Source organism: Parapedobacter sp. SGR-10, from assembly GCF_011030405.1.
GTDB lineage: Bacteria > Bacteroidota > Bacteroidia > Sphingobacteriales > Sphingobacteriaceae > Sphingobacterium.
Map to the genome: position 1 here is coordinate 1 of NZ_JAAJTJ010000030.1, position 49,799 is coordinate 49,799.

Annotated in this window: 28 protein-coding genes; 27 read left to right on the forward strand and 1 reads right to left on the reverse strand. The window is 43.1% G+C overall.

All coding sequences use genetic code 11. The features are described 5' to 3' along the window. Positions 1–34 precede the first annotated feature (34 nt). The 18 genes from G5B00_RS15880 to G5B00_RS15965 all read left to right on the forward strand — a co-directional run bounded on the left by G5B00_RS15880 (position 35) and on the right by G5B00_RS15965 (position 31,316). The gene (locus G5B00_RS15880) at positions 35–1,243 is read left to right on the forward strand and encodes a hypothetical protein (RefSeq protein ID WP_163877712.1); all 1,209 of its coding nucleotides are present in this window, start codon (positions 35–37) and stop codon (positions 1,241–1,243) included. Positions 1,244–1,565: 322 nt separating this feature from the next. Next, complete coding sequence (locus G5B00_RS15885) at positions 1,566–2,978, forward strand: polysaccharide lyase 6 family protein (RefSeq protein ID WP_163877715.1); 1,413 nt, start codon at positions 1,566–1,568, stop codon at positions 2,976–2,978. Between the two features lie 627 nt (positions 2,979–3,605). Continuing rightward, positions 3,606–5,042: a choice-of-anchor J domain-containing protein gene (locus tag G5B00_RS15890; RefSeq protein WP_163877719.1), complete on the forward strand. Its 1,437-nt coding sequence runs from the start codon at positions 3,606–3,608 to the stop codon at positions 5,040–5,042. Beyond that, entirely contained in the window at positions 5,015–8,125 is a 3,111-nt protein-coding gene (locus tag G5B00_RS15895; RefSeq protein ID WP_205966447.1) for a SusC/RagA family TonB-linked outer membrane protein, read from the forward strand. Before G5B00_RS15890 ends, G5B00_RS15895 begins: the two co-directional genes overlap by 28 nt. A 31-nt stretch (positions 8,126–8,156) precedes the next feature. Then, on the forward strand, positions 8,157–11,399 hold the full coding sequence (locus G5B00_RS15900) for a SusC/RagA family TonB-linked outer membrane protein (RefSeq protein ID WP_163877725.1): 3,243 nt from the start codon (positions 8,157–8,159) through the stop codon (positions 11,397–11,399). A gap of 16 nt (positions 11,400–11,415) precedes the next feature. Continuing rightward, positions 11,416–13,287: a RagB/SusD family nutrient uptake outer membrane protein gene (locus tag G5B00_RS15905; protein ID WP_163877729.1), complete on the forward strand. Its 1,872-nt coding sequence runs from the start codon at positions 11,416–11,418 to the stop codon at positions 13,285–13,287. Between the two features lie 19 nt (positions 13,288–13,306). Then, entirely contained in the window at positions 13,307–14,245 is a 939-nt protein-coding gene (locus G5B00_RS15910; protein ID WP_163877731.1) for a DUF5017 domain-containing protein, read from the forward strand. A gap of 15 nt (positions 14,246–14,260) precedes the next feature. Next, complete coding sequence (locus tag G5B00_RS15915) at positions 14,261–17,875, forward strand: hypothetical protein (RefSeq protein WP_163877734.1); 3,615 nt, start codon at positions 14,261–14,263, stop codon at positions 17,873–17,875. 48 nt (positions 17,876–17,923) lie between these two features. After that, on the forward strand, positions 17,924–19,171 hold the full coding sequence (locus tag G5B00_RS15920; protein ID WP_163877736.1) for a right-handed parallel beta-helix repeat-containing protein: 1,248 nt from the start codon (positions 17,924–17,926) through the stop codon (positions 19,169–19,171). A gap of 52 nt (positions 19,172–19,223) precedes the next feature. Continuing rightward, positions 19,224–20,198, forward strand: coding sequence for a hypothetical protein (locus G5B00_RS15925; RefSeq protein WP_163877739.1), 975 nt, complete (start codon positions 19,224–19,226; stop codon positions 20,196–20,198). A gap of 120 nt (positions 20,199–20,318) precedes the next feature. Continuing rightward, positions 20,319–22,298 (forward strand): hypothetical protein, encoded by a 1,980-nt coding sequence (locus G5B00_RS15930; protein ID WP_163877742.1) that lies wholly within the window; start codon positions 20,319–20,321, stop codon positions 22,296–22,298. Between the two features lie 244 nt (positions 22,299–22,542). Beyond that, a complete protein-coding gene (locus tag G5B00_RS15935) occupies positions 22,543–23,265 on the forward strand; it encodes a DUF6250 domain-containing protein (protein ID WP_163877745.1) in 723 nt (240 codons plus the stop codon). An 83-nt stretch (positions 23,266–23,348) separates the two neighbouring features. Then, the gene (locus tag G5B00_RS15940) at positions 23,349–24,665 is read left to right on the forward strand and encodes an acetylxylan esterase (protein ID WP_240894537.1); all 1,317 of its coding nucleotides are present in this window, start codon (positions 23,349–23,351) and stop codon (positions 24,663–24,665) included. A gap of 41 nt (positions 24,666–24,706) precedes the next feature. Then, complete coding sequence (locus tag G5B00_RS15945) at positions 24,707–26,056, forward strand: acetylxylan esterase (RefSeq protein ID WP_163877748.1); 1,350 nt, start codon at positions 24,707–24,709, stop codon at positions 26,054–26,056. 138 nt (positions 26,057–26,194) lie between these two features. Then, positions 26,195–27,487: an enolase C-terminal domain-like protein gene (locus G5B00_RS15950; protein ID WP_240894539.1), complete on the forward strand. Its 1,293-nt coding sequence runs from the start codon at positions 26,195–26,197 to the stop codon at positions 27,485–27,487. Between the two features lie 7 nt (positions 27,488–27,494). Further along, complete coding sequence (locus tag G5B00_RS15955) at positions 27,495–28,610, forward strand: plastocyanin/azurin family copper-binding protein (RefSeq protein ID WP_163877751.1); 1,116 nt, start codon at positions 27,495–27,497, stop codon at positions 28,608–28,610. Positions 28,611–28,621: 11 nt separating this feature from the next. Continuing rightward, positions 28,622–30,100, forward strand: coding sequence for a PQQ-dependent sugar dehydrogenase (locus tag G5B00_RS15960; protein ID WP_163877754.1), 1,479 nt, complete (start codon positions 28,622–28,624; stop codon positions 30,098–30,100). A 193-nt stretch (positions 30,101–30,293) separates the two neighbouring features. After that, positions 30,294–31,316, forward strand: a complete 1,023-nt coding sequence (locus tag G5B00_RS15965) for a carbon-nitrogen hydrolase family protein (RefSeq protein ID WP_163877756.1) — start codon at positions 30,294–30,296, stop codon at positions 31,314–31,316. Positions 31,317–31,330: 14 nt separating this feature from the next. On the opposite strand, the gene G5B00_RS15970 is transcribed toward G5B00_RS15965, so the two are convergent. After that, positions 31,331–32,728 carry a polysaccharide lyase 6 family protein gene (locus tag G5B00_RS15970; protein ID WP_163877759.1) on the reverse strand — a complete coding sequence of 466 codons (1,398 nt, stop codon included), beginning with the start codon at positions 32,726–32,728 and terminating at the stop codon, positions 31,331–31,333. Positions 32,729–32,952: 224 nt separating this feature from the next. Here G5B00_RS15970 and G5B00_RS15975 point away from each other — a divergent pair, with 224 nt between their 5' ends. The 9 genes from G5B00_RS15975 (at position 32,953) to G5B00_RS16015 (ending at position 49,757) form a co-directional block, all read left to right on the forward strand. Beyond that, positions 32,953–34,383, forward strand: a complete 1,431-nt coding sequence (locus tag G5B00_RS15975; protein WP_163877762.1) for a right-handed parallel beta-helix repeat-containing protein — start codon at positions 32,953–32,955, stop codon at positions 34,381–34,383. 50 nt (positions 34,384–34,433) lie between these two features. After that, a complete protein-coding gene (locus G5B00_RS15980) occupies positions 34,434–35,837 on the forward strand; it encodes a polysaccharide lyase 6 family protein (protein ID WP_163877765.1) in 1,404 nt (467 codons plus the stop codon). 12 nt (positions 35,838–35,849) lie between these two features. Further along, entirely contained in the window at positions 35,850–37,298 is a 1,449-nt protein-coding gene (locus tag G5B00_RS15985) for a polysaccharide lyase 6 family protein (RefSeq protein WP_163877768.1), read from the forward strand. A gap of 118 nt (positions 37,299–37,416) precedes the next feature. Further along, positions 37,417–40,857, forward strand: a complete 3,441-nt coding sequence (locus G5B00_RS15990; RefSeq protein ID WP_163877771.1) for a pyruvate carboxylase — start codon at positions 37,417–37,419, stop codon at positions 40,855–40,857. A gap of 437 nt (positions 40,858–41,294) precedes the next feature. After that, the gene (locus tag G5B00_RS15995; RefSeq protein ID WP_240894541.1) at positions 41,295–44,489 is read left to right on the forward strand and encodes a SusC/RagA family TonB-linked outer membrane protein; all 3,195 of its coding nucleotides are present in this window, start codon (positions 41,295–41,297) and stop codon (positions 44,487–44,489) included. A 19-nt stretch (positions 44,490–44,508) separates the two neighbouring features. Continuing rightward, a complete protein-coding gene (locus G5B00_RS16000) occupies positions 44,509–46,317 on the forward strand; it encodes a RagB/SusD family nutrient uptake outer membrane protein (protein ID WP_163877774.1) in 1,809 nt (602 codons plus the stop codon). 26 nt (positions 46,318–46,343) lie between these two features. After that, the gene (locus G5B00_RS16005; RefSeq protein WP_163877777.1) at positions 46,344–47,297 is read left to right on the forward strand and encodes a DUF5017 domain-containing protein; all 954 of its coding nucleotides are present in this window, start codon (positions 46,344–46,346) and stop codon (positions 47,295–47,297) included. A 14-nt stretch (positions 47,298–47,311) separates the two neighbouring features. Further along, the gene (locus G5B00_RS16010) at positions 47,312–48,691 is read left to right on the forward strand and encodes a polysaccharide lyase 6 family protein (RefSeq protein WP_163877779.1); all 1,380 of its coding nucleotides are present in this window, start codon (positions 47,312–47,314) and stop codon (positions 48,689–48,691) included. Positions 48,692–48,734: 43 nt separating this feature from the next. Further along, positions 48,735–49,757 carry a carbon-nitrogen hydrolase family protein gene (locus tag G5B00_RS16015; protein WP_205966448.1) on the forward strand — a complete coding sequence of 341 codons (1,023 nt, stop codon included), beginning with the start codon at positions 48,735–48,737 and terminating at the stop codon, positions 49,755–49,757. Positions 49,758–49,799: the final 42 nt, after the last annotated feature.

Sequence of the window (49,799 nt, forward strand, 5' to 3'; positions counted from 1 at the left end):
TAAAACTCATCAATTTGGACTAAATTTTTTAATCATGAAAAAGAACATTTTATTGTGGGGAGCTGTCTCCACCTTTCTTTTTTCCTGCAACAAACAGGAAATCATTCAAGAGGCACGTGCCTCGAACGACATAGAAATGACTCCACAGGGAGAATATTCTACCTTAGCAACTACTATTGTAAATGTAACCCCGTCTACAAATCTGAACGCTACATTTTGGTCTAATATTCAGACGCAACTGCAATCAAATCCAGTCGATGTCGTTTTCGCCGACGGGACTTATACTTTGACGTCGACCATTAATTTAAATAATATTGGACATTCAACCAACAGGTTGCAATTGAAATGTAATACGATAGGTTCCGCTGTTATTACCGGTTCAATTGCTACATTGATGTCGATAACCAATAATAGTAAGAATATCCTGGTACATCGGTTGAAATTTACAGGGCCTGTTACAGGTTATGGATTAGTCATACAGAGAAGTCAGAATATAACTGTAGCATATTGCAGATTCGAAGATATGCCAAATGTGTATTATGGAGCATTAGGAGCGCATTATGCTACAGCGGACAAAATAATCATCAGGCAAAACCATTTCGAAAATATCGGCGTTGGATCTACTGCGCATATGATTTACGGCTCGTATGGTGTGACAAGACTCAAAGTCATCAACAACACGTTCAAGGACTGTGCAGGATCTTTTGTACGGTTTAGGGGGGCTAACTCTACCCATGGTGTGGTGTATGGCAATACATTTACGTCTACAGGAACATACCTAACCGGTGTAAACCCAATTTTTGTCGAAGTACCGGTTTTCAATGATGTCAATCCGGGGGATGAAACATTTGGTACCAGTTTCATGATAACAAAAAATAAATTTAATTACAGTACTTCTGGAAACCAAAATACCAGATATGCTTTGGTTTTTCATCATAGTGGGTATAATCCTCCCGGAAGAACACATTTGATTAGTGCTACTGACGCATCTACATTGGGGAGCGGTACAGTAGCGCAAAAAAGGGCCATAATGTCATCAAAATTAGGTTTGGATGGAACAAAAATTCTTTTCGGAGGCAATACGAATACAAATGTAGCGACAAATGTGTCTTACAGGTGTCAGGGTGGGTATGGAGCCGTAGCTCCATGGACAGGTATTGTGAGTATTGGAACAGCAGTCACGGCATCAGGTTTGGCAACTACCTATGAGGAAGCTTTGGCATTTTATGATGATTTATACTAAAGATATCTCTATAAGAAAAGTTTGACAGCGATATCTAACACTAGAGACACTTGAAAAAACCGTCTTCAGATATTGGTGTCAAAGAAAATTTCAGTACACGACAAAAAAATGGAACCACATAGATACATAGGAAACATACAGTTTTTAAGGTGTGAAACAGATATTATAGTTGAAAACAAGTTTTCTCACATAGCTATGCGTGGCTATTATAATGCCTTTGGCATCTATGTAAATTCCGAGCAGAAGAAAAAATTATGTTCCTATGTGGTTTAGAAAAAATGTCGTTACTAAAAAAGAAAATATAAGAACGAAAAAGCATCCCATGATATACAAACACATAATCCTTTTTTTGATATTAATAAACTGTGGTACAACTGTTGTTGCACAGTCTTCCCGGACAAAACTCGTTAAGGAAGCCAGAGAACTGCATGAAGCCTTTGCAGCTGCTCTGCCCGGCGATGTGATCGTCATGCAGAACGGTGTCTGGAAAGATATTGACATACTGGTCAAGGGTAATGGAACAGCAGAAAAACCGATCACGTTAAAAGCCCAAACAGCAGGGGAAGTGATTGTCTCCGGGAAATCATCGTTAAGGCTATCGGGGCGGTACTTGGTAGTGGATGGTTTGTTCTTTAAGGATGGGTATTCGCCTACAGGAACATTGATCCGGTTCGGCAATGGAAAAGAAGTTGCCGACCATAGCCGGGTGACCAACATCGCTGTTGTCAGGTTCAACAGGCCGAAGGAAGACGGATCGGAATTCTGGGTTAATTTGAGAGGGATGTATAACCGTGTGGATCATTGTTTTTTTTGTGAAAAGGTGAGCGCAGGAAAATTGATAACAGTCTCCAGAGCTACGGATTCTGCCGATTATCACCAGATCGATCATAATTATTTTAAAGACATCCCGGTGCTTGGAAAGAACGGCGCTGAAGCGATAGGAATAGGCTGGAGCCAGACGTCCCTATCGGATTCTTACACGACAGTAGAATATAACCTGTTTGAAAACTGTAACGGAGAAGGCGAACTCATCGGCCTTAAATCAGGACGTAATATCATCCGTCACAACACGATTTTTAGATCTCAAGGAAGTATCAGTCTGCGCCATGGAAACCACAATCTCGTAGAGAACAATTTTATATTTGGAGACAAAGTGAGGCTGACGGGAGGCATACGTGTGATGGGAGAGCAGCATATTATCCGCAACAATTATGTTGAGGGACTGAGAGGGGCAAGGCAGGCAATAGCCCTTATTGAAGGCTGGGAAAATTCGCCTTTGCATGGATATCTGCAATTGAAAGATGTCATGATAGAAGGCAATGTGCTGGTGGACAATGATCAGGGTATCACTGTAGGGGAATATTACAAGCGCTGGGAACAACAGATCATGCCGGTATCAAATTCGACCATCAAAAATAATATCATCGTAGGTGCAGATGAAAAGTCACGGCTGATCCATGTATTGGATGAACCGATTAATATGATCTATGCAGGAAATGTGGTATATAACGGGCAATCTATTGAAAAATCAGGAATAAAGCGGGAAAACCCTAAGCTGGTATGGAAGAATGGTTTTTATCAGCTTGGTAGAAAGAGTGCCGACCAAGGAAATATCATCGGACAACCTCTAGAGCGTACCGAAGTAGGACCTTCCTGGATCAAAGAAAGATGGCAGGAATTAGGGATTGAGGATAGACCATACGGTAGTCGTTTAAATTTTAGCAAAACTGAGTAAATTGTTTCTCCCGAATATCTAAGGTGGGAGAAACATCTGTAAATCCTATTCGAAAAGATGGTTATTCATTTGTGTTAGTTTTATTGATCTTGTCTGTTCCTCATGGCATCAATGAGCTCGCTATGCTCGGTTCAATGGTATGGATGATGGCTTTGCAATTCCTGTCGTCAGTATGACAAAAGAAAACTTTGAATGATATTAAGAGTTGACTTATACCTATTTATCAAATACTGGTGGCACTGTGCTTACCCATGCGTTAGTCGAGGAGTTGATTTAGCGGGAAAAACTGAAAAAATTTTGATTTCTATCTTGAATGTTATATCTTAGTCAAGTATTAAATGTTATAGGATAGTCGTTTGATAAGTTTTATAAACCAAATTTATGAGCAATCCTTCATTAATATTTTGTGCTCGTTTTCTTATATAAGAAATATTTTATAGCACGTTTCGGTAACGTTAACAAAAAAAAATTGCGAATAAATAAAGATGAATAATGACGCTAAAAGATCGGTACAATATGGATGTTTAATTCATAAACAACCGTCTTTTCGGTAACGTTTACAATTGATGAATTATTCGATTATAATTTAGGAGGTTTTAAAACTATTTTATGAATATAAATTTAGGTATGAAGAGAATATTATTTATTCTGTCTATAAGTATAGTATGCTTGTATACAGTATCGTGCCGCAAGGATTGGAATGAAGAAGATGCGCTTTCACAAGAATCTGAAACGATTTCTTTTGTAGATTATAAAGCACTCCCCAAGACATCTTTTCCGGCTTTGAACGGTTATTTCACACCTCTAAACGAAGCGTCGGGATTTTTGGAAGAATGGTTGAATAATAAACGTCCTGGAGCCAAGATAGGTGAAGTGGTGTCGATTACGTACGATTATATGGATTATGATCATCCGGATTCCCTCAACAATCTGTCTAGAGAGATGACAGTTGTACAGACAGAGGATTATAAAGAGGTATGGGGAGACTTGTTTGTCGAGTCGTTTACGCCATCCAAACCGGCAGCTACAGAAATCCCTTTGATATTAAAGAGACACTATCCCGACGCACAGGAAGGTGCGTACAGAATTGTAAGGTATCATCAATCGGAGGTAGAGCCGACAGTGGAGCTCATCGATCACGTGGTATACAGCGAAGATTTCAGTACATTTAATGGATCGAGTGGTGGCGCAAAAGTCGCCCTCCCCGGCGCATTCAATGATAACCTGACAACAAGCACCCGATCCTGGCATATATACGTTCGCAACGAAGACTGGGGAGCGGCTATGTATTCAAATTACAACAGTAATGCGGGAGGGGATGCCTGGATTGTGCTGCCTCAGCAAGATTTGACATCGGTACAAGATGCTGTTTTTTCTTTTGATTTTGGAGTAGGTTATTCGAGAAATCCGGGCGAAAAAGACTATGTGAGGGTCATGATTACGGAAGAGTTTGATGGACAGAACCCACTGAACAGTACCTGGACAGACATTACCACAGAGCTGGGTGTTTTTGATGTGCCCAAAGAGACAGGTTATCCCGCTACTATTAGAAACTTACAGGCCAATTTGCCTCAGTATGCCGGCAAAAAAATCTACGTCGCTTTTCGGTCACAATTGCCTCTATTAGCAGGGACTTATGCCATGAGCGAATACTATGTCGTCGACAATTTGAAATTATCCGGCAAGATAGAAGGGATGAGTATTGCTTCGTCGGAGGAAGTATATCAAGTGTTCAAGTATCATCAAAATGAATGGCAGGTATTAAATAGTGTGTATGTGTTGCAACCGTCAGACTATCAAGGTATAGGCAAGGAGTTTATGACACCGGAAGAAGCACACGAGCTTATCTCTCCTTTGCTGACAACTCGGATTTCAGATCCGGAAGAGGGGGAGAAGAAAACGGTTTTGTATAAACAGGATAATACACAATTTCATGCCGAAAACTATGTGTATACAAGTGGTCAATGGAAATATGATGCGGCACCTCCTATGGAAAAAAGAACCGCCAAATTCAGATACACCTATCCCGATGAAAAATGGAAAGAAATAGATTTAGATTTATAAATGAAATCCCGATCACGATGAATTTAATTTACAATTTAAGATTTAACCTTCAGATTCTATTGACCGTATGCTTTATGGGTATTGCATCCGGGAAAGCAAATACCCTGCATTCAGTTAGTCAGCAGTCAGGTGTTGTGGGGAGAGTGTCCGATATCAAAAAGAACCCTATTCCAGGAGTTTTGGTAGAAGACATCAACGGAAGCCAAAAAGCTATCACGGATAGGAACGGACAATACAATATTGACCTGACCTCCTCTACGACGACGTTGAGGTTTAGTCATGTGAGCTTTGAGACCAAAGAAATAGAAGTCTCGTCCAAAAAGGTCATCAATATCACGTTGGCATCGACGAAAACGGTATTGAACGAAGTGGTGGACTTGCATTATTATAAAGTGCAAAAACGCAATACGACAGGATCATTGGGTTATGTAGATATGCAAGACCTTGGCGAAGCACCAGTGGGTAGGTTTGAAGAAGCTTTGGCTGGTAGGGTAGCCGGACTACGTGTCAGTAGTTCTCATGGACAACCGGGAGACCCGTTGAATCTGGTGATTCGGGGTGAAGGTTCTATTCATCAGGTGTCTCCACTATATATAGTAGACGGAATTCCGATCGAAAATCTCAATAATCTGGCTATAAATACCAACGATATACAAAATATAACCGTGCTTAAAGATGCGTCTATGTTAGCGCTATACGGGTCACGAGGGGCAAATGGTGTTGTTGTGATTGAGACCAAGAGAGGTTACGTAGGAAAATCCACTATACAACTGAATAGTTTTGTTGGTTTTCAAAATCCTTTGAAGAAAATCGAGATGATGTCTCCCTACGATTTTGTTCGTTATCAGATTGAATTGGATGATTTGCAAGCGAAAAAACTCTATACGCCTGCTGAACTGGATCCCAGCGATCCCGATTATAATCCATCGGGACGTAAACTGAATGATTATCGCAATATGAGTGGTATTTCCTGGCAAGATGAAGTTTTTCGGACATCCCCGATCCAACTGCACACGCTTTCGTTGACCGGAGGCGATGCCAATACACAATTTAGCATTTCTACTTCCTTATATGATCAAAATGGAATTTTGCTCAATTCGGGTGCGAATAGATATCAGGGCAAGGCCAATCTGGATCAAAAGTTAAGTCAGGTATTGCGAACTGGATTGGGGATCAACTATGGTGACAACGCACGCCATGGACAGACACTCAACTTTGAAGATGCTGTGAATTTATCTTCTTATTCCCTGGCAAGGATGTGGGGAGCACGCCCCGTTTCGGGAAACTATGGTGCAGATATCCTCTTGGGAAGCCTCTATGATCCCGAATACAATTCGGCCCCCAATATAAAATACAATCCCGTCTTGACATTGGAAAATGAAGAGAAAAAGCTTAAAAATTCCAACTTATTGGCTTATGCCTATTTGGAATACGATATATTGAAAAATCTAAAAGCCAGGGTTCAAGGCTCCGTAGCCTTGGATAAGGCAAAAGGAACGGCTTTCTATAATAAGAAAACACCCGCCGGAAATGGTGTAGGCGGAACAAATGGTAGTTTTTACTACGATAAGAGCAGGAATATCTCCTCGGATATCACTTTGACCTATCATGAAGTCTTCAACAAGGTACATGCGCTGAATGTACTAGGGGGATTTTCATATAACAAAATAAGAAATGAGGCTTTTGGATATGAGGTTGAATCGTTGCCCAATGATGGTATCGGTATTTATGGTCTTGACGAAGGGCTACCCACCTCTACTTTGTCCAAAGCCAGTGAATATAAGTTTAAGGGGTATTTTTTGAGAGGAGAGTATAATTACAGATCAAAATACTTTTTGACAGGTATGGTTAGAGCGGACGAAAGCAATGGTAGTCAAAAAATAGGCTATTCGCCAGCAGTGGCTTTGGCCTGGAACATGAAGCAGGAAAACTTTTTGAAAAGCGCGCAGGTCGTGTCCCATGCAAAGCTAAGAGCGAGTTTGGGAATATTAGGGTCGCCTTTTCGAAATTCAATACAAGTGGTAAATTTTGCATATCCAAGTGATTTTTTATGGGAAGGAACCAAGCAATTGGACATAGGCTATGATCTGGGACTCTGGAAGGATAGGGTAGGCCTGAGTATAGATGTATATGAGAAAGAGACTTCTACTGACAGGAGATATGCAGGTGTGGCGAGGATTGAAAACAAAGGGCTTGAAATTGCTTTGAACACGGTGAATGTCGATAAGAAGGGTTTCAAGTGGAGGAGTGGTTTTAATATCAGTTTCAATAGGAATAAGGTGCTTGAATTGCATCGGGATTTGGATGGCTATCCTATTTTCTCGACATCACCCCTTTTTAACCAATCCTTGTATGTCGTTCAGCCGGGACAGGGCTTAGGTACATTTTACGGTTATCAATTTGATGGAATCTATCAGGTAGAAGATTTTGACAGCAATGGAGGAACCTATACACTCAAATCCGATCGGAGTGATAATGGAAATTTCAGAGGAATGATCCAACCCGGAGATATTAGGTACAAGGATATAAATGGCGATAAGCATATTGACGAAAATGATAAGGTTGTTTTAGGAAATAGTCTTCCGAAGTATTTTGGGGGATTTAGCAATGATTTTACCTACAAGGCTTTTGATTTGAATGTCTTTGTTCAATGGTCTTACGGCAACAGGATATTCAATGCCAATCGCTTGGCATTCGAAGGAGACATTTATCAGAAGATGGGAATGAACCAATATGCCAGCTACAACGAAAGATGGACCCCAGAAAACAGATCGAATACGTTGTATCGGGTAGGAGGACAAGGCCCTGTAGGTATGCTGTCCAATAGAACGCTGGAGGATGGTTCTTATCTACGGCTCAAAACAGTTTCGTTGGGTTATACCTTGCCCAAAAATATGGTTAAGGCGATCCATGTCAAAAACATGAGATTATTCGCCAGCGCACAAAACTTACTGACATTCACGAAGTACACAGGACTGGATCCAGAAGTTTCAGTATATCATTCGATTCTGACTCAAGGATTTGATTATTCCGCTTATCCTCAAGCCAGAACCATTGCTTTTGGATTAAATGCGACTTTCTAAATAAGAGTTTTTAACGATACAAAATTTGAAAATGAAAAAGATTTCAATAACTCCATATACCCGTGCCGGAAAATATAAATTTCTAAAAACTGGATTTCTTGTATTCTCTTTTCTTATGTTCTGCAAAGTATCCGTTTCGTCTATGCCTATGGGTCCAAAAGAGGAGCAACAGCAGATGATAGAGATCCGGGGAAAGATCGTGGATGAACAGGGAAATCCATTGGAAGGTGTCAATATACAGGTGAAAGGTGGTACGACAAGGACGGCTACAGATGCACAGGGAAACTATAGACTCCGGGGTATACCGGCGAATTCCGTAGTGGTATATACGCTTGTCGGTTCTACACCACAGGAATATAAGGTGACTGAGTCAGGTGTCAGGAATATAACCCTTAGTCTGGAAGAAAAAAAATTGGATGACGTGGTTGTTATTGGATACGGGACCGTTAAGAAAGAAGATTTGACAGGTTCTGTGGGGCAGGTCAATATGGATGATCTGATGGAAGCCCCTGTCGGCTCATTTGATGAGGCATTGGCAGGACGGGTAGCAGGAGTACAGGTGTCTTCTTCGGATGGCCAGCCCGGAGTGGGAATGGATATCGTCATCCGTGGAGCGAACTCACTGACACAAAGTAATTCGCCATTGTATGTGATCGATGGATTTCCGATCGAAGACCCGGACAATGCGGCGATTAATCCCGAGGAGATCGAATCAATTAATATTTTAAAAGATGCTTCGGCAACAGCGATCTATGGGGCAAGAGGTGCCAATGGTGTCATCATGATCCAAACCAAAAAAGGAAAGGTCAGAAAGCCGATTATGTCTTTCAGTTCGTCTCTGGGCTTTCAGAAAATCCCCAAGACCATTAAAATGATGACTCCCTGGGAATTTGTGAATCTGGAAATGGAGATCAACAAGGCCAGGGCTACTGAAATCTATACACCGGCGGATTTGGATCCCGAGAATGAATTTTATGATCCCGAAGGTAGAACTTTAGAGGATTATCGCCATATAAAGGGGATCGATTGGCAGGATTTGCTTTTTAGAGAATCTTTGAATCAAAATCACAGCCTCGCTATTCGAGGAGGAACCAAAACGACTCGTTATTCCCTTTCAGGTTCTATATTTGACCAACAGGGGATTATCGTAAATACAGGTGCAAAGCGGTATCAGGGAAGATTAAATATAGATCACGAGTTTAGCAAACGGTTCAGGACAGCGGTAAATATCAACTATAGCGAAAACCTAAGGAATGGAGGGCTCGTAAACGCCGGGGGTGGGGCCAACTTTACGGCATACGCTTTGTACAGGACCTGGGCTTATCGGCCTGTCACAGGCAATCCCAATATAAATATTGTAGAGGATGGTTTTGACGATGAGTTTGACAATCCATCCGATCTCCGTCTGAATCCGATTGTCACGGCCCAGAATGATTATACCCATCGGAATTCCTATAATTTTATGACAAATGTGTCTCTGGAATATGACATAAATAAAAAATTGCAGTGGAAATCAACCTTTTCCATCAACAATTCCAAATCAGAAAACCAAACATTCTACAATTCCAATACACCACATGGTAGTCCCCGAAACAGGACGTTGGCAAGGAATGTACACGGTTTGTTCTCCCAAGGAGAAGGAACTACTTGGTCCAATGAAAACTTTGTGACGTATAAGAATACATTCAACAAAGCACATAAGGTAGAATTGATGGGAGGTTTCTCTATGCAAGAGATTCACACCGAAACCTTTGGCTTCGGCACCATGTACATACCGGATGAGACTTTGCTCATGCAAGGATTGGAATTAGGGGTTCCGTTTTCCTCTTCGGGTAGTGGTGGAGAAGGAGGTCTAATGTCTGCATTTGGACGCGTCAACTATGATTACAAATCGAAGTATTTGTTTACGGGAACGTTTCGGGCTGATGGTTCGTCCAAATTTGTAAAGGAAAATCAGTTTGCGTATTTCCCTTCGTTTGCTTTTGCGTGGAATATGAAGAGAGAAAATTTCCTGCAATCTGTCTCTGCAATATCGGAATCAAAAGTCAGGGTGAGCTACGGCGCAACCGGAAATAACCGGGTCGGTTATTATGAGCCTTTTACAGTAGCGACAAACACCCTGAGCAATACCTACGGATTTGGCAATGATTTGCCGATTGGTGGGATTGTCATCTCTAAAATAGGTAATCAGGCATTAAAATGGGAGACGACTTATCAATTTAACCTGGGATACGACCTGAGCTTGTTCAACAAAAAAGTGGATTTTACATTTGATTATTATAAAAAGAATACAAGAGATCTATTGTTGAATGCAGAAATGCCGTCTGCTACAGGCTTTACACGGGTTTTTAAGAATATCGGCTCATTGAGCAATGAGGGATTTGAGTTTACCCTGAAAACGACCAATATACGGAACAAGCAGTTTTCTTGGATATCCAGTTTTAACATTGGTTTTAACAGCAATAAGGTTGTCGGGCTGACCCGAAACCAGCATACGATGTTCTCCCCAATGACTGTTGGGCAGAATACAGCTGACCTGTATGCATCCAGAATCGGATATCCTGCAGGGATGTTTTTTGGGTATATCTTTGACGGAATATATCAGGTCGAGGATTTCGATGTCTCGTCTACAGGAGCATATACCCTCAAATCGAATTTGCCGTCCAATGGATCTGACCGGGACAAAATCCAGCCGGGACATATCCGCTACAGAGATCTGAATGGAGATGGAGTGATCGATGATAGGGATATGTCCATTATCGGAAGGGGACAACCCATACATGCCGGAGGGCTTGCCAATAATTTCTCCTACAAAGGGTTCTATCTGCATGTGTTTTTACAGTGGTCTTATGGCAACGATATATTCAATGCCAACAGGGTTATATTTGACGGTAACTACATCAAGCTATTCAACTTGAATCAATACGCCTCGTTCAACGACCGGTGGACCCCCGAAAATAGATCCAACACCCTGTACAAAGTGGGTGGAGAGGGACCTGCCGGATATTTTTCAGACAGAACTTTGGAGGATGGATCGTTTTTACGCCTGAAAACGGTTTCATTAAGTTATACACTCCCGTCCAGTCTCGTGAAGCGAGCCTATATGTCCAGATTAAGTCTTCGGATGGCCGTACAAAACCTATGGACATTTACAAAATATTCGGGTCTTGATCCCGAAGTGTCAACAAGGCATTCTGTTTTGACACCGGGCTTCGATTATTCACCTTATCCACAGGCCAGAACAGTGACCTTTGGTATCAATGCAGCATTTTAAAATAACACGAGATAATATGAAGAAGATAACATACCTATTTCTAGCATTTATAGTATTAAGTGTTAGTTCGTGTAAAAAGATTTTAGACAAGGAACCTTTAGACTTCTATGCAGATCTGACATATTATTATGACACACCGGAACAATTGGATGCGAGTCTACGGGGAGTCTACGATATGCTACAGTCGTCTGCACTCTATGGTGGGCTTATGAATTATAGATTAGGCCTTGAGGCCGACGAGGGGTACTATGCAAGAGAAAGTCCCGTGTCTGGTCCACACGCTAACGATTTTACTTCGGGTCACTCCGATGTCAATTCTTTCTGGCGAGATCTATATACCGGAATAGGGCGGGCCAATGCGTTTATCGCTAATGTAGATACAAATGAAGAGATCGATGAAGAATATAGGAATAGATTGAGGGGAGAAGCGTTGTTTTTGAGGGGATATTATTATTTCATGCTGGTCAAAACGTATGGCGGAGTTCCTTTGATCTTAGAGCCTTTGAAGGATGTGGACAATATCGATATTCCCAAATCTACCGACAAGGAGGTGTACGAACAGATTCTACTTGATATGATTGCTGCGGAAGGCCTGGTGGACGGTATTCAGGACATCGGACATGGAGGCCGGGTGAACAAATCGGCTGTGAGAGGTATATTGGCAAGGGTTTGTTTACATATGGCCGGGTATCCGATAAGGGATGTATCCAAATATCAGGAAGCCAAGAACTGGGCGTCAAAAGTCATCAATGATCCTATCGCAGGACATGCGCTGAATCCGTCATTTAGCCAGATATTTATCAATTATGCACAGGATAAATATGATCCCAAAGAGAGTATCTGGGAAGTCGAGTTTATGGGGAACGGTCAGGATGCGTATACAGAAACCGGACAAGTGGGATATCTGGCAGGGCCCTCTTCAACATCTACTGTCATAGGGGAGTGTTTTGGAGGTGTAAAAGCCACATCAAAATTGTATAGCATTTATAAACCTGGAGATTTGCGCCGGGACTGGACAATCGCAAGTTTTGTGTATTCGGGTGCAAATCATGATTTTTCCACATCCTATACGACATCGACGACGCAGACGTACCTCAACAATAGGCATGCCGGCAAGTTCAGAAGAGAGTATGAGACATTGCTACCTAAGCATCGAACACGGACACCTCAAAATTTTCCTCTTTTGAGGTATTCGGACGTATTACTGATGTTTGCAGAAGCAGATTATGAGACCGTCCATCTAGGCAATGAAGGTTCCAATGGCGTGCCGAGTGATTCGGCTCGAAATCTACTTATGGAAGTTAAGTTGCGTTCTTTTAATATGGGAGGAATTAAGGTATCCGGAGGTTTTGGTATCAATGCCGGAGGATCAGGATATTTGTCTCCACCCAAAATAACGTTGCCCAATGCAACAGGTACCGAAGCAGAGATCACAGCTACTGTAACTAATGGAGCCATCACAGCATTGCAGTTAGTGAGAGATCCCGTAACCGGATTTAAAATGGGATCCGGATACGACTTGCCCAATTATTCATACGTGACTATTACTCCGACCAATGGTGGGACGGGAGGGAGGGTCAACGCTCGGTTTTATTTTCCCGAAGATGCAGCATTGACAGCAGCAGAATTGAGTGACTTCCGAAAAACTATTCAGGACGAACGTATGCGGGAATTTGCTTTTGAAACCATACGTAAAGGTGATTTAATACGGTGGGGGATATTTGAGTTTGAAATGAGACAGGTAGCCAATACATTGAGTACAGCAAATTTAGCGGGTCGCTATTATTACAATTACTATGCAAATGTAAGAGCAAAACATAGACTGTGGCCGATCCCAGCGAGAGAATTAAACTTAAACAATGCATTGGTTCAAAATCCAGGATGGTAAGTAGAAAATTGAAATGAAAATGAAGACTTTATCAAAAATATTAATAGCAATTGTATCCATTGGATTGGTCTCCTGCGAGAGGGATATCGAAGTGTCCGGAGGGCTGGAAGAGTTTGATGTCACGGTAGACAAGACGGTTTTTCAGAAAAATGAGGAAGTGATGTTTCATTTTAAAGGGAATCCTGACATGATTTCTTTTTACTCTGGAGAGATATACAATGATTACAATTTCCGGGAATCAAGAGTGATTGATCTGCAAAAAACAATTGTAAATTTTAGGAATGCCTATCCCACTTTGGCAGGCTCTCAGGTATCTGATTTTAAAGTATTGGTATCCACAGATTTTAATAATAGCTATTCGTATGATAATTTAATAAGCGCGACGTGGCACGATATTACATCCGAATTTACATATGGCACTTCAGGCACTTATGTCGCATCGGGTGATTATGAGATTTCAGAACTATATGAGCAGGGTAAGCCTTTGTATTTTGCATTTCGCTACAGTAGCCTGCCACAAGGAGAACACGGTCCGGTTCGGAGGCGCGCGATACAAAGTGTACAATTTTTGGGTGAATCCATATATGGAACCCACGTATTGGCCGATATCGTTACTTCAGATTTTAGGATTGTGGAGAAAAGTGAGGATGCCAAGACAGCTTCCACGATAAGTGCCACGACGATCAATCTGGATGGCTATGCACGTTCTTTACCGACAGATCCTGATCCCGCGACGGATACCTGGGTAGTGACCAAGGCTTTGGATTTGGATAGAATAGATAGTGGTCCCGATAGGGCTGTTGCGATCAAAGGGAATAAGGATCCCCTCTTAAAAAATCATATCCATGTATTTACAGAGCCGGGAGAGTATATCGTGACTTTCCTAGGAATCAATGCGAATATAGGTGGATACAAAGAAGTGGTCAAACAGATAAAAATAACAATAGAAGACGAATAAACCTTATAACTACTCATGAATAAATTGCTTTTATCTGTTCTTTGTTTATTCCTTTTGGCAGACCCGGTGTGGAGTCAACAGACCGTACAGTTTAAAATTTCCCAACAGGTGACGGAGAAACTTCCTGCTGATCTGCCGGCATATTTTCCAAAAGATGATTTTTCCTTGTTTGAAAAGAATGCATTGAATGTGGTCATCGTAAAATCTGATGACCAGCAGAAGGAAGGACAAGGCACACATATAAGACAGTTTTTACAACAGAAGTGGGGGATAGACATACCCGTTGTATCGTGGCAAGAAGCAAAAAAAAGTGGGAAACACCTGATTTTATTTGGTACTGTTCATGAGAATACTCCTTTGAGGCAGCTCAATGCCAATTTTCAATTGGGAGATAATCAATTAGGCTATGAGGTCCGAACGATCTTCAACGCATTGGATTGGAAAAGAAACGTTATTTTCATTGGAGGGAAAGATAGAAAAGAGATCGATGAGGGATTGGAAGTGTTGGTACGTCGGATTGATAATCCCAAAAAGATACAACACTTCATAGCCTGTAAAGGATGGGATACCCGTTACTCGGCAGAACGTTTAGAAAACATGGTGAGCGGTTTGAAAGCCCATTATTCCAATAATGCCAGTTATGTGCTGACGCAATTTGCCATTAGAGATTCCCTCGGCAATATTGCTCATCTGTATAAAATGACAGGTTATGATCCTTATGCAAAGACCTTTGCAAGAATGCAAAAGATTGTTTTTGATCATTACGGCAGGACGATTAATGGTAGGACAGAAACAGCCCCAAGCTTTACTTTTCATCTCTTTCCGCAATTTGTCTATCTCATGGAGCATTCAAAAGAATTCTCGGATATAGACAGGTTGCAGGCCGCGGAGTTCATAAGAAAAATAGCCGAGGAGATGTTGGTGCATTGGGAATTGAAAGATCCATTGCGGTTATACAAAGACGAAAAGCAGGAATACCTTACCAATCATTCTTGTTTTGCTTCCCGCTCTTTGTCTTCTGCGGGCAGGTATCTTTTGTCTCGATATGACTATGAGCCGGCAAAGTTTTGGGTGGCTGTGGCAGACAACGCTTTTGCGGGTGTAGCTCCCCGGACATTTTCACCGGAGGATGCGGCAGGATACCAATATCTGGTTTATCAGATATTCATGGATTACGCATTGGCAAGTGGTATATATGATTTAGACTTTTTTGAGAATGACGTATTTAAAAGTTATGTCGAGTACTGTAAATTTCAATTCAATCACTTGGGATATACTGCGGGATATGGTGATGCGAATCCAATGGGGCATGATGGAGGATATACCGTATTGAAGTATGCTGTGGAGATACTGAGGGACAAAGAGGCAGCATACATTGTCAATCTGATAGAACATAAAAGAAAAAATAAACTGAAGGAATTTCCTTATACTGGGTTTCCGGGTTCGGATAGCTTAGGTCTAAAATATCAAGTGGTCGTCCCCTTCAAACAGGAACAATATGGTGTAGGCAATTATTATAAAAGAGAGACCTTGGACAAAGCCGTATTCCGAAGCGGATGGAATAAAGAGGCGGATTTCTTGTCTATAACAGGGATAAATGGTGATGGATATAATCATGGTCATTTTGATGCCAATGGCATAAGCCAGTATATTGCCGGTGATAAATTGTGGCTTTGGGAAGGGGATTACATCAAGAAATTTCCAAATGATCACAACTCGATCGTCGTCAGCAAAGATGGCAAGCTGACCGATCAGAGCAGAAGCTTGCAGAAGAGAAGAAAATCATCATTATCACAAGTTCTGTCAGCAGGGAATACCCCGGACAGAAAAAGCTCGTTACTATCTATTTTACTGGAAGATTACAACGGGACAAACTGGACAAGAAATATAAACTACTCTCCCAAAGACGGATTTTGGGTAATTGATGAATTGGAGATACAGGAGGATGGACAATATATAACCGAAGCGTATTGGAGAAGTACGGGGCAGGTCACACCACTGTCGCAAGGGTACAAGATTGTCCAAAAGAAAGCGGACAAGGACGATCTTTCGAATACCTTTTTCGTGGTAGAAGGAAGCGGTGCCCAACGAATGAATAGGACGGTTTTGGAAGAAATGCATGGCCGAAAAGACGGCAACTTGTCCGGGTATAGTTTTTCGGATAGAAATACCCAATATATTGTTCAACGAAAAGATGGAAGCTATAAGAAAGGAGATAAAATATGGTTTGTCAATTTTATGCAGGCCGTAGCCGAGAAAACCCCCAAGCCACCTGCTATTAAAAGAGTAGCCGACAATGTATTTCTTTCGCAATCGGAAAAATCCTTAAAACTAGCTGTATTAGGGCGGTTTGATAGTGATCTTATGCACATAGAAGCTGATGTCTGTTTTGTAGCAAAAGAGGGAATAGTAGCCAGAGGAGCACAGAAGTTGCAAGTGGGGGAGTTCAAGTGGCAATCTACAGACAAAAAAGACGTCTTTATACCCTTACCTCAAGAAATTACGGCAATACAGCTACAGGAAATATTGGAACGTTTAGACAAAACAGCTTCTTTGGTCACACCGGTAGCCTCCAAAGATGTAGACGTCAAATGGAATAAAAATGTAACCGTTGAAGATTTCGATTCAAATGTATCGGTGTTGTCTTCCTCGTCGGGACAATATGCAGTAGGATTGCAAAACGGCACTTTCATCCTAAAAGATGATAAAAATACTATATTGGCAACTCGAAAATTTCCTAAGGCCATTACGGCGATATGTGCGGTAGAAACATTCAAAGGTGTACACTGGGCCGTAGGTGTGGCTCCGGTCAATACCAGAAAGGGAGAGGGTGCTTTATATTTATTAGATACAGAAGCAAACATAGTTTGGGAAAAAGTTATACCGTTGTATCAACGTAGAAATGGTAAAGTCACGACGATATTTACAGCAAAAAAAGGAGCAGAAACCCTCATTATTGCAGGAGCACAGTCCTGGCACTACTATGCTTTTTCTATTGCCGGAAAGCAAATATGGAAACAGGCCGTGTACCACGGCGCCACTACAGGTGCTGCGGGCGATATGGACGGAGATGGCACAGATGAGATAGCGGCAGGAACCGAATATTACTACCATTCGATTATTAAGGATGGTAAAGTATTGCCACATATCACTACTTCGCCCTGGGTTTATGCATTAGCCGTGTTGGATCTGAACGATGACGGCCTCAAAGAAGCTGTATATGGTCGGGGAGACGGTTATCTATATGTACAGACAGTAGACAGCAATCCCATAAAGACATGGAGGCTAAATATCGGCGGTAAGCCTACCGCTATAGTAGAATTAGCGCAGGGTGAAGCGAAGCTAGCGGTGTCCAATGCCCTCGGTGATATTACATTTGTGGATGGTCTCGGTCAGGTCAAAGGAAGGGTGAGTCTTCCCGTATCTGTCGAAGATATGATTAGGGTAAAGCAAAACTTATACGCAGTATGTGCCGATGGATATGTGTATAAGCTTTCCCAAAAAGGTGAAGTCTTGGAAAAATATGCATATACATTTTCCCGAACATCCATATATTCACCAAAAATCGTGGCTAACGATGGGCAAATTCGTGTTTTTTCAGGAAAGAACGTGTATGCAATAGCCCCTTAGTACGGATAAAGGATGGAAGTAACTTAAAAATATATTAATATAAAAACTATGAAGAAAGTGAAAATTTGGAGTTTATTCTTGGTGATGATGGGTACCTGTATGTTGTATGGTAAAAATAAGGAGTCTATAGTAACTGTAGCAGATATCCAAGAAAAAGTATTGTTGTATGTTTCTTTTAAACAAATCGGGACAGGTACAGGAAAGGATGAAGCCAATGCCGCAGATTTTTTGAACGGAACGTTTTGGAATAGTGTCAACGTACACCTACAAAAGAAACCGGTAGAAGTCATCTTTTTGCCGGGCAATTACAGCAGGGCATATACCCAAAAGCCGCTTACCTTACAAGGTATAGGCAATGAGAAAAACCAATTGACTATCTCAGGTGTTGCTGATCGCACTATTTTTGAAGCCGTTGTATCCGGCAACCCGGATAAAATGAAAGGAGTGATGGTAGATGTTGTCGACTCACAGCATATTCTTATTAAAAATTTATCTTTTACGGGCAATGGTAAACTAGGATATGCGCTGAGGATACGTTCTACCAAAGGACAAGAAACCAAAAATATAATCGTAAGTGATTGTACCTGGTTGGATATGAGAGGAATAGTCTATGGTACTACAGGTGTTCATCAAGCCGGAACACGCTACGTGACCTACAAAAACTGTACATTCAAACGAGTGGGAATAGACAGTCATTCGCACCATATTTACAATGCGTATAACCCCTCCCATATCTATGTCTTGGATAGTCACTTCGAAGACTGTACAGGAGACTATGTCCGGTTTAGGGATAGTACAGACTTTTGTGTGGTCAAAGGATCAAAATTTGTACGGAATAAGGATTTCCCTTCTTACCCTTTTATTTCTATGCCCAACTTCAACAAAAAAAGAACGGAAAGTTTTGCCTCCAATTATGCATTCACAGACAATGACTTTATCAATAATGGGGACAATGTCATCCGAAATGCGATAGCACTTCATCATTATGGGTTTGATAGACCGGGCTTTAATTATCTATTGACCGAAAAAGAAGGAAAAATGCTTTCTGAAGGCTCTCCTTCGGATAAAAAGAAAATTCTTAAGGACAATTTTGGTATATATCCAGACCTGATCCGCGTATATAACAATCGATTTTCGGGCAAAATTACAAATAAGGTTGCCGTCGGTAGTTTTCCCGCATATGGAGCTACTTCCAAAGGATGGAAAGGATTTGGAGATATCTATGAGATAGTCAGACAAAGTGATTCTCCTTTTGATTGGGAAAAGAACGAACAGAAATATTTGGTAAATAAATAGTGTATAGGAAATAATTAAATTAAAAAATGATAACTACTTAAAACTTAATGATATGAAAAAAATCACATTATTTTTGTCAATAGTTTTTGGTCTGACGACCATAGAGTCAAAAGCGCAATGGGCAGAGACCGGAAATTTGAAGAATGTTACCTGGGAATATAGTTTTACAGGTAGCGGTACGGTAACGAGTGAAGGAAAAGGACTAGAAAAAACGTCTACTCCTGCCCAACAGGATTTTTTGCCTAAGCCTCCTTCAGGTGAGGTCAAGATCATAACAAATGAAGAGACAGGGCAGGGAAAAAGTTCATTTGCACTGAATGCCAATGGTGCAAATTCTGGTTTGACATTGGGCCATTCAAGTGGTAAAGGGCTTGCACCGGCAGCGGCTAAGTTTGTAGCGAAGGACTTTGCTGCTAAATCAAAAGTAATGAGCGTACATTTCACGCTTACGCCAAATAGTACGGCAGAAAACAATCAAGCGATTTGGTATTTCGTCGTGGGGGCCAGTAAAAACAGTAGCATCACTGGCAAGGGAGCGCCTCCCATCACCGGGTACACGACGAGTGACAACAGCATTTACACTTTATTTAGGCTTAGGAAGACAAAGGCCGGCGGTCCTTATGGATTGCAAGTGAGGTATAATAGCGGTGACGAAAAGAAATGGGGATGGCAAAGTGTACCTGCATCCTTATTGACCAACGGGAAAGAAGCTAAGATAGATTTATTCTTTAATAATTCGGACAAACCGCAATCCTATACTTTCAATGGAGAGACTAAAAGTTTACCGGCAGAAGCTTATCATGTATATATAAATAATGAGCAAAAAGGAGCAACATTGCAGTCTATGGCGCGTAACTATTCGCCACAGGACAAATCTATCGGGTACACAAAGGATTTGGAAGCTTTCAGCATTATGTCGCGTGAAGGGGCTCATTCGGGTGAAAAAAATGCAGAAGGAAAATTTATATACGACAGTTCAGCATCTTTAACGATCAACAATCTTAAAGTGATCCATCTCGCGAAATAAATAGAGCAGTTTGTTTTTTTTAATATGTTAAGTACAGGCGTGATGTGTGCATGAGCATGGCACACGCCTGCCTACTGATAGGTAGGCAGGTTGCGTGTGCCTTCTTTAAAAAAATATTCAATGAGAAAAATCAATCTATTACTGTTATCCCTTTTTGCCTTTTCGATTTCGGCACAAGAACTGGCAGTAATGCCTAAAGAAAATTTTAAGATTACCAATTTAGGCCCACAGTTGACCGATGTATCGCTGCAAGGGAGCATCTTTGCCAAGGGGCCCAACGGTAACCTGTTGATCTATACAGTTACGAGGGGTACTCCTGCACATCTGGTTGCTTTTGACGTAGCTACCCGCCAGCTGGAGGCAGATTTGCCTTTGCCAAAAGTGGATGGATCATGGGATGTGGAGGTCAGTTCGACAGATGTGATCTATATTGCCGGTGGTGCGGGAGGGCTTTTATACAAACATGTCCCCGGCTCGGGCAAGGTAGAAAATCTAGGGAAAGTGTTGGGAACGGAAAATTATTTATGGGATTTGGCCGCCGGAGAAAATGGAGAAATATATGGGGCTACGTACCCCAATTGCCGTGTCTTTAGATACCATCCGGACGAAGGTATTACGGATTTTGGAAACGGCCCTTTGATGGAAGGTGAAAACTATGTAAGAGGATTGGCCTACAGTCATGCCGAACAGAAGATATATGCAGGTATCGGTGCACATGCACATCTGATAGAACTTGACGTGAAGTCCAAGTCTAAAACAAATATATTGCCGGTCCAATATAGCTCATCAAAATTTGTCTATGACATAGGCCATGTCAAAGGGCTAAAATCGGGTGACAGGATTTATCTCAATGTGACGGGTGGGACGGCCAAAAATATATTGGTTTACAATATCACGAAAAAGGTTTACGAAGATGAGTTGCCCACCTTTAACGTAAAAACTGTTATTAAAGATCCACATTCACAAAAGGTGTATTATGTGCGGAATGGTAAGTTGATGCTGTTGGATTATGATTTTCCAAACCCCGTACCGGTAGAAATAGCCGACTTTAGGGGAAGTCCCCGAGCCTCTGCATGGAATGAAAAAGGTCAGCTTGTCTTTTTAAATACATATCAGCAAATCGTAGTGTTCGACCCGGGGTCAGCAAAAAAGGAATCCTACTCCTTAAAAGTGCCACCTCAGCCTATCGCTTTGACCTATATTGATATGGGACCGGACAAGAGAATCTGGTCGGGGGGATATTTGAGCGGTAATAATGCGGCATTTGATATAAACAAAAATGAACCTACGGTGTACAAAGGTCTATCTCAGACAGAGAGTGCTACGAAATTAGGATCCAAAATATATTTTGGTAACTATCCTAAATGCAGATTTCATGTGTACGACACTTCTTCGGAATGGAATATCAAACAAAAGAATCCGAAATTGATAGGAACTTCTGAAGGTCAAGACCGACCCTTTGGGGCGCTGGCGGTTCCAAGCTTAAACAAAGTGTTTTTTGGTACAGTGCCGGATTATGGAAAAAATGGAGGAAAGTTGATAGAGATTGACGGAGCTACGGACCAAATCGTCAATCAGGTGAGCGTTGTGGACAATCAATCAGTAATCACATTGGCGTATCAGGATAATATGTTGATCGGAGGATGTTCGATATGGGGTGGTTTAGGCGGTCAGCCCATAGACAAGGAAGCCAAACTGTTTGTGTGGGATCCCGTGAAAAAACAAAAAATAGTTGAAATCGTTCCCGTAGCAGGTGCCAAAGCGATTACAATCCTGATCAATGGTCCAGATGGTTTAGTTTGGGGGTATGCAGGAGGCACATTGTTCAAATTTGATGTAAAGAAGAAGGAAGTTGTATTGACCAAACACATTTTTGATGACAGTAGGGACTCTTTCCTGTGGAGACCGGACTCTTTTGTTGTCCATCCAAATGGAATGATATACGGATCTTTGCAAGGCAGACTCATTGCCTTAGATCCCCAGACACTAGAGGCTAAATCTTTCCAAAAATCAGGAGCAGATGTTATTCTCGGTCTGGATAAGGAATTGTACTATAGATCTGGTAAAGAGCTGTATCGTTTGGATATACTGCGTAAATAAGTAGTAGGCTGTCTAAAAAGTCCTAAATTTCCAGTTCGTCATCCTGAGCATGTCGAAGGATCTCGTTCATAGTGAATGCTTTACTAGAATGAGATGTGTTCGACTTCGCTCAACATGACGACTTTTTAGACACTTCCGAAGCTTAACGTTACTTTTTTATATCTTTAATGGCAAAGTTGAGAGTTTGGCCATTTGAAAACTGCGGAAGTCCTAATAGAAGGAATTCTTATAGAATTGAAATAAAATGCAAACAAAACTATATGTGACCCTTTTCGGTTTAATATTCTTTTGTGCCTGCGATACAAATAAAAATTTATACCGCGCGCTTGATTCGCCAAGGATAGACACCTTGACGGTCGCAGGGGATACCTATCGTGTCAAATGGCTATTGAAAGAAGATTTTGCTTCCGATGAAAGGTTGAAAAATTGGGTCTTAGAAGCCACAAAAGCGGATATGGAAATCAAGGATGGAAAACTTTTTATAACCGATTACGGTATCGGGTCAACATTATGGTATAAAAAGGAATTTCCACCGAATATTATCATTAGATATACAACCCGATCCGAAAAAGGTATGGCGGATAACAAATTGAATTTCAATCATATTTCACATGCTTGTGAAAATGATGGAACACCTTTAAAGATCGGAGAGGAAAGCGGACGTACGGGAGCCTATTCCCAATACCATCAATTTACGAACTATATAGCGACGTTGACATTCAAACACAGCCGGCTCAGAAAGGATCCGGGTTTCAGATTGTTGAGTGATAGTGAGACGCATGCTGTCGAAAACCAACGTTATGAAGTGGTGTATACGGTGCTGCAAGGAAGGCTACGCTATTACTTAAACAATCTAAAGGTACATGATAAGCAGGATCCAGAACCATTAAAAGGTGGAAAGTTCGGGTTAAGAACCTGGAATACCCATGCTTCATGGGATAATATAGAAATAGGGGTCATTTTGTAGAGATGATATCAAATCTTTATCCATCAAGGTCACTCCGTCAATTCGTTTAACGGACACATCAATCAAAGCAGATACATTATAGTATGAATATTAAGCACGTATTAAAATATAGTTTCAAATCTGTCTACCTCACGATGGCATGCTGTTTGTACTTTCTCCACGCTCAATCACAGCCTAAGCCGCAGGACTTGACAAGTGGACTCTCTTTGGATCATGACAATTGGATATACAAGCCGGGAGAGGAGGCTTTTGTCTCCGGTACGGTGAAATATAAGGGGCAGACCGTGGATCAGATAAAGATCATATATGAAATCGGTCCCGAAATGTTGCCTCCGATTATCCGGGATAGCCTGATGACAACAGATGGACGTTTTAAGATCTCGGCAGGAACGATGGATCAGTCTGGTTTTTTGAGATGCGTGGTCCATATGGAATACGGAGAGAAAAAGTATAGAGAAGTCATTACGGCAGCATTTGATCCCTATGCTATACAGCCCACCGTCACGCTGCCTAGTGATTTTATGTCCTTTTGGGAAAAGGCCATAGCAGACAACCGCAAAATACCGTTGGATCCCCAGATGACATTATTGAAAGATCGGTCGACTGATGAGGTGGATATCTATGAAATATCATTCCAAAACTATAAGCCCGGAAGCAGGATATACGGTATCTTGTGTGTCCCTAAGGCTCCCGGGCGCTATCCGGCCATCTTCAATCCTCCCGGAGCAGGGATACATAAGATCAAAGGGTATCCAAATATGGCTAAAGAGGGCATTATTACTTTACAGATCGGGATTCATGGTATTCCGTTGAATATGGAAGAAAGTGAGTATAAAAAATTGGCCAATACTACTTTCAAAAGATATAGGGTAGAAGGGATGAACGATAGGGATACATACTATTTTAAGCGGGTCTATTTAGGATGTGTACGGGCTATTGATTTTATTTATACCTTACCGCAGTTTGACGGGGAGAATATCGCGGCCATGGGAGGGAGTCAAGGAGGGGCACTGACACTGGTTACGACCGCATTGGATAGTAGGATAAAATATCTTGCGGCTTACGCACCGGCCTTGTCCGATTTAACGGGTTATATACATGGTAGGGCCGGTGGTTGGCCACATATGTTTAAGAATGAGCGGTTTCGTACACCAAATGCTATCCATAGTCTGCAGTATTATGATGCGGTGAATTTTGCCAAACATATTCGTGTACCGGGCTTATACAGTTGGGGATTTAACGATGAGACAACTCCACCTACGACGATGTTTTCTGTCTACAATTCCATTGGGGCACCTAAAGAACTATTTATCGAAAAAATTGCCGGACATTGGTATAGCAGGGCACAAATCGCAAAACGAACAAGTTGGCTGCAGGGTAAACTGCTGAAAAAGCAATAGTGAAAAAAATATACATCACATTAAAACTAAAAATCAGTAAAATGAACTTCAAACATCTTTTATTTCCTGTAATGCTGTTTACGGGGCTACTTTTTTCTTCTTCACCAATATTAGCGCAACAGGCTGTTGCCGGCATAGATGTGGAAGATCCCAAGACCGTCACTACAGATGGTGTAGAATTTTCTGTATTGCCCGATAAAAAGGACTGGATATATAAGACAGGTGAAAAACCTATATTCAAGATAAAATTGTTTGTGGATGGACAGCCCGTCGAGAAGGCAGATATGACCTATATGATTGGTCCTGAAAAAATGGAACCTACACGCAAAGGAAAGGTGTCTATAGCGAATGGATATGGACAATTGGAAGGAGAGGTTATGAACGAGCCCGGGTTTTTAAGATGTGATGTACGGGTGCGTGTAAAAAGTAAAATATACAAATCTGTGGCCACGGCCGCTTTTGAACCTGAAGCTATCAAACCTAGTGCAGTCACTCCTTCGGATTTCCACAGCTTCTGGTCGGATGCAATCAAAAAATCGAAGAATGTACCACTGAATTCAAAGCTTACACCTATCGCTGGGAGAAGCAATGATGTGGTAGATGTGTATCAAGCAGAATACGAGTTTTTCAATGATGGTGTCAAAAAGTTTTATGGTGTCCTATGTATTCCCAAAAAAGAAGGCAAATACCCGGCTATTATCCGTTTTCCGGGAGCAGGATGGGCACCCTTATCGGGCGATCCGAAAACGGCCGAAGATGGATTTATAACCCTTGATCTTTATATACATGGGAGACCGGTTATACATGATCGGTCTTATTATGTTGATTTACAGAATAATGAATTGAAAGGATATCAGTATAAAGGTACTTCCGATCGGGATTCGTTTTATTATAAAAATGTGATATTGGGCTGTGTGCGATCTGTAGATCTTATCTATTCACTGCCGCAGTTTGATGGAAAACATATCGGAGGATGGGGCTCTAGTCAGGGAGGTGCATTGTCGATTATCACGACCTCATTGGAAAAACGTATAAATTTTATGGTAGCCCTTTGCCCTGCCATGTGTGATTTTACGGGATACCTCAATAACAGGGCTGGAGGATGGCCACATTTCTTTGCCAAACCTGAGTTGTATCAAGACAACAAAGAACAGGTCATGAAGACATTGTCGTATTATGATGTGGTCAATTTTGCCAAAGATATCAACGTGCCTGCCTATCTATCTTGGGGATTTAATGATGCGACGACTCCGCCGACAACTTGTTTTGTGGCCTACAATATCATGACAGCGCCTAAACAGTTGTATATTATACCCGAAGGGGAGCATAAGATTTATCCTGAACAAAGAAAAAGGACATATAGTTGGCTTAAGCAGAATTTGCGAAAGTAGGCTATCTGCAACTCTTTTTTGAAATATCTGAACGCCGAGATTGAGCGATATAAAGAATAGTATTAGATTTATTTTTCATATATAACGTTAATTTTTTTTAAAAAATAATTAAATCAGTATAAATCGAAACAATATAATATGATGAGTGAAGGTGTAGAAATTATTTCAGTAGACTCTGATTTTGAACGGGAAAAGTTAAGGTATCATTTCGGTTTTAAGGGGGGGTATCTAACCGAGCTTTGGCAAAACATTGTCCAGATCAAAAGTAAAGGAGGGTTTGAAGCTATCGGTATGGCCACGCAAAGTGTGTTGTATGGCGATGCGAATGTGTTTGCTTCTACCTCCGAGGCGGGAGGCAATGCATTGATGTATACCGTGACCAATAAGGCCCTACAGCAAATCATGAACCGTAAATTTGACGACCCTATACAGTTTTTGGATCAGATCGTACCTGAATTGTATGAAACGGCGAAACAGATAACAGCTATAGAACAGCTGAATGTCAACTTTATCTATAATGCACTGTTGAGCGTAGACAATGCCTTGTGGTTGCTCTATGCGCAGGAAAATGGAGTGTCTACGTTTTACGAAATGCTTCCCAAGATTTATCGCGAATGTTTGTCCCATAAGAATGATAAAATTGCGGTAATGTACCAGATATCGTATGATATGCCGTTGGAATACATCAAAAAAGCGGCTGAAGATGGGTATTTTGTATTTAAGGTAAAAACGGGTTTTCCTGGTGATGACGAGGAGATGCTGCAAAAGGATATAGAAAGGCTGACAGAGGTTCATCGTATCTTGAAAGATGTGAGAACCTCTCAAACCGTCAATGGGAAGGTGTATTATACAATGGATGCTAACGGAAGATATCCGAATAAGGCTTTGCTTAAACGATACCTGGACCATGCGAAGGAAATCGGCGCTTTCCCTCAGATCGTACTTTATGAGGAGCCTTTTGTGGAAGAGAACAATGAGGATGTGTCGGATCTGGGGATACTGATTGCAGCAGATGAGTGTGTACATAGTGAGGGAGATGCTTATCGAAAAATTTCCCAGGGTTATAAAGCCTTTGTACTTAAAGGTATAGCCAAGACATTGAGCGAAACATTGAAGATCGCAAAGATAGCATACGAGCACGCTATTCCCTGTTTATGTGCCGACCTCACCGTAAACCCTATATTGATAGACTGGAATAAAAATATTGCCGCGGCACTTCCGCCTTTTCCGGGCATCGGTATGGGACTTATGGAGACGAATGGAGATATGAACTATGTGAACTGGGACATCATGAAAGCCCGGCATCCGCACTTTGGTGAAAAGTGGACAGAAGTTTCAAACGGAGTATTTGAGTTGGGAACCCGCTTTTATGAATGTGGTGGTGGAATTTTTTCTGTATCGGAATATTATAAGAATCTTTTTAAACGCTAATAAAAAAATGAATATGTACTTTGATTTGTCGATAAAACCTTTGAGATGGTGTGCCATCCTGGTTTTTGTAAGTGTATTGCTGCTTCCTAAGGCTCCCATGGCGCAGCAGAAGGCTTTGGAAATAGATATGACCGTGCTGCCCGGTTTGCAGTTTAGCCTGCCGAGGTTTCATGTAAAACCGGGGCAACAGGTCAAGCTAAAATTTAAGAATACGGACGATATGGATCATAATTTTCTTATCGTCAAGCCCGGGAAGCGGGAAGGGGTGGTGAGTAAGGCCCTGGCTCTAGGTGCTGAAGGGCCGAAACAAAACTATGTGCCAAAAGGCGATGACGTGCTATGGCATACAGTCACTCTTCATGATGGTCAGTCCGAGGTGTTGACTTTTATAGCGCCTAAGGAAGAAGGTGTGTATCCATACGTGTGTACGCTGCCCGGACATGGTTTTGTGATGTATGGGGCTATGTATGTCAACTCAACAGGTAAGATGCCACCTATCGAAAAGGACAATAATATTCCTCCGAATAGACAAAAGGCAGAAGCAGGACACGATCACGCCCACCATCAGTCCCACCCTTATGCGTTAAAGGCACCCTATCTGTATCGGACGTATGTCGAAGGGGCTGGCCCTGCAGCTATTGCTGTGCACTTACCGGCTCAACTTTCGTACTGCTGGGATGCCGGGGTATGCAAATTGAGATTCGCATGGCAAGGTGATTTTTTGGATAATACGGCTATTTGGAAAGGGCACAAGGATGCGCGCTCAGTGATTTTGGGCGATGTGTTTTACAGGGAGGACAAGAGGGCTGTCCTGGGAATAGGAGATGTTGCGCAGGAGAAGCCTCGGTTCAAAGGTTATAAAATAGTGGATGGTGGATATCCGGAATTTCATTATGTCATCAATGGCGTAGACGTGTTCGAACTGATAAAAGAACTGAAGAACGGAGGAGGTGTTGTCCGTTCTTTCCGAATCCCACAGCTGAAAGATCAGGTCCGTTTTGCCTACACGCCAACCGATGCGGTACGCTATTACTATGAAGGAAAAGAATTGTCTACAGATATTTTGGAATTGAGTGCTCAGGCAGGGAAGCAATTTGCTGTCGAAGTACGTATGTCGAATTAAGTTTTGTATAGATGAAAAGTTTAATTTTGTTGTCCAGCCTGGTATTCTCGCTGGCTTTATGTCAATCTACGCGAAAAGAAGCGCCGGAATCGTATATAATCGAAACTATCCCTATGCCAGAGGGACTTACAGCCGAAGTAGCCGCTTTGGAATTTTTGCCGGACGGCAGATTGGTGGCTGCCTTTATGCGTGGTGAGATCATGATCTTTGATCCTCAAAAAAAGGAATGGAAATTGTTTGCCACCGGTTTGCAAGAACCTTTAGGAATGTTGGTGGTCGACGAAAATGAACTGTTGGTCATGCAGCTCCCGGAGCTGACACGTATAAAGGACACAGACGGCGACGGGCTGGCAGATTCCTACGAGACGGTGTATGATGGTTTTGGCATGACCGGAAACTATCATGAATTTACATACGGACCTGTGAAGGACAAGCAAGGGAATCTATATATCGCGCTCAATTCCTCGTCGTCCGGCGGAGGGATAGCAGAAGAAGTACGGGGAGAGTTGAACATGGATGGCAAAGGGCAGGGTAGAGCTATGTTTTCCGTGGTACCTTATAGAGGGTGGGTGATAAAGATCACTCCTCAGGGAGAGGTCGTGCCATTTGCTTCGGGATTCCGTTCGCCTAATGGTCTGCTCATCGATGACCATAACCGTTTGTTGGTGACTGACAACCAGGGTGACTGGGTGGGTTCAAGCCACTTGTATCATGTAGAGGAAGGAGGTTTTTACGGTCATCCGGCGAGTCTGGTTTGGGATAAAAACTGGCACAACGGCAATCCTTTTGAGTGGCCTGTCGATTCGTTGAACAATCTAAGGGAAAAACCGACCGTAATTTTCCCACACAATGTTATTGCCAATTCGCCAACGCAACCCCTTGTGATCAGAGAGGGTATGCATATGGATCATTTTAAAGGGCAGTTGATCGTTGGGGAAATGAATACAGAACGTTTGGTCCGGGTCATGCTCGAGGAGGTCAACGGTGTCGTACAGGGAGCCGTGACACCTTTTATCGACGGACAGGGATTGAGAAAAGGCAACAACCGTCTGGCTATTGCTCCCGACGGAAGTCTGTGGGTGGGCCAATCGGATCATGGATGGTTAGGTGACAGAGGAATACAAAAAATAACTGCTACCAATAAAGTCCCGTTTGATGTAAAGGATATCAAACTCGATAAAGATGGTTTTGATCTGACCTTTACAAAAGGTTTTTCTGTCCCGAAAGGAACGGACCTTTCATCATGGCTGAAGATCAAAAAGTATCACTATCATTACCACGCCAAATACGGTTCGGACAGAGTCGATGAGCAGGAGGTCGTGGTGAAAGGATTTAAGCCGAAGGCTGGAAACACTACACTGTCTTTGCAGCTGGACGAGGTAAACGAAGGGTCTATTTATGAAATCACTATAGACACGCTGCTTGCCAAGGGTCAGCAAGATACATTGACTAATAAAATAGTGGCGTATACGGTCAAAAAGGCTAGATAAAAAAACGTTCCAAGCTACACGTACTATCCGTAGGGCAGTACGTGTAACTTGAAAGCATATCCTGTCGCAAGTTTTCCTGCGGAGAGCTCTCCGCTAGCCAGCGGATCGGTTAACGAAGTGTAGCTTGTGACCATTTAGTCGGAACGAAATCATGCACGACGGATAAAGTAACTGGATGAAAGGAGACTTAAAAATGGAACAACAACTAAAAAGAGGGATTATACCAGTGCTGCTGTGTGTTCTTTTGTGTGGTACAGGTCTTTTGGATACGGCCAATGCCGCCAACCGGATACGGGTGGCTACCATTGGTGAGAGGGCACCCACACTGGACAAAAGCGCAGGATACCAAAAGATGGTCCAACAGATGATTGCATTTTGGAAACAGCAGCTGGACCAGGTCATTCACGATAAGCCTGACCTGATCGTCGTGCCTGAGAATGCCGATTTCCCATGGGGACTGACACGTGCGGAAAAAGACGAATACATCAAAGTCCGCAGAAACCAGGTTCTTGATTTCTTTGCCTCTGTAGCGAAATCAACAGGTTCTTATCTGGTTTATAGTATGAACCGCTATGACGAGAAAGGGCTATTGCGAAATACCGGTGTGCTGCTGGGGCGTAACGGGGAAACAGTCGGTATGTATGACAAGAACTACCCCACTATCAAAGAAATGGAGGCAGGAATCAGACCCGGCACACGTGTGCCGATTTTTGATTGTGACTTCGGGAAGCTAGCTATCGCCATCTGCTATGACCTGAACTTTGACGAGTTAAGGGAGCAGTACGCAGCCTTGGATCCGGATGTGATCGTCTTCCCTTCCGCCTATCACGGCGGGTTTGTGCAGAGCGTATGGGCCTATACCTGTCGGGCATTTTTCGTCGGGGCGATCAGTGGCCGGGGGGCGCACTCCCAAGTCAGAAATCCGTTGGGAGAGGTTGTTGCCAGCTCGACAAATTATTTTAATTATGCTGTTGCCGATATAAATCTCGACTACAGAATCGTACACCTTGATTATCACCGGGGGAAACTGAAAGATCTGAAGAAAAAATACGGCAGCACCGTACAGATCAAAGATCCCGGAGAGCTCGGTGTATTGCTTGTGACCAGCGAAAATGAAAGCATCGGTATAGCAGAGATGTTAAAAGAGTTTGGTATCGAAACCGTGGATGATTATTTCAAGCGGTCGCAGCTCGTTAAAAAACAAAATGAACTTTAGGAAGATAAATACCGTCAATTGATCCAGGTTGGCCCGACTTCATTCTTTTGCAATGGCGGAGCCAATAGATTGTTCTTGAGCGGGCTACCTGTATTGTAGTGATAGGCGCTATCTGATCCAAGTGTCAATAGCGGATCTTCTATGGATATTCCAGGTATGTTCTTAAGGCCTTCTACATTCCCGTTAAAAAACAGATTACCCTCATAAATAATTTCTCCTTTGGGTGCTTCTAAGACCTCGATCAGTGGGGTGGTACTGGTATTTCCGATAATCACATTTTGTTTGTAGGTAATATTTTCAACGGGTATAGCCATCTCTACATCGGGCATGCCAGCTACCTGACCTTTCTGGCCGATACATATATTTTTATCATTATCAATAAGCGTATTGTTAGCAATCAAAATATTTTTGGTGGGATAATAGCTCCCTTTTCCGGGATAATTATTCGCGTCGCCCTGATATAAAGTAATGGCAGGCTTGCCTCTTCTTCGGGTTCCCTGTATATAGTTGTTGCGGATGATATGATTCTCTCCGATAACTAGAATTCCTCCCGTATAGTTGTCACGCAATCCCGGAAAGATATAATTGCCCTCTATTAAATTATTGTTGCCATGCCTTATCGTGATGCTTCCCGAAGCTTTGATAAATGTATTGCCGCGAATGATGTTTCCGCTTGATTTAATGTTGATGATTTTGCCTATCCCCAGCATATTTTCGAAGATATTTGATTCAACAACTGTGGCAGAAGAAGATGAAGCATTCGTGCCATCTCCTATGCGAATGGCTATAGCTCCACCCAGGCCAATGCTTGGCATATCTTTGAAATGATTATGATCTATGCGATGGTGATTGGCATCATCCGTCGGGCGCCAGACAATCATAAGTACACTTCTGCTGACTTTCCCCTCAAACAAGCTGTGGTCTACTTGGTTATGCTTCCCATACAATCCTATCCAGACATCGGTTCCGCTTTCTTTGTTAAATTTCGATATCGCAATATTGGTAATGCGGCAGTGATTCGCATGCGTTTTTCCATCTCGGAACTCAATGAGATGAAAATTCCGTGAGGAATGTCCGTTTTTGAAATGAAGCCCCTCCACTATGAGATACTCTCCTGCAAGGCGTAATGAAGATGCTCCCGAGATGATAACCTGTCCTGCTGTTTCGGCCTTTAAAGTGATTGGTTTGTTTTCTGCTCCTCGGCTTTTAAATACAATATCAATGTTGTTCCATATCCCGTTTTTCATAATTATTATGTCTCCCGGAACGGACTTACCGATCGCATCAACAAGCTCCGCTTCATTGGTTACAAAATGCTCGCTTGAAACAAGGCGACGCGGACTAGATGATGTCAATGTTATAAATATCACAAATACAGACAGTAATCGTGTTATATAATGTAAGCTGCTCATATTGTTTTATTATAAAAAATGTGGAATATTTTTAAATACATCTTATTCGTTGGTAAAAGTAACAAATATTGTATTGCCTGAAAATATATTTTAAACTGCCGGCAATATTACTTGGAAACTTAGAAATAAGTTACTACTTTAGTATTTCGGTATCGTTACCGAGATGAAGATGCAGACCGGTTAACGATAATAATTATGATAAAATAGGACCCAAATATTGATGTATGTTTGAATTTAAATTTCGTTTCATTATTCTGATCTGTGCGCTCTTCTGTACAGTGACCTCCCCAAGCATGGCAATAGACGTCAAAGATTTCGGTGCCAAAGGTGATGGAAAGGCAGATGATACAAATGCGATTATCGCCGCGATCAGCGGTGCTGTTGACGGGCATGTGGAATTTACAAAGGGTCTGTATAAGATAAGCAGAACCATTGAGGTCAAGCTCGGTGAGACGGGGCCCTTAAGTATTTCCGGTGCAGGAGGGACAGGGAGTGTGATTATGACGGGCGAAGGGCCTGCTTTTCGATTTATCGGATCACATGAGGGGTCAGCCCTTCCGTCTACGGTCAAGCCGATCGTTTGGGAGAAAGAGAGAATGCCCACAATTTATGATCTGGAAATTATCGGCGCACATAAAGATGCCGATGGGTTGGAATTTCGAAACACCATGCAACCGACAGTAAGAGGACTGCTCATTCGGGATGTTCGCACTGGTGTTCATTTAGTTTCAAGAAATAGAAATATCATTATCGCGGATTGTCATATCTATAATGCAAGTGGTATCGGGATCTTTCTAGATCAGGTCAACATCCATCAATTCATTATCAGCAATAGTCACATCAGTTATTGTAAGCAAGGTGGAATTAAAGTAGCCGGAGGTAATATCAGAAATTTTCAGATCACGGGCAATGATATCGAGTACAACTGTGATCCTGAAGGTATAGTTTCTGCAGACATATGGATAGATTGCAGCAAACCGGGAAGCAGTGTCCGGGAAGGGACTATCTCCGGAAATACCATACAAGCTATCTATAGTCCGAATGGGGCGAATATCCGTTTCATCGGGCAGGAAGGTAATCCGCGCAAGATTGGTCTATGGAGTATTACCGGGAATCATATCAGTGCGCAGGATATTAATATCCACCTCCAGCAGACGCGGGGTATCAACATTACAGGAAATAGTTTTATACGTGGCTTTAACCGTAATATTGTGATCGAAAACAGCGAGAACATCGTTGTGGGTAATAATGTGATGGACCGAAATGAAGATTATTATAGTGCCACCGATTCCACGGCGGTGGGCGGGGTCTCCATTGCTAATTCCCGCAATATCATTTTCAGCAGTAATATTCTAGAAGGGGCGGAAGCCGGAAACGAGCAAGCAGGAGGAGCATTAACGATCAATAATAGCCGTCATATCACCATCAACAATAATCAGATTACCGACCCGAAGTTTCAGGGGATTCATATAAATAATAGTGCTGGAGTTATGGTAAGCGCATGTATGGTGACGGAAAATCGGCAAATTCCAAGAATGTTGTCCGGGATTTTAGTCACCGGAGCATGCCCTGACACCGTGGTTCGCGGTAACCGTGTAGATAACGGTAAGAGCGGGAGGATAAAAAATAAAGCTACAGGTGCGATTATTGAATAATACCCGGATCAAGTTTTTATTGGAATCGATTAATTTTTAAATAACAATTCATGAAAAACCGAGAAAAGAAATTCCTGCTGTCCATGTTGTTGATCCTGATATCGACTATATGTGTGTTGGCACAGTCTTCGACGGAGAAGCTGGTGAGATCCGCAGAAGAGCTCCAGGCTGCTTTCGCAAATGCTTCGCCCGGAGATGTTATCGTCATGCAGGACGGCACGTGGAAAGATATTAATATTCGGGCGAAAGGCAATGGTACAAAAGATAAGCCCATTACCTTAAAGGCGCAAACGTTGGGGAAAGTGATTATCTCTGGAAATTCTTCTCTTTTATTATCGGGGGAATATTTGATTGTCGATGGCCTGCATTTCAAAGATGGAGGAACAACGTCGGGTTACCTGATCCGTTTTAGGGATGAGAAACGCCAACCTGCCAACCACAGTCGGATTACCAATATTGTCGTATCCGAATTTAATAGGCCTGCTGATGGCAAATCAGATGTATGGGTCAATCTGTTCGGTATGTATAATCGGGTAGACCATTGCTTTTTTCACGGCAAGACAAGCCCCGGGCGAATTATGACGATATGGCGGCCTACCGATGCGGAAAACCGCCATCAGATTGATCACAATTATTTTAAGGATGTGCCACTGCTCGGGAAGAATGGCGCCGAGGCTATTGGAGTCGGAGCAAGCAACACCTCGCTGTCTGATTCGTATACTACGATCGAATATAATCTATTCGAGAATTGCAACGGGGAAGGGGAGTTGCTTTCTATCAAATCCGGTCGGAATATCATACGGTCTAATACCGTCGTTCGATCGCAAAGTAGCATCAGCCTGCGTCATGGCAATAATAATCTGGTAGAAGGAAATTTTATCTTTGGCGATCGGGTGGCCCGTACAGGGGGAATACGGCTTACGGGAGAAAATCATGTTATCAAAAATAATTATATCCAGGGATTGAGAGGATCAAGACCTGCCATTGGAATTATTGAGGGGCTGGAGGATTCTCCCCTGCACGGCTATCTGCAGGCAAAAAATATTACCGTTGCGGGAAATACGATGATAGATAATGAGCTGAATTTAGTCGTTGGAGATTTATATAAACCGGAAAAGAAGCAGACGATGCCACTCTTAAATTCAAGTATCAAGAACAACGTTATTGTCGGCATTAATGAAATGTATCCGCTCATCAAGGTAATGGATGAGTCTGTGCATACAACTTATCAAGGAAATATAATTTATAATGGCTTGCTTGTAAAGCAGACCGGCGTGAAATATGAGAATCCCGGATTAATGGTGTCAAATGGGCGCTATATCTATCCGGTCGGGAGTTCCCTTAAAGGAAATATCGTCGAGAGTCCGCTAAAAAGAACCGATGTGGGGCCATCCTGGATCAAGGGGAGATGGTCGGAATTGGGAATCGAAGATATACCTTATGTGAATCACTAACTCGCTTATATTATGAGATACCTGTTTCAATTCATTTTTATTTTTTACCTGGGTCTCCTGAGTAATCTTTACTCTTGCTCGAAAGACAAGGTGACACCACCGGACAAAGAGCAAGTGCTTCCAGAAAAAGAAAAAGAAGACCCGCCGCTCCCTGATGTTCCGGACGAACCAGAGGGGCTGCTCGTCAGTACGGAAGAGGAGTTGAAGACCGCAATTGCACAGGCTGCACCCGGAGATCTTATCCTTATGCAGGACGGAAACTGGAAGGACCTTAACATTATTTTTAAGGGAACAGGTACGCCAGAAAAGCCAATTACCTTGCGGGCGCAGACGGGAGGTCAGGTAGTTCTGTCCGGAAACTCCTCGCTGCGCATGTCGGGCGAATACCTGGTTGTTGACGGTCTGCATTTCAAAGATGGGGAGACGTCCCTTGGTTACCTGATCCAATTCAGGGATGAGAAGCACCAGCACGCCCACCATAGCCGAATTACAAATATTGTCGTATCCGAGTTTAACCGAACTGTAGATGACGGTTCGGATGTATGGGTCAATCTGTTCGGTACCCATAATCGCGTGGATCACTGCTATTTCCATGGAAAGAGAAGTTCGGGTCGGATTATGACGGTTTGGCGCTCAACGGATGCGGCTGATTATCATCAGATCGATCACAACCATTTTAAGGATGTTCCTGTGCTGGGACAAAATGGTGCCGAAGCTATTGGTATCGGTGCGAGCAACACCTCCCTGTCTGACTCATATACGACGATCGAATACAATATATTCGAAAATTGCAACGGTGAAGGAGAACTGCTTTCTATCAAATCCGGACAGAATACGATACGTTATAATACCGTGATTGAATCTCAAGGTAGTATCAGTCTGCGGCACGGTAATAATAACCGGGTCGAAGGAAATTTCATCCTCGGCGGACAAGTGAGGCTCACGGGAGGTATCCGTATCATGGGAGAGGGACATATCATTAAGAATAATTATATTCAAGGTTTGCGGGGCACAAGAGCGGCCCTTTCATTGATCGAAGGGTTAGAAGATTCGCCACTGCATGGTTATTTGCAGATAAAAAATGTGTTGATAGCGGGAAATACATTAGTAGATAATGAGGTAAATATGGTTATCGGCGACCTTTACAATGTCACATCGGGACAAATTATGCCGGTTATATACTCCCTGATGAAAAATAATGTAATAGTAGGCATGAATACGATGTCTAATCTGATTCGGGTGCTGGATGAATCCACTGACATGGCTTACGAAGACAATGTAGTTCATCACGGTGTTTTGAATATTACGGACAAACCGGGAATACGTGTCGAAGACCCCCATTTGCAGATTGGGGCGGATGGGCTGTACCATTATGAGGAGGATAGTCCGTTCAAAGAAAATATTGTCGGACAACCATTAGATAGGAGTGAAGTAGGGCCAGATTGGATGAGCATACCCTAACAAAAGGGCCGAAAGGCTTTTTTTGAAACTTATTTCGTTAACGTTAACGAAATGAAGAATACGTGTAAAGATGACGACGCGAAAACCCGTAATTAATGATAAAAAAGGAGGAAATTTTATGAATATTAAAAAAGTGCTTATTGCCAACCGGAGCGAGATCGCTATTCGAATTAGCCGGGCCTGCAATGAATTGGGGATAGGGACAGTCGCGGTATATACCTTTGAAGACCGTTATTCGCTGCATCGTTATAAAGCAGACGAAGCATATCAGATTGGTAGGGATGAAGAACCGCTCAAACCCTATTTGGATATCGAAGCGATCATCGAAATAGCGAAGCAGAGTGGGGCGGATGCTATCCATCCCGGCTATGGTTTTTTGTCGGAGAATGCCGATTTAGCCCGTCGTTGTGCAGAGGAAAATATGACCTTCATTGGCCCTTCGCCCGAAGTGATGGAGCGGTTGGGCGACAAAGTGAGCGCAAAATTGGTCGCGCAAAAGGCGAATGTACCTATTATTGAAAGTAGCAAAAAAAACCTTGATATGGTCAGCGTGGCGTTATCAGAAGCCGAGCGGATCGGCTATCCCGTCATGCTGAAAGCTGCAGCAGGTGGTGGAGGACGTGGCATGCGGGTAGTACGCAGCGAAGGAGAACTCGAAGTCGCCTATAACAGCGCGCGCAGCGAGGCATTCAATGCTTTTGGAAATAATACGGTGTTCTTAGAAAAATATATTGAAAACCCGCGTCACATCGAAGTGCAGGTCGTCGGGGATCATTACGGCAATGTCGTGCATCTTTATGAACGGGATTGTTCTGTGCAACGCCGTTTTCAAAAGGTGGTGGAGGTAGCGCCGTCAATAAATCTGTCTAAAGAAAGCAGGGATCGGTTGTATCGATACGCTACCTCCATTGCGACGGAGGCTGGATATGACAATGTGGGCACGGTTGAATTTTTGGTAGATTCTGGAGGAGACGTTTATTTTATCGAAGTGAACCCTCGCATTCAAGTCGAACACACGGTTACGGAGATCGTTACCGGGGTTGATCTGATCAAGACACAGTTGTATATCGCTTCGGGATATGCCCTGGGAGATCCCATCGTAGGCTTAGGCGATCAGGAATCTGTCTTGCTGAAAGGATATGCTATACAATGTCGGATTACAACAGAGGATCCTGCGGATGGTTTTAAGCCGGATTACGGCACGCTTATTACTTACCGGAATGCTGCTGGCTTCGGTGTGCGGCTGGATGAGGGCAGCGCCTATCCTGGCATGAAGATCAGTCCGTTCTTTGATTCGATGCTTGCTAAAGTGAGTACATATGGCAATACACTGGAAGAGGCGGCTAGGCGTATGGATAGAGCGTTGAGAGAGTTTCGTATCCGTGGTGTAAAAAACAACATCGGATTTTTGGAAAATCTTATCATGCATCCGATCTTCCTCACCGGAAAGGCTACGGTAGGTTTCATTGCCGATCATCCTGAACTTTTTCAGACGGTGAAAAAGCAGGACCGTGGCACGAAGCTATTGACATTCTTGGGCAACGTCTCGGTCAACGGAAACCCGGATGTGAAGGGAGCGGCCCCACTTCTATCTTCTGCACCAGCGGTTCCACCGGCTTTCAACAGTCGCGGACCTTATGCAGAAGGGACGAAAGATCGGCTTGCTCGGCTCGGACCGGAAGGCTTCTGCAAATGGTTAGCTGAGGAAAAGCGTATACAGTATACCGATACGACTTTACGAGATGCACATCAGTCTTTGTTGGCGACGCGGGTACGCACATATGACATGTTGAAAGTAGCTGAAGGCTTTGCCAGGTCACATCCACAAATGTTTAGTATGGAAGTCTGGGGCGGTGCTACATTCGACGTGTGTCTTCGCTTCCAACATGAGGATCCTTGGCAAAGACTGGCAAAACTACGCCAGGCGATACCGAATATTCTATTACAGATGTTGATACGGGGCTGCAATGGTGTGGGGTATTCCGCTTATCCGGACAATCTGATCGAAGCATTTGTCGAGAAGAGCTGGGAGACGGGCGTGGATCTGTTTCGTATTTTTGATTCGCTCAATTGGATGGAAAATATCGCCCCCTGTATCGAGATGGTACGAAAACGTACCGCAGGGCTTGCCGAAGGAACGCTGTGCTACACAGGGGACATCCTCGATCCGAAGCGGACCAAGTATGATCTTAATTATTACCTGCGTATGGCCAAGGATCTGGAAAATGCGGGTGCACATATCTTGGGGATAAAAGATATGTCTGGTCTGCTGAAACCCTATGCCGCCGAAGAACTTATCAACGGATTAAAAGCGACAGTGAATATTCCGATCCACCTACATACCCACGATACCTCGTCCTTGCAAACAGCGACTTATCTCAAAGCCATAGAAGCAGGAGTCGATGTAGTGGACTGTGCACTGGGGTCGATGTCGGGACTTACTTCGCAACCCAATTTCAACGCCATATTAGAGATGATGCGTTTTCACGAACGGGAGAACCCATTCGATACAGATAGTCTTCGTGCATACAGCGATTATTGGGAGACCGTCCGCACATATTACGCACCTTTTGAATCGGGTATCGTCGCAAGTTCTGCCGAGGTATTTTGGCATGAGATCCCTGGAGGACAATATTCCAATTTGAAACAACAGGCAGCGGCATTAGGATTGGAGGGCCGTATTGACGAGATAAAAGAGAGTTATGCTGCTGCCAACAGATTGTTCGGGGATATTGTGAAAGTAACGCCTAGCTCAAAAGTGGTGGGCGATATGGCACAGTATATGGTCTCTAATCAATTGAACGAACAAGATGTGCTGTCGAGGGGAGAGACATTACCTTTTCCCGATTCGGTAGTGTCCTTTTTTCGTGGTGATATAGGTCAACCGGAAGGGGGATTTCCGGCAAAGTTGCAACATATGGTGCTAAAAGGACAGCCGGCCTATACCGATCGTCCCAATACACATTTACCACCCTTGGATCTAGCAGCCGATTTTAAATCATTTCTGGCACAATACGGACAAGATCTGGTCTTTACCGATTACTTGAGCTACAAGTTTTATCCTAAAGTATTTGTCGAATATCTACAAGCTTACCGCAAGTATGGTGATGTGTCGGTGGTGCCCACGCCCTATTTTCTGTATGGGATGAAACCCGGGGAAGAGACCACTATTGAACTGACCAAGGGAAAAACGTTATTGGTAAAGCTAGTGTCCATTGGGCCACCGGACGGAGAGGGCTGTCGAACCGTATTTTTCAAATTGAACGGCCAGACACGTAACTTGGAAATAAGGGATGTCCATTCTAATGTAGAGAAAAAGGAAAACCGGAAAATAGACAGCGCTAACTCCATGCAGATAGGATCCCCCTTGCAAGGTATGCTATGTGAAATGTGTGTGTCAGTAGGGGATGCGGTGTCTCTCAATCAACCACTATTTGTGATCGAGGCGATGAAAATGGAATCTACGATCACCTCGCCAGTGGAGGGGATTGTTGGACATATCGAGCTTCCGGTAGGTACGCTCGTTAAAACCGAAGATCTCATTGTAGAAATAGAATAATAAGACACAAAAAATGGATAGCATCAGTTTCAAACAACTTTTAGGGCATATTAGAAGAAACGTGCTCTCTCTGTTCGAATCTGGGGTCAATATTTATTTTAGTTTAATTTGGAAATTAAAAAATATTTTGCTTACTTCAAATATCGTTAACGTTTACGGTTGTTCTTGTAGCTGTTCTTTTTATTGAAAAATAACAATTACAAAAAATAATAAGGTGTAAGAGTATAGGGGCTCTGTTAACGTTACCACAAGCTCCAAAGGGTGTTAAAACAAACATTCCCCTTTGCGCTAAAAACCTTAAATTTTGGTATCATATTATGAATCTAAAACTTATGTCCAAACTTTTTAAATGTATGGTGTTTTGCATAGAATCAAAGCACTACATATCTCATGGTTTCGTTAAGCATCGAGTAGCGTTGCCCTTAGTCGTTGTATTTTTGATAGCTGGAGCATTGCAGGCTAATGCTGTATCCGCTGTGGACCTAAAAAGCTCCGCTGCGGAGAGGTTTTCAGGCGCCAAAGCCCAGACGATTAATATATCCGGCAAAGTCACGAATGAGAAGGGCGAACCTTTGGTAGGCGCTTTCGTTCATGTCCAGAACGAAAACCGTAGAGCGTTGACCGACGCAAACGGTAATTACAAGATCAGCGTGGCTGGAGAGAATTCTGTCTTGGCATTCTCCTATGTGGGGTTTGATATTTTGGAAATCAAGGTCGGTGACCGCAGAACTATAGATGCGAAATTAACGACGCGTAATCTTCATATGGAAGAAGTTGTTGTGATCGGATATGGAACGGAAACAAGGCAGGATTTGACAGGTTCCATCGGTACGGTGGATATGGATAATTTAATGAAGGCTCCTGTGGGTTCCTTTGATGAAGCATTGGCGGGCCGGATAGCAGGTGTTCAGGTTTCTTCATCAGATGGACAGCCCGGGGTAGGGATGGATATTACCATCCGTGGTCCAGGGTCGCTCACCCAGAGCACCGCTCCCTTATATGTCATTGATGGTTTCCCTGTAGAAGATTCGGATAATGCTGCGATCAACCCAGAAGAGATTGAATCGATCAATGTGCTAAAAGATGCTTCGGCTACAGCTATTTATGGCTCCCGAGGTGCAAATGGTGTAATTATCATTGAGACCAAAAAAGGAAAGGAAGGAAAGCCGGTGATTACATTTAACAGCTCTTTGGGGTATCAACAAACGCAGAAGAGAATGGAGATGATGTCGACTTACGAATTTGTGAAATATCAATTGGAAATAAGTAAGCTACAATCAAATTTTGTTGCAGGTAGCTTATACACTCCCGCCGAATTACCTACCACCCATGCATCATACGATCCTGAAGGTAGGACGCTGGAAGATTATCGAACTATCACGGGTACGGATTGGCAGGACTTGATTTTCAGGAATTCACCGGTTCATATAAGCAATTTGGCTATCCGGGGAGGTAATGAGACGACAAAGTACGCAGTGTCGGGTTCTTTCTTTGACCAAGAGGGTATTATATTGAATACGGGAGCACGACGGTATCAGGGGAGAGCGACCATTGATCAGACGATAAGCGATAAGTTAAAGATGGGGCTTACCGCAAATTATAGCCAAAATTTAAGGCATGGGCAAGTTGTCAATGATGCCGGTAATAGTTTTACGGCCTATGTATTGTATCGGGCTTGGGCGTACCGACCTGTTTCAGGCAACCCCGACGTAGATCTCACGGAGTACGATGATGATCCGGACAATACGAATGCATCGGACATTCGGATCAACCCATTGGTGTCCAGTGAGAATGAATACAGAAAGAGCAACAGCACCAACTTTAGCTCCAACGCTTATGTGGAATATGCGATTTTAAAAAATCTAAAACTGCGGTCAAGGGTTGCCGTGCGTAACACGAAAAACCGCCTTGACCTGTTTTATAATTCCAATACGCCGAGAGGTAGTTTGCTAAATAGGTCAAATAATCAAGGGGTAAACGGTTCGTTTCGGTATACGGAGAATAAAGGTTGGTCGAATGAAAATTTCCTGACCTATAACAACACGTATAACCGTTATCACCGGCTGACGCTGATGGGCGGTTTCTCGTATCAAGAAAATAAAAGTGAGCTTTTTGGCTTCGCTACGCAGAGAGTGCCTAATGAAGAGCTGGCTATATACGGACTGGGTGCGGGTCAGCCTTACTCTACAGAGACCGGTGGGGGTGAGTATGCTTTAATGTCTTTTTTTGGTCGGGCAAATTATAACTTCAAGTCCAAATACCTGCTCACCGCGACGATGCGTGCCGATGGCTCATCGAAGTTTATTAAAGGAAATCAATGGGGCTACTTTCCTTCAGCGGCTTTTGCCTGGAATATGGATAAGGAGAAATTCATGAAGGCGATAGCAGCCGTTTCTTCCTCGAAGCTCAGGATGAGTTATGGGCTTACAGGAAATAACCGGATCAGCAACAATGGTTATATGCCCAATTACGGGATGCCTTTAGCGTATTCCTATTCTTTCAATAATGGTACCCCTACACAGGGGATCGTCATCGAGCGTATGGCGAATCGAGACCTGACATGGGAAACTACAGAACAGTTGGACATCGGTTATGACCTGGGCTTGTATAAAAACAGAATTGGTCTTACCGTCGACTTTTATAATAAGATTACGCGAGACCTTCTTTTAGATGCAGATATGCCGATTAGCTCAGGGTTCCCAAGTGTATATAAAAATGTCGGTACACTTCAAAACAGGGGGTGGGAATTTACGTTGAATACCGTGAACATCCAATCGGAGTCGTTTACCTGGGAATCCAATTTTAATATCAGCTTCAATAAAAACAAAGTACTGAAGTTAGCCGATAATCAGAATAGCTTGTATAAAACGATGCGAGTTGGATCAAGTATTCCAACCCTGTATGCCTCCAGAGTCGGTTATCCTGCCGGATTATTTTACGGTTATATTTTTGATGGCATCTATCAGTATGATGATTTTGATAGCCCGTCTCCGGGAGCGTATATTTTGAAAAAAGGCCTGCCGGACAACGGGAGTACGGATGGCGTTCAACCGGGCGACATCAAGTATAAAGATCTGAATGGAGATGGTACCATTAATGATCACGATATGACGATTATCGGTAATGGACTGCCTACCCATATGGGAGGTTTCTCGAATAATTTTTCGTACAAGGGTCTTAGTCTAAACGTGCTTTTGCAATGGTCTTATGGCAACCAGATTTACAATGCGAACCGACTGATATTTGAGGGGAATTATATCAATATGTTCGGTGTCAATCAATATGCCAGTTTTGCGGATAGATGGACACCCGAAAATCCCTCAAATACACTTTTTAAAGTGGGTGGGCAGGGGCCTGCCGGATTGCAATCAACACGGGTGCTGGAAGATGGTTCGTACCTACGCCTTAAAACGGTTTCATTGGCCTATTCCTTTCCGAAGAGGCTCATTCAGCCGCTTGCTTTGACTGCTCTTGATCTTCGTGTTTCCGCACAGAATCTGCTGACTTTTACGAACTATTCGGGGATGGATCCCGAAGTGTCGGTCCGTAATTCGGTCTTAACGCCTGGCTTTGATTATTCAGCTTATCCGCAGGCTCGTACAATTACATTTGGTATAAATGCAACATTTTAGTATTGATTTAAAGAGGATTATGATGAAATATAGATATTATTTTTTGTTTGCGCTATGTTTGTTTAGTGTAAGCTCATGTGATCTGACCAAAGAACCTTTGGATTTCCTTGACGCGCCGGCTTATTATGATACAGCGGAAGACTTGGAGAGTAACCTCGCGGCTGTTTATGATAAATTAGGGCATAGAGATGTCTATGGACAATGGATGCTTTACCGAATGGGTTTGGAAGCTGATGAAGGGTATTATGCCCGGACAACGCCGGCATTTGGCCCCCAGGTCTATGATTTTACTTCCAGCGATGCCGATATATTTCGCCACTGGACGGCTTTATATACGGGAATAGGCCGAGCTAATATTCTCTTGGCAAATATAGATAGTAATCCAGAGATTGACCAAAGTGTAAGGGATAGGGTAAGAGGTGAGACACTATTTCTAAGGGGATATTATTACTTTTTGCTGGTTCAATATTATGGCGGAGTGCCGTTGGTGCTGGAACCGACTTCCGATGTGAATGATATACACAAGCCGCGGGCTTCAGCACCAGAAGTTTATGCCCAGATATTGAAAGATATGGAGACCGCTGAGGGCTTGGTCGACGACATACAGACCTTAGGTTTTGGCGGAAGGGTCAACAAATCGGCTGTTCGAGGTATTTTGGCAAGAGTTTGTCTCCATATGGCGGGTAATCCGGTGAATGACAAATCAAAATATGAGCAAGCCCGGTTTTGGGCTAAGAAGGTGATCGATGATACCGATGCTGCACATGCCTTAAATCCAAATTTTAGTCAGGTATTCATCAACTATGCGCAGGATATTTATGATATTCATGAGAGTATCTGGGAGGTAGAATTTCGTGGGCATGGCGAAGACGCATGGACAGAAGAGGGTGGTGTAGGCTATGTGAATGGTCCCGCCACCACAAATGCAGATATTGGTAATACCATTAATGGCGTTCGCACGACAGCAAAACTTTATACAGCCTATAAGGAAGGGGATTTGCGGAGAGATTGGACCATTGCCGATTTTACGTATGTCAATGCGACCGGAGCCAAGACTTTCGCTACTTCAACGGCAAGAAGAGATGTGTATACCCGAAACTCGGCGAAATACAGAAGGGAATACGAGATCCTTCTACCTAAAAGAGGTTCTGTTACGCCCCAAAACTTTGCGTTATTACGGTTTTCCGATGTATTGCTGATGTTTGCTGAAGCCGATTATGAAGCGAATGGAGGCCCAAGTCCAGAGGCCATAGAAGCTGTAAACCGCGTGCGCCGCCGTGCTTGGTCGACCGGGATAAAATCAGTCACGATCACCAATGGAGGATCGGGATATACAGCAGCACCTACCGTAACTTTTGAGGGTGGAGGCGGGTCTGGAGCCAAGGCTACAGCTACCGTCCTGGGAGGACAGGTTACGGGAGTGGTATTCGATAGAGACGCCGTGACAGGTCATGCCAGAGGTGCTGGGTATACATCGGCACCGACCATAACCTTTACAGGAGCCGGTACGGGTGCAATGGCTGACGTCGAAATTTACAAGAAGGAAGAAGCCGAGTTAAATGAGCTTGAAATAGGCGATTTCCGAAAAACCATTCAAGATGAAAGGTTGCGGGAACTGGCTTTTGAAACGCTCCGGAAAACAGACTTGATCCGTTGGGGAATATTTGTGTTCAACATGAAAAGAGTAGGCCAGGAAATACTTGCAGACATCCCGGATGCGCATTTTATCCGCCAGTATAATAATATTTCGGATAAACATCTGCTGTGGCCTATACCGGCTACCGAGATGAGTGTAAACCGGGCATTGACACAGAATCCGAAGTGGTAATTGATTAATTTTTAATACAGAGAACGATGAACAAGTTATTTTATCTTCTATCAGCAAGTGTGATCTTATTGGGATCATGCGAGTATAAGATGGAGTTGACGCCCAATCTGGACGATTTTGCGGTAAGTACGGGGGCTAATGTATATCGGGTAAATGAAATCGTAGATTTTAAACTGAAAGGCAATCCTGATATTATCACCTTTTATTCCGGGGAACTGTATAATGATTATGCCCATAAAGATGGTCGTATTATCCGCGTAGAGCATGCCGATCTCTATTTTACGACTTCCATACCCGTGACTGCGCGGCCGCAGGAAAATCAGTTTGCCGTCATGGCATCTACAGATTTTAACGGTGACTACAGCAGCTGGTCCAATATAGATGATGCGCACTGGGTAGATATCACAGATCGGTTCATATTGGCGACATCGATAACTTTCACCTCCTCGGGCGTGGTCGATATTTCGGATCTGATTGAGCCGGGCAAGCCGCTTTTTATTGGTTTTAAATATACTGTACGCAGTAAAGCAGAGATTAATGATCCAGCGCATGAACGACCAAGAACTTGGCATATACAAAGTTTTACGTTTACTGGTAATACGGACGCAGGTCCTCTTGTCATGGGCGATATGGAAACCGCAGGATTCAATATCATACATCAACATCCTGAGATTGTATCCAAGACCGTGCAATCTGCTAGCCGGATCACTTTTTTAGGTCATCCGATGGATGAACCTACAGACCCCGATATTCATACCGAAATATGGGCCGTCAGCAAACCTTTTGAAACCGGAGATGTCAATAGAGGACCTGATCGGCCGATTGCTGTCAAAGCGGATCTAAATCCTCGGCTTGAAAGTTATACCCACACGTATACAAAGCCGGGGATTTATAAGGCCTATTTTGTTGGTATGAATGCCAATATAGAGGGAAGCCAACAGGTCATAAGGGAAGTAGATGTTACGGTAATAGCGGATTGATTGGATATTAAAATATGAAGGACAAAAAAAATAAAATAACGTTGTTGATCGTATGTATGTTCGCATGGATTACTGGCACCATGGCGCAATCTTCAAATAAGATACCGGTCAAGTCGGCAGAGGAGCTCCATGCTGCTTTTGCTAAAGCGACTCCAGGCGATGTGATTGTCATGAAAAATGGCGTGTGGAAAGATATCGATATTGTTTTTAAAGCAAATGGTACGGAGTCTGCCCCGGTTACATTGATGGCCGAAACACCTGGTCAGACGATCATATCGGGTTCTTCTTCCCTTCGGATAGCCGGGCGTCATCTGGTTGTAGATGGCCTTCACTTTAAAGATGGACACTCGTCCCGGCCACTGCATCTTATCGAATTTCGTAGTGGTAATATTCCTGCGGAACATTGCCGGTTGACCAATGTCGTTATATCCAGTTTCAATAAGCCGAAAGGAACAGATGTTTGGGTGGGTTTATTTGGTAGCCACAACCAGATTGATCATTGTCTTTTTGAAGGAAAGACCAGCAAAAGTGTACTGATAATCGTCTGGCGTGCAACTGCCGATGCCAATTATCACCGGATAGCACATAATCATTTCAAAGATATGCCGAGCATCGGGCTGGGTGGAGCCACAGCCATCCGTATTGGAGATGGGGTACAGGCCTTGTCTTCTTCGGTTACAACGGTAGAGTCCAATGTTTTCGAGAATATGTTGGGAATCGGGAAAATTATCAATATCAAATCCGGGGGGAATATCATCCGGGGAAATACCTTTATCAAGGCTTCGGGAAGTATCTGTATCCGCCAGGGCAATGGTAACCTCATCGAAGGGAATTTTATCTTCCCGGGAATGCAAGACAATTATACGGGAGGAATCCTGGTGATCGGTGAAAACCATATTATACGCCAGAACTATATCCAGGGGACCCGAAGAAGAGGAAAGGCCGCTATTGCGTTGTATGAAGGGCAGCTTGATAACCATCCAGGCAAAGGGGGATATTATCCGACAAAAAATGTGCTGATAGCTAACAATACACTGGTAGACAACGATAAGAATATTGTGGTCGGTCAACTCTATAACCCGAGTAAAGGGCTGACCGTGCCGGTCGAAGGTATACGTTATGTAGGAAATGTTATTCTTGGTAATTCGAGTGCTACACCGGTTATCGAAGTTCTGGATAAACCGACCGGGGAGGTGCATTACGAAGACAATACATTTTTTGGTGGCAATCTGAAAGGCCTGGCGGGTATACCCGGTATAGCGATCGAGGATCCACAGCTGACGTTGGGTGCAGACGGTAAGTACCATTACAGCAAAACGAACCCCTTAAGAAGAAACTTAATGGGGCTGCCGCTGAAACCGGATCAGGTTGGTCCGAACTGGAGGAGACAATAATGAAAAGTACAAGAATGAATTTAACTGGAAAGGATAGATGGAAATGACAGGAAAACTAAAAAGAGGTATGATATCGGCTTTTTTATGCAGTATGGTATGCTGTATGAGCCTTCTGGATACGGCTAATGCAGCCAATCGGATACGGGTTGCCACAATTGGTGAAAGAACCCCGACTTTGGACAAAAGCGGAGGCTACCAGAAAATGGTGCAGCAAATGATCGCTTTCTGGAAAAGGGAGCTGGATCAGGTTATACACGACGATCCTGATTTGATCGTTTTGCCGGAAAATGCAGATTTTCCATGGGGACTGACACAAGATGAAAAGAACGAATACGTCAAAGTCCGCGGTAATCAGATACTCGACTTTTTCGCATCGGTAGCAAAATCGACAAACTCTTACCTTGTATACAGCATGAGGAGGTATGACGAGAAAGGCCTGCTGCGAAATAGTGGCGTATTGCTGGGGCGAAATGGAGAAACAATCGGCATGTATGACAAAAACTACCCCACGATCAAGGAAACAGAGTCCGGCATCATACCGGGTACCGAGGTGCCGGTTTTTGATTGTGATTTTGGGAAATTAGCTATCGCAATCTGTTACGACTTGAACTTTGATGAGCTAAGGGAACGGTACGTAGCGTTGGATCCGGATATAATTGTCTTCCCTTCCGCTTATCACGGTGGGTTTGTACAGAGCGTCTGGGCTTATACCTGCAGGGCATTTTTCGTCGGGGCTATCAGTGGTCGAGGTGCGCCTTCTCAGGTCAGAAACCCCTTGGGTGAGGTTGTTGCCAGTTCGACGAATTATTTTAATTACGCGGTTGCCGATATAAATCTTGACTATCGCGTCGTGCACCTCGATTATCATCGTGGGAAGCTGAAGGACCTGAAGAAAAAGTATGGCAGCAGTGTACACATTAAAGATCCCGGGGAGCTCGGGGTATTATTGGTGACCAGTGAAAATGAAAGCGTCGGCGTCGCAGCGATGTTAAAGGAGTTTGGGATCGATGTCGTGGATGATTATTTCAAGCGATCGCAGCTCGTTAAAAAACAACATGAGATTTAAAAAAACAAACGGAATCATCGGGTAGAATTTTATATAGAACAA

Excerpts from the sequence above, each read along its gene's own strand:
- G5B00_RS15940 (WP_240894537.1), top strand. The coding sequence starts at position 23,349 with ATGAATATTAAGCACGTATTAAAATATAGTTTCAAATCTGTCTACCTC.
- G5B00_RS15900 (WP_163877725.1), top strand. The coding sequence starts at position 8,157 with ATGAAAAAGATTTCAATAACTCCATATACCCGTGCCGGAAAATATAAA.
- G5B00_RS15965 (WP_163877756.1), top strand. The coding sequence starts at position 30,294 with ATGGAACAACAACTAAAAAGAGGGATTATACCAGTGCTGCTGTGTGTT.
- G5B00_RS16010 (WP_163877779.1), top strand. The coding sequence starts at position 47,312 with ATGAAGGACAAAAAAAATAAAATAACGTTGTTGATCGTATGTATGTTC.
- G5B00_RS15980 (WP_163877765.1), top strand. The coding sequence starts at position 34,434 with ATGAAAAACCGAGAAAAGAAATTCCTGCTGTCCATGTTGTTGATCCTG.
- G5B00_RS15890 (WP_163877719.1), top strand. The coding sequence starts at position 3,606 with ATGAAGAGAATATTATTTATTCTGTCTATAAGTATAGTATGCTTGTAT.
- G5B00_RS15925 (WP_163877739.1), top strand. The coding sequence starts at position 19,224 with ATGAAAAAAATCACATTATTTTTGTCAATAGTTTTTGGTCTGACGACC.
- G5B00_RS15880 (WP_163877712.1), top strand. The coding sequence starts at position 35 with ATGAAAAAGAACATTTTATTGTGGGGAGCTGTCTCCACCTTTCTTTTT.
- G5B00_RS15935 (WP_163877745.1), top strand. The coding sequence starts at position 22,543 with ATGCAAACAAAACTATATGTGACCCTTTTCGGTTTAATATTCTTTTGT.
- G5B00_RS15885 (WP_163877715.1), top strand. The coding sequence starts at position 1,566 with ATGATATACAAACACATAATCCTTTTTTTGATATTAATAAACTGTGGT.
- G5B00_RS15905 (WP_163877729.1), top strand. The coding sequence starts at position 11,416 with ATGAAGAAGATAACATACCTATTTCTAGCATTTATAGTATTAAGTGTT.
- G5B00_RS15960 (WP_163877754.1), top strand. The coding sequence starts at position 28,622 with ATGAAAAGTTTAATTTTGTTGTCCAGCCTGGTATTCTCGCTGGCTTTA.
- G5B00_RS15975 (WP_163877762.1), top strand. The coding sequence starts at position 32,953 with ATGTTTGAATTTAAATTTCGTTTCATTATTCTGATCTGTGCGCTCTTC.
- G5B00_RS16005 (WP_163877777.1), top strand. The coding sequence starts at position 46,344 with ATGAACAAGTTATTTTATCTTCTATCAGCAAGTGTGATCTTATTGGGA.
- G5B00_RS15895 (WP_205966447.1), top strand. The coding sequence starts at position 5,015 with ATGGAAAGAAATAGATTTAGATTTATAAATGAAATCCCGATCACGATG.
- G5B00_RS15955 (WP_163877751.1), top strand. The coding sequence starts at position 27,495 with ATGAATATGTACTTTGATTTGTCGATAAAACCTTTGAGATGGTGTGCC.
- G5B00_RS15950 (WP_240894539.1), top strand. The coding sequence starts at position 26,195 with ATGATGAGTGAAGGTGTAGAAATTATTTCAGTAGACTCTGATTTTGAA.
- G5B00_RS15970 (WP_163877759.1), bottom strand. The coding sequence starts at position 32,728 with ATGAGCAGCTTACATTATATAACACGATTACTGTCTGTATTTGTGATA.
- G5B00_RS15945 (WP_163877748.1), top strand. The coding sequence starts at position 24,707 with ATGAACTTCAAACATCTTTTATTTCCTGTAATGCTGTTTACGGGGCTA.
- G5B00_RS15910 (WP_163877731.1), top strand. The coding sequence starts at position 13,307 with ATGAAGACTTTATCAAAAATATTAATAGCAATTGTATCCATTGGATTG.
- G5B00_RS15985 (WP_163877768.1), top strand. The coding sequence starts at position 35,850 with ATGAGATACCTGTTTCAATTCATTTTTATTTTTTACCTGGGTCTCCTG.
- G5B00_RS16000 (WP_163877774.1), top strand. The coding sequence starts at position 44,509 with ATGATGAAATATAGATATTATTTTTTGTTTGCGCTATGTTTGTTTAGT.
- G5B00_RS16015 (WP_205966448.1), top strand. The coding sequence starts at position 48,735 with ATGACAGGAAAACTAAAAAGAGGTATGATATCGGCTTTTTTATGCAGT.
- G5B00_RS15915 (WP_163877734.1), top strand. The coding sequence starts at position 14,261 with ATGAATAAATTGCTTTTATCTGTTCTTTGTTTATTCCTTTTGGCAGAC.
- G5B00_RS15990 (WP_163877771.1), top strand. The coding sequence starts at position 37,417 with ATGAATATTAAAAAAGTGCTTATTGCCAACCGGAGCGAGATCGCTATT.
- G5B00_RS15920 (WP_163877736.1), top strand. The coding sequence starts at position 17,924 with ATGAAGAAAGTGAAAATTTGGAGTTTATTCTTGGTGATGATGGGTACC.
- G5B00_RS15930 (WP_163877742.1), top strand. The coding sequence starts at position 20,319 with ATGAGAAAAATCAATCTATTACTGTTATCCCTTTTTGCCTTTTCGATT.